This window comes from Pseudomonas sp. FSL R10-1339, from assembly GCF_009600545.1.
GTDB classification, from domain to species: domain Bacteria; phylum Pseudomonadota; class Gammaproteobacteria; order Pseudomonadales; family Pseudomonadaceae; genus Aquipseudomonas; species Aquipseudomonas bubulae.
The window spans coordinates 1-57,545 of record NZ_WIVQ01000014.1; the positions used below are offsets into that span (position 1 = coordinate 1).

The 57,545-nt window shown below is 55.7% G+C and carries 56 protein-coding genes, 1 tRNA gene and 1 pseudogene (1 of these 58 running past the window's edge); 25 read left to right on the plus strand and 33 right to left on the minus strand.

Going from position 1 to position 57,545, the window contains the following annotated elements; translation table 11 throughout:
- The 3 genes from GHO03_RS06820 to GHO03_RS25100 form a co-directional block, all read right to left on the minus strand.
- A partial coding sequence (locus GHO03_RS06820; protein ID WP_153399411.1) for a transposase occupies positions 1-222 on the minus strand: 222 nt, incomplete at its 3' end.
- Positions 223-281: 59 nt separating this feature from the next.
- On the minus strand, positions 282-1,535 hold the full coding sequence (locus GHO03_RS06825; protein WP_153399413.1) for a hypothetical protein: 1,254 nt from the start codon (positions 1,533-1,535) through the stop codon (positions 282-284).
- A 28-nt stretch (positions 1,536-1,563) separates the two neighbouring features.
- Positions 1,564-1,728, minus strand: a complete 165-nt coding sequence (locus GHO03_RS25100; protein ID WP_178110292.1) for a hypothetical protein — start codon at positions 1,726-1,728, stop codon at positions 1,564-1,566.
- 688 nt (positions 1,729-2,416) lie between these two features.
- On the opposite strand from GHO03_RS25100, the gene hsdR reads away from it, so the two are divergent.
- The 12 genes from hsdR to GHO03_RS06885 all read left to right on the plus strand — a co-directional run bounded on the left by hsdR (position 2,417) and on the right by GHO03_RS06885 (position 16,806).
- A complete protein-coding gene (gene hsdR / locus GHO03_RS06830; RefSeq protein WP_153399415.1) occupies positions 2,417-5,893 on the plus strand; it encodes a type I restriction-modification system endonuclease in 3,477 nt (1,158 codons plus the stop codon).
- A gap of 78 nt (positions 5,894-5,971) precedes the next feature.
- On the plus strand, positions 5,972-6,616 hold the full coding sequence (locus GHO03_RS06835) for a hypothetical protein (protein ID WP_153399417.1): 645 nt from the start codon (positions 5,972-5,974) through the stop codon (positions 6,614-6,616).
- Positions 6,613-7,317 carry a hypothetical protein gene (locus tag GHO03_RS06840; RefSeq protein ID WP_095025883.1) on the plus strand — a complete coding sequence of 235 codons (705 nt, stop codon included), beginning with the start codon at positions 6,613-6,615 and terminating at the stop codon, positions 7,315-7,317. The genes GHO03_RS06835 and GHO03_RS06840 overlap by 4 nt, the downstream gene beginning before the upstream one ends.
- A complete protein-coding gene (locus GHO03_RS06845) occupies positions 7,318-8,004 on the plus strand; it encodes a PP2C family serine/threonine-protein phosphatase (protein ID WP_153399419.1) in 687 nt (228 codons plus the stop codon).
- 53 nt (positions 8,005-8,057) lie between these two features.
- Positions 8,058-9,608 carry an N-6 DNA methylase gene (locus GHO03_RS06850; protein WP_153399421.1) on the plus strand — a complete coding sequence of 517 codons (1,551 nt, stop codon included), beginning with the start codon at positions 8,058-8,060 and terminating at the stop codon, positions 9,606-9,608.
- Positions 9,601-11,091: a restriction endonuclease subunit S gene (locus GHO03_RS06855; RefSeq protein WP_153399423.1), complete on the plus strand. Its 1,491-nt coding sequence runs from the start codon at positions 9,601-9,603 to the stop codon at positions 11,089-11,091. The genes GHO03_RS06850 and GHO03_RS06855 overlap by 8 nt, the downstream gene beginning before the upstream one ends.
- Positions 11,092-11,119: 28 nt before the next feature.
- Positions 11,120-12,031 (plus strand): restriction endonuclease, encoded by a 912-nt coding sequence (locus tag GHO03_RS06860; RefSeq protein ID WP_153399425.1) that lies wholly within the window; start codon positions 11,120-11,122, stop codon positions 12,029-12,031.
- A gap of 199 nt (positions 12,032-12,230) precedes the next feature.
- Positions 12,231-12,620: a TIGR03757 family integrating conjugative element protein gene (locus GHO03_RS06865; RefSeq protein WP_153399476.1), complete on the plus strand. Its 390-nt coding sequence runs from the start codon at positions 12,231-12,233 to the stop codon at positions 12,618-12,620.
- Positions 12,617-13,555: a TIGR03756 family integrating conjugative element protein gene (locus tag GHO03_RS06870; RefSeq protein ID WP_153399427.1), complete on the plus strand. Its 939-nt coding sequence runs from the start codon at positions 12,617-12,619 to the stop codon at positions 13,553-13,555. The genes GHO03_RS06865 and GHO03_RS06870 overlap by 4 nt, the downstream gene beginning before the upstream one ends.
- Positions 13,552-14,922 carry an integrating conjugative element protein gene (locus GHO03_RS06875; RefSeq protein ID WP_153399429.1) on the plus strand — a complete coding sequence of 457 codons (1,371 nt, stop codon included), beginning with the start codon at positions 13,552-13,554 and terminating at the stop codon, positions 14,920-14,922. The genes GHO03_RS06870 and GHO03_RS06875 overlap by 4 nt, the downstream gene beginning before the upstream one ends.
- A gap of 10 nt (positions 14,923-14,932) precedes the next feature.
- The gene (locus GHO03_RS06880) at positions 14,933-15,271 is read left to right on the plus strand and encodes a hypothetical protein (RefSeq protein WP_153399431.1); all 339 of its coding nucleotides are present in this window, start codon (positions 14,933-14,935) and stop codon (positions 15,269-15,271) included.
- Positions 15,268-16,806, plus strand: a complete 1,539-nt coding sequence (locus GHO03_RS06885) for a conjugal transfer protein TraG N-terminal domain-containing protein (RefSeq protein ID WP_372241713.1) — start codon at positions 15,268-15,270, stop codon at positions 16,804-16,806. The genes GHO03_RS06880 and GHO03_RS06885 overlap by 4 nt, the downstream gene beginning before the upstream one ends.
- A 28-nt stretch (positions 16,807-16,834) precedes the next feature.
- Here GHO03_RS06885 and GHO03_RS06890 read toward each other — a convergent pair whose 3' ends face one another.
- Positions 16,835-17,188, minus strand: a complete 354-nt coding sequence (locus GHO03_RS06890) for a hypothetical protein (protein ID WP_153399433.1) — start codon at positions 17,186-17,188, stop codon at positions 16,835-16,837.
- Between the two features lie 112 nt (positions 17,189-17,300).
- Here GHO03_RS06890 and GHO03_RS06895 point away from each other — a divergent pair, with 112 nt between their 5' ends.
- From GHO03_RS06895 to xerC, 4 genes are all read left to right on the plus strand, one after another.
- Positions 17,301-17,591 carry a type II toxin-antitoxin system ParD family antitoxin gene (locus GHO03_RS06895; RefSeq protein ID WP_153399436.1) on the plus strand — a complete coding sequence of 97 codons (291 nt, stop codon included), beginning with the start codon at positions 17,301-17,303 and terminating at the stop codon, positions 17,589-17,591.
- A gap of 2 nt (positions 17,592-17,593) precedes the next feature.
- Positions 17,594-17,950, plus strand: a complete 357-nt coding sequence (locus GHO03_RS06900; RefSeq protein WP_153399439.1) for a type II toxin-antitoxin system RelE/ParE family toxin — start codon at positions 17,594-17,596, stop codon at positions 17,948-17,950.
- 378 nt (positions 17,951-18,328) lie between these two features.
- Positions 18,329-20,152 carry a MobH family relaxase gene (gene mobH, locus GHO03_RS06905; RefSeq protein ID WP_153399442.1) on the plus strand — a complete coding sequence of 608 codons (1,824 nt, stop codon included), beginning with the start codon at positions 18,329-18,331 and terminating at the stop codon, positions 20,150-20,152.
- The gene (xerC, locus tag GHO03_RS06910; RefSeq protein ID WP_153399445.1) at positions 20,149-21,528 is read left to right on the plus strand and encodes a tyrosine recombinase XerC; all 1,380 of its coding nucleotides are present in this window, start codon (positions 20,149-20,151) and stop codon (positions 21,526-21,528) included. Before mobH ends, xerC begins: the two co-directional genes overlap by 4 nt.
- A gap of 361 nt (positions 21,529-21,889) precedes the next feature.
- Here the strand turns inward: xerC and GHO03_RS06915 are convergent.
- The 17 genes from GHO03_RS06915 to GHO03_RS06995 form a co-directional block, all read right to left on the minus strand.
- Positions 21,890-21,965 (minus strand) — tRNA-Lys (locus GHO03_RS06915).
- Positions 21,966-22,039: 74 nt separating this feature from the next.
- Positions 22,040-22,732 (minus strand): 7-cyano-7-deazaguanine synthase QueC, encoded by a 693-nt coding sequence (gene queC, locus GHO03_RS06920; RefSeq protein WP_095001772.1) that lies wholly within the window; start codon positions 22,730-22,732, stop codon positions 22,040-22,042.
- A gap of 1 nt (position 22,733) precedes the next feature.
- Positions 22,734-23,381 (minus strand): 7-carboxy-7-deazaguanine synthase QueE, encoded by a 648-nt coding sequence (gene queE, locus GHO03_RS06925; RefSeq protein WP_095001773.1) that lies wholly within the window; start codon positions 23,379-23,381, stop codon positions 22,734-22,736.
- Between the two features lie 163 nt (positions 23,382-23,544).
- Positions 23,545-24,363 carry a tol-pal system protein YbgF gene (gene ybgF / locus GHO03_RS06930; RefSeq protein WP_153399447.1) on the minus strand — a complete coding sequence of 273 codons (819 nt, stop codon included), beginning with the start codon at positions 24,361-24,363 and terminating at the stop codon, positions 23,545-23,547.
- Positions 24,364-24,369: 6 nt separating this feature from the next.
- Complete coding sequence (gene pal / locus GHO03_RS06935; protein WP_003441254.1) at positions 24,370-24,870, minus strand: peptidoglycan-associated lipoprotein Pal; 501 nt, start codon at positions 24,868-24,870, stop codon at positions 24,370-24,372.
- Between the two features lie 55 nt (positions 24,871-24,925).
- Positions 24,926-26,176: a Tol-Pal system beta propeller repeat protein TolB gene (gene tolB, locus GHO03_RS06940; protein WP_016782234.1), complete on the minus strand. Its 1,251-nt coding sequence runs from the start codon at positions 26,174-26,176 to the stop codon at positions 24,926-24,928.
- Between the two features lie 47 nt (positions 26,177-26,223).
- The gene (gene tolA / locus GHO03_RS06945; RefSeq protein WP_133144214.1) at positions 26,224-27,318 is read right to left on the minus strand and encodes a cell envelope integrity protein TolA; all 1,095 of its coding nucleotides are present in this window, start codon (positions 27,316-27,318) and stop codon (positions 26,224-26,226) included.
- A complete protein-coding gene (gene tolR / locus GHO03_RS06950; RefSeq protein ID WP_162200692.1) occupies positions 27,318-27,770 on the minus strand; it encodes a protein TolR in 453 nt (150 codons plus the stop codon). Before tolR ends, tolA begins: the two co-directional genes overlap by 1 nt.
- Positions 27,771-27,793: 23 nt before the next feature.
- The gene (gene tolQ, locus GHO03_RS06955) at positions 27,794-28,489 is read right to left on the minus strand and encodes a protein TolQ (protein ID WP_048363571.1); all 696 of its coding nucleotides are present in this window, start codon (positions 28,487-28,489) and stop codon (positions 27,794-27,796) included.
- Positions 28,479-28,946, minus strand: coding sequence for a tol-pal system-associated acyl-CoA thioesterase (ybgC, locus tag GHO03_RS06960; protein ID WP_016782230.1), 468 nt, complete (start codon positions 28,944-28,946; stop codon positions 28,479-28,481). The genes tolQ and ybgC overlap by 11 nt, the downstream gene beginning before the upstream one ends.
- Before the next feature lie 137 nt (positions 28,947-29,083).
- Complete coding sequence (ruvB, locus tag GHO03_RS06965) at positions 29,084-30,142, minus strand: Holliday junction branch migration DNA helicase RuvB (protein ID WP_095001776.1); 1,059 nt, start codon at positions 30,140-30,142, stop codon at positions 29,084-29,086.
- Entirely contained in the window at positions 30,143-30,751 is a 609-nt protein-coding gene (gene ruvA, locus GHO03_RS06970) for a Holliday junction branch migration protein RuvA (protein ID WP_095001777.1), read from the minus strand.
- Between the two features lie 110 nt (positions 30,752-30,861).
- Positions 30,862-31,386, minus strand: a complete 525-nt coding sequence (gene ruvC / locus GHO03_RS06975; RefSeq protein ID WP_029611572.1) for a crossover junction endodeoxyribonuclease RuvC — start codon at positions 31,384-31,386, stop codon at positions 30,862-30,864.
- Positions 31,387-31,514: 128 nt separating this feature from the next.
- Complete coding sequence (locus tag GHO03_RS06980; RefSeq protein ID WP_016782226.1) at positions 31,515-32,261, minus strand: YebC/PmpR family DNA-binding transcriptional regulator; 747 nt, start codon at positions 32,259-32,261, stop codon at positions 31,515-31,517.
- A gap of 109 nt (positions 32,262-32,370) precedes the next feature.
- Positions 32,371-34,146 (minus strand): aspartate--tRNA ligase, encoded by a 1,776-nt coding sequence (aspS, locus tag GHO03_RS06985; protein WP_016782225.1) that lies wholly within the window; start codon positions 34,144-34,146, stop codon positions 32,371-32,373.
- Between the two features lie 109 nt (positions 34,147-34,255).
- Positions 34,256-34,477, minus strand: a complete 222-nt coding sequence (locus tag GHO03_RS06990; protein ID WP_029611571.1) for an FmdB family zinc ribbon protein — start codon at positions 34,475-34,477, stop codon at positions 34,256-34,258.
- Positions 34,478-34,657: 180 nt separating this feature from the next.
- Complete coding sequence (locus GHO03_RS06995; protein ID WP_153399449.1) at positions 34,658-35,020, minus strand: ribbon-helix-helix domain-containing protein; 363 nt, start codon at positions 35,018-35,020, stop codon at positions 34,658-34,660.
- Positions 35,021-35,493: 473 nt separating this feature from the next.
- Here GHO03_RS06995 and GHO03_RS25735 point away from each other — a divergent pair, with 473 nt between their 5' ends.
- Positions 35,494-36,096 carry a cold-shock protein gene (locus GHO03_RS25735; protein ID WP_095001779.1) on the plus strand — a complete coding sequence of 201 codons (603 nt, stop codon included), beginning with the start codon at positions 35,494-35,496 and terminating at the stop codon, positions 36,094-36,096.
- Positions 36,097-36,164: 68 nt separating this feature from the next.
- Here the strand turns inward: GHO03_RS25735 and GHO03_RS07005 are convergent, their stop codons facing one another.
- Entirely contained in the window at positions 36,165-36,371 is a 207-nt protein-coding gene (locus GHO03_RS07005; RefSeq protein WP_095019267.1) for a SlyX family protein, read from the minus strand.
- A gap of 2 nt (positions 36,372-36,373) precedes the next feature.
- Entirely contained in the window at positions 36,374-36,799 is a 426-nt protein-coding gene (locus GHO03_RS07010; RefSeq protein ID WP_169916863.1) for an HIT domain-containing protein, read from the minus strand.
- 781 nt (positions 36,800-37,580) lie between these two features.
- Between GHO03_RS07010 and GHO03_RS07015 the strand changes: the two genes are divergently transcribed.
- Positions 37,581-38,873, plus strand: a complete 1,293-nt coding sequence (locus tag GHO03_RS07015) for an OprD family porin (RefSeq protein WP_153399451.1) — start codon at positions 37,581-37,583, stop codon at positions 38,871-38,873.
- Between the two features lie 268 nt (positions 38,874-39,141).
- Here GHO03_RS07015 and GHO03_RS07020 read toward each other — a convergent pair whose 3' ends face one another.
- Complete coding sequence (locus GHO03_RS07020; RefSeq protein ID WP_153399453.1) at positions 39,142-39,984, minus strand: mechanosensitive ion channel family protein; 843 nt, start codon at positions 39,982-39,984, stop codon at positions 39,142-39,144.
- 136 nt (positions 39,985-40,120) lie between these two features.
- Positions 40,121-40,606 (minus strand): YajQ family cyclic di-GMP-binding protein, encoded by a 486-nt coding sequence (locus GHO03_RS07025; protein ID WP_007906601.1) that lies wholly within the window; start codon positions 40,604-40,606, stop codon positions 40,121-40,123.
- A gap of 115 nt (positions 40,607-40,721) precedes the next feature.
- Between GHO03_RS07025 and GHO03_RS07030 the strand changes: the two genes are divergently transcribed.
- From GHO03_RS07030 to GHO03_RS07040, 3 genes are read left to right on the plus strand one after another with little or no spacing between them, the layout of a single operon-like run.
- Complete coding sequence (locus GHO03_RS07030; protein WP_153399455.1) at positions 40,722-41,687, plus strand: putative 2-dehydropantoate 2-reductase; 966 nt, start codon at positions 40,722-40,724, stop codon at positions 41,685-41,687.
- A 47-nt stretch (positions 41,688-41,734) separates the two neighbouring features.
- Entirely contained in the window at positions 41,735-43,771 is a 2,037-nt protein-coding gene (locus tag GHO03_RS07035) for an ATP-binding protein (RefSeq protein WP_095001785.1), read from the plus strand.
- A gap of 2 nt (positions 43,772-43,773) precedes the next feature.
- Positions 43,774-44,355, plus strand: coding sequence for a cob(I)yrinic acid a,c-diamide adenosyltransferase (locus tag GHO03_RS07040; RefSeq protein WP_095001786.1), 582 nt, complete (start codon positions 43,774-43,776; stop codon positions 44,353-44,355).
- 159 nt (positions 44,356-44,514) lie between these two features.
- Here the strand turns inward: GHO03_RS07040 and GHO03_RS07045 are convergent, their stop codons facing one another.
- The 4 genes from GHO03_RS07045 to secA form a co-directional block, all read right to left on the minus strand.
- Positions 44,515-45,459, minus strand: a complete 945-nt coding sequence (locus GHO03_RS07045) for a Nudix family hydrolase (RefSeq protein WP_095021329.1) — start codon at positions 45,457-45,459, stop codon at positions 44,515-44,517.
- Positions 45,456-46,088 carry a glutathione S-transferase gene (locus tag GHO03_RS07050; RefSeq protein ID WP_153399457.1) on the minus strand — a complete coding sequence of 211 codons (633 nt, stop codon included), beginning with the start codon at positions 46,086-46,088 and terminating at the stop codon, positions 45,456-45,458. The genes GHO03_RS07045 and GHO03_RS07050 overlap by 4 nt, the downstream gene beginning before the upstream one ends.
- Before the next feature lie 101 nt (positions 46,089-46,189).
- Positions 46,190-47,407: a bifunctional glutamate N-acetyltransferase/amino-acid acetyltransferase ArgJ gene (argJ, locus tag GHO03_RS07055; protein ID WP_153399459.1), complete on the minus strand. Its 1,218-nt coding sequence runs from the start codon at positions 47,405-47,407 to the stop codon at positions 46,190-46,192.
- Positions 47,408-47,522: 115 nt separating this feature from the next.
- Positions 47,523-50,276 carry a preprotein translocase subunit SecA gene (secA, locus tag GHO03_RS07060; RefSeq protein WP_095001790.1) on the minus strand — a complete coding sequence of 918 codons (2,754 nt, stop codon included), beginning with the start codon at positions 50,274-50,276 and terminating at the stop codon, positions 47,523-47,525.
- A gap of 307 nt (positions 50,277-50,583) precedes the next feature.
- Between secA and GHO03_RS07065 the strand changes: the two genes are divergently transcribed.
- Positions 50,584-51,042, plus strand: coding sequence for a DUF721 domain-containing protein (locus GHO03_RS07065; RefSeq protein WP_095001791.1), 459 nt, complete (start codon positions 50,584-50,586; stop codon positions 51,040-51,042).
- Positions 51,043-51,106: 64 nt separating this feature from the next.
- On the opposite strand, the gene GHO03_RS07070 is transcribed toward GHO03_RS07065, so the two are convergent.
- Entirely contained in the window at positions 51,107-52,591 is a 1,485-nt protein-coding gene (locus GHO03_RS07070) for a helicase HerA-like domain-containing protein (protein ID WP_095022951.1), read from the minus strand.
- Between the two features lie 195 nt (positions 52,592-52,786).
- Here GHO03_RS07070 and GHO03_RS25800 point away from each other — a divergent pair.
- A pseudogene (locus tag GHO03_RS25800) lies at positions 52,787-53,821 on the plus strand (cache domain-containing protein); the annotation flags it as partial.
- A 90-nt stretch (positions 53,822-53,911) separates the two neighbouring features.
- Entirely contained in the window at positions 53,912-54,676 is a 765-nt protein-coding gene (locus GHO03_RS25805; protein ID WP_372241714.1) for a methyl-accepting chemotaxis protein, read from the plus strand.
- Here GHO03_RS25805 and GHO03_RS07080 read toward each other — a convergent pair.
- The gene (locus tag GHO03_RS07080; protein WP_153399463.1) at positions 54,673-54,852 is read right to left on the minus strand and encodes a hypothetical protein; all 180 of its coding nucleotides are present in this window, start codon (positions 54,850-54,852) and stop codon (positions 54,673-54,675) included. The genes GHO03_RS25805 and GHO03_RS07080 overlap by 4 nt on opposite strands.
- A 52-nt stretch (positions 54,853-54,904) precedes the next feature.
- Positions 54,905-55,753, minus strand: a complete 849-nt coding sequence (gene purU / locus GHO03_RS07085; protein ID WP_095001795.1) for a formyltetrahydrofolate deformylase — start codon at positions 55,751-55,753, stop codon at positions 54,905-54,907.
- Positions 55,754-56,102: 349 nt separating this feature from the next.
- Between purU and mvaT the strand changes: the two genes are divergently transcribed.
- A complete protein-coding gene (mvaT, locus tag GHO03_RS07090; protein ID WP_048363549.1) occupies positions 56,103-56,480 on the plus strand; it encodes a histone-like nucleoid-structuring protein MvaT in 378 nt (125 codons plus the stop codon).
- Between the two features lie 76 nt (positions 56,481-56,556).
- Here mvaT and sbcB read toward each other — a convergent pair whose 3' ends face one another.
- Positions 56,557-57,545, minus strand: partial view of an exodeoxyribonuclease I gene (gene sbcB / locus GHO03_RS07095; RefSeq protein WP_169916859.1) — the 3' portion only. It continues 463 nt past the right edge of the window; 989 of the gene's 1,452 nt are visible here — the last part of the coding sequence; the start codon falls outside the window, past its right edge; its stop codon occupies positions 56,557-56,559.

Genomic DNA, 57,545 nt, shown 5'->3' on the forward strand with positions numbered 1-57,545 from the left:
CGTCACCCGTTTCAGCTCGGCCCGTAGACGACGAACCTCAGCGCTCTGATCATCCTCCTCAACGCGCTGTTCCTGGGACTTGGTGTAGCGCTTAACCCAGGCATAGAGGCTGTGCACGGACACACCCAATCGTGCAGCCACCTCCGAGACAGGAAGCTTCTTTTCGGTCGCTTGTTTGACCGCCTGGATTTTGAATTCTTCGGGATATCGCTGGTTGCTCATGGCACCTCCTAATGGGCCTCATTTTAAGGCTTGGAGATGTCTACGAAACTAGGGGCGATTCAACCCGGGCCATTTCTCATCGCCAAGCCCTGTTGCAGGTAACGATCAAACTGAGAGGGCTTGTCCAGTTTCCTGCGGGAGATCACATCAGAACTAATCCGGGCTGCAAACGGACCGTAACGCCTCTCTATCCACTGAACAACCTCAACAGGGACATAACCATTGGCGTCTCGATGCTGTAGCAGTAGGTCTTGAGCATTTTGGCGTTTGCCTTCAAAGCGCTCCCAAAAAGCAGGTGCCATGTTGAGCCCCAGCACAACTCGCTTCTTAGCATTGGCCTGTGCTTGACTTTCAAACCTAAAACTTTCTTCGCCCTGGGTGTTTATTTCACTGTGGGAGCTTTGTTCGTTCAGGCACTGGTTCAAAATACCCATGTACTCATTGACCTCCATAACCATCCACCCGGAATAGAGATGTATCTGGCTCAAGACTTCTTTCAGATAATCCTTGCCCATGGCCTCTTGGATATCCTGTGCAATACAGGTAGTGATCCGGGCGATGGCTGCACAGGTCACGATGCCATCCTGGAGACGTTGCTCGACTGGCTGTCCAACGGATGCTTGCGCGAGGAAGGACTCCTCAAGATTTTTTACCAGCGCTGGCAGTGATGGCAGGTGCCTGCCGGCCTTCCAGCTTCTTGCAGCTCTTTCATTACGTTCGTACAGGCCTGACTCGTCTTTTACCCCGACAGGATCATGGAACGAAGCAAGGCTACAACCGCATGATGCATAGGCCCAAGCCATTACCTTGCTGAGAGGCGTTGAGTTTTCTCCATCGATGCCTGATGGCAGATACCAACACGGCTCCTGAGGCTGTGGAGCAGCATAGATATAACCTTGCAATAAAACCCAGGTGCGAGCTGCAGATCGAACGGCTATTTCGATGGCATAGGTCGTCAGAAAGTAACGCGCTGTATCGCTCTTCGTCATGAACGTGCCCATTTGCTTGATCATGGAGGCGTAAGACGCATAAAGCTCATTAAGCAGCTCACGGATTTGATTGGCCCGAAATGGACAGCGAACGTAGCGACCCAGCGAGTTCGTCAGCAGCTGTGCAATATCACCCAAAGCACTTTGCAAATGGCAGTCTTCCTTTGCCAGTCGCTGCATGCGCTTTTGATAAGTCTTGGCCATACCTTGATCGAACTCAGTTAGATCATGACGATCATGGGCTTTGCGGGGCATAACACCGGAAGCCGCTACCGCGTACTTTACGACCTCGCCCAAGGTAGGTGATGTGTATTGTCTTTCCATAGTCTTTCCCCCTCAAAGCCCGTGTCGCTTACTGCTGGTTAGGATTCAGGTGTTTGCCCCGGTTGCCGTGGACCTGGGAGTTAGTGTTGTTCGAACCGCTGGTACCTCCGTTGGAGTTCAACGAATCAGAACGGTGATTGTTTTGAGCGCGTTGCTGGGGGGACGGCTGCGCACCGGTTGGTTTCTTCGACATGGTCTTACTCCTGAATGTGGAGAGCCAAAGTTACTGAGCTTGCTCCATGGGTTGAGCACTCAGGTTACCTAGCAGGCCATTACCGCTCCACGTCGAAACTGGCGACGTGTTTTCTTCAAGACCAAAGTGCCAATCAGGAGAGCAATTGCAGTCACGATATGGTCGATTAAACTCGTCGGCATCGATAACTTAAAGCCTCCAAATCGTTGACTGCGTAGTTGCCTTCGACCAGATCGGCCCGAACGCTATGTACCTTACACACAGCCGTATGGTATCGGAGCTGGGACGACACAGAGTCAGTAGACACGACAACGGATTTGATACATTTCGCGACAAAACCCTTGATCAAGGGAGAGGACAGCATAGTTAGATGCTAGCGCAGGGAGGCTGACTCTGGCGCCCCCAGACTTTTTCAAACTTCAAATACGAAAAAACCGGCTAACGCCGGCTTTCTCCCCCTCCAACCAAATGGTCAAGCCATACCGGTCGTGAGGGTTAGTTGTTGCGTAAATTATTGCGGGATGAAGCGTACAACACAACAAAAAAAGCCTGGATTGAAACTCGTACCAGCCCACAAATAGCACAGTGCCATCACAAAACCCTGCATCCCTTGGTTAAGCTACGGTAACTTACGCATAATAAAGAAACGCTTCACACCCTGACTGGATACAAAACCGAAGGATCGATCATGGCAGCCAGCAGTAACTTCGCCTTTCTCCAAGAGCACGACCCCGTATTCCTGCAGCTTGCGAGCACGGCCGAGCAGGCATTTGCCAGCGATCCAAACACCACGCTGATCAAACTGCGCCAACTCGGCGAAGCCCTGGCTCAAGACTTGGCCAGTCGCTCCGGCATTGTATTTGATACCAACACCAGCCAGTCCGACCTGCTTTACAAGCTCAGCCGTGAGATTCAACTGGATCAAAATATTCACAGTTTGTTTCATACATTACGGATTGAAGGAAATAGAGCCATTCACGGGTTTCGTACCCAACACCGTGAAGCAATGGACGGGCTAAGGGTCGGTCGCGCTTTGGCCATTTGGTATCACCAATCTTTCAGCAATAATGCCAACACCTTCAAGCCTGGTCCTTTCGTCACTCCAAGCGACCCCAGCACCTCGTTACGCGACCTGCAAAACCAGATCGAACAGTTCAAGGCACAACTCAACGAATCCAACCAGCAGTTGGAGAGTAACCAACAGCTCGCTGAGCTGCTCAAGCGTGAGGCAGAGGAATATGCTGTGCTCGCCGGGCAGATGGACGCCGAGGCGCGTAGCCATAAGCAGTTAGCCGCAGAGCACGAAGACGCTCTGCAAAAGATGCGCGCCGAGCATGAAAAAAGCCTCAAAGCACTGCAGCAGCAATTGGCCGCACAGCCGTTGGCTAGTAAGCAGGTGGCCAAAAAAACCCAGCAGGCCAGCAGCAGCTTTGATCTCACGGAAGACCTCACCCGCATTTTGATCGACCAGCAGTTGATCGATGCTGGTTGGGACGCAGATTCCCTGGACCTCACTTACAGCAAAGGCGCACGCCCCGAGAAAGGCAAAAACAAGGCGATCGCCGAGTGGCCTACAAGCAGCCCAAAAGCTTGTGCCGATTACGTGCTGTTCGCCGGACTTACACCCATAGCCATCGTCGAAGCCAAACGTAAACGCATCAATATTGCTGATCGTATTCCACAGGCTGAGCGCTATGCCCGCGAGTTCAAACACTGCGCCGAGCACCTGCAACCTTGGCTGCAAGCTGGCGAAACGCAGCCTTGGAGCGATGGCAAAGGCAGTCACTTCCGCGTGCCCTTTGCATTCGCCTGTAACGGCCGCCCCTTTATCAAACAGCTCGCAGAACAGTCCGGTACCTGGTTCCGCGACCTGCGCAGCCCTGCCAATATCCGCCGGCCGCTTTCGGACTTCCACACGCCAAAGGATCTGCTCGACCTGCTCAAACGTAGCCAGGCGCAAGCTGAGGCCAAGCTAGAAGAAGAGGGTTTTACTTACCTCAAGTTACGTGACTACCAAGAGAAAGCTATCCAGTCCGTAGAGCAAGCACTGGCTAACAGCCAGCGCGACTGCTTGTTGGCCATGGCCACGGGCACAGGTAAAACCCGCACCATCATTGGTCTTATGTACCGCTTCCTCAAGGCTGAACGCTTCAAGCGCATTTTGTTTCTGGTCGACCGCAGTACCCTCGGCCAACAGGCCATTGACTCGTTCAACGACACCACTCTTGAGCAAAACCACACCCTGGGGCAGATCTACGACATCAAAAAACTGGGCGATATGGCTGCAGAAGCGGAAACCCGCGTCCAGGTGGCTACCGTACAAGCGATGGTCAGCCGTATTTTCCGCTCGGACAATCCTCCACCCGTAGGGGAATTCGACTGCATCATCGTCGACGAAGCCCACCGGGGTTACACGCTCGACCAAGAGATGACCGAAGGTGAGCTGACCGTACGAGATCACAGCCAATACCTTTCGCAATACCGTCGCGTACTCGATTATTTCGATGCCTGCCGTATTGGCCTTACGGCCACGCCAGCCAAGCACACCAGCGAAATTTTTGGTAAACCGGTATTTACCTACAGTTATCGGGAGGCCGTTGCCGACGACTGGCTTATCGATCACGAACCACCGATTCGCTATGAAACCCAGCTCACTCAGCACGGTATACATTATGAAAAAGGTGAGTCGGTCAGCGTTATCAACACTCAGACTGGCGAGGTTGATGTAGCGGAGCTGGAAGACGAGCTGACCTTCAATATCGAGTCGTTCAACCGTCGCGTTATCACACCCGCTTTTGACAAGGTCATCTGCGACGAGTTGGCCAATGAGCTGGACCCGTACGGCGAAGAGAAAACACTGATTTTCTGTGTCAACCAAGCCCATGCAGAACGGGTGAAGAACCTGCTTGATGCCGCTTTTAAAGAAGCTTATGGCGAGCGATACAATGAAGCCACAGTGAGCATCATCACGGGCCAAAGCGATAATGTTGAACAACTGATTCGCTGCTACAAGAACGAACCTCACCCCAGTATCGCTATTACCGTGGACTTATTAACCACCGGTATTGATGTGCCGAAAATCTGTAATCTGGTGTTTATGCGCCGCGTTCGCTCGCGCATTCTCTATGAGCAGATGAAAGGCCGTGCTACCCGCCGTTGTGACGAAATTGGCAAAACCGTTTTCCGCATCTATGACCCTGTCGATCTCTACGCCAGCCTGGAAGCGGTCGACACCATGAAACCGCTGGTCAAGAATCCCAACGTCTCCTTGGAGCAGTTGGTCAGTGAACTCAGCAACAGTGCCAGCCACGATGCACCCGGCAGCCAACAAGACAGCAGCCACGCTCACGATGTACTCGACCAACTGAGTCAGCGCGTTATGCGCATTCTGCGCAAGGCTCAGCACAAAGCCGAGAGCAAACCGAGCCTAAAGCAAAAGTTGGATGAGTTGCAGGATAGCTGGGGCGTCGAACCATCAAAACTTCACAGCCATCTGCATACACTCGGTCCGCAGCAAGCCGCTAACTTTGTGAACCAGCACAGCCAACTGATCAACCAACTGGCCAGCGTCAGCGCTCTACTCGGGTCGGAAAATTACCCGATAATTTCCACACACACCGACGAGTTGATGGTTCGCGAGCAAAACTACGGCAAAAACCAGAAACCTGCGGACTACCTTGAAAGCTTTCATGAGTTTATCCACAAACAACTTAACCAGTCTGCAGCCCTTGGCGTCGTGGTTAACCGCCCTAAAGATCTGACGCGTGAGCAACTTCGTGAAGTGCGCTTGCTCCTCGACCAAAATGGCTTCAGCGAGGCCAGCCTGAAAAGCGCCTGGCGCTCCCAAACCAACCAGGAAATAGCCGCCAGCATCATCGGCTATATCCGCCAGGCCGCCATCGGTGAAGCGTTGCTCCCGTTCGAGCAGCGGGTGAACCATGCCATGCAAAAAATCTATGCCATGCAACCTTGGACGCCCGTGCAGCGTCGCTGGCTCGAGCGATTGGCCAAACAGTTGGTACATGAAGTGATCATAGACCCGCAGCAAGTGAATGATGCCTTCAGGAACGATGGCGGCCTCAAAGGGTTGAACCGAAATCTTGGCGGTAACCTGGATCGGGTGCTGGACGCCTTGAATGACAATCTGTGGCAAGCCGCTAGCTAAGCATTGACACGCACTATGCGTAAGCGCTTAGACTGTCCTCAGTCCTAGGACAAAGGACAGTCATTAACCGAGGCTGCGATGAAGAGTCAAGATGTTCTGCTGCTAATCAAATTGATCTGCCTTGAACAGCGTGAGCGCGAGCAGCAAAGGCTCGCAGGCGAAATGACCGAACTGATCAAGCAGGGTGATGCCTATCTATCGGATCAATGGCGTGGTTGGGAGGATTACTCAGAGCAAGACCCTCCAGTCCATAAGGACAGCTATTCCGTTCGTGCTTTACAAGCCTCACTTGGAATTAGCAAAACTGAAATTGCCTACGCACTGAAACGCTGCCAATACATCGGACTATTACGTGTAGACCCCGATACACAGCTGCCTCGGGTCAATAGCAAAGCCTTGCTGGGCTTTATCGAGCATGGCCTGCGCTACGTGTTTCCAGCCAAACCTGCAGAAATGGTCCGGGGCATCCCTACAAGCTTTTCCGCGCCAATGCTGCAGGGCAAACTAATGAGCGGCGGTGACCTTATCCATGTATGGCCAGACGCCTACGGCAATCGCAAGGGTCAATCTGTAACCCCGCTGTTCAAAACAGTACCGGGCGCAGTCAAGAAAGATCATTCCCTGTATGAATACTTGGCCCTTATAGATGCAATTCGACTGGGCAACGCCAGGGAAGCAAATCTGGCCAACAAGATTTTGCGTGAGAAGGTTCTGCAATCATGAGTCGTACACAAAATATTCAGATGCTGGAAGTGGTTGCCCAGGCGCTCGGCCAAGAGCTCTGCCAACAGGTCGCCTTTGTAGGCGGCTGTACCACAGCCTTACTTTTGACCGACGAATTTAGCCGTGAAGAAGTACGTTACACAGATGATGTCGACCTGGTTGTACATTTGACGGGATATGCTGGCTGGCAAAGGTTAGTTGAACAGCTTAGGCAAAAAGGCTTCACACAGTCATCTGAGGATGAGGTGATCTGCCGTATGCGCTTGGGCGAGCTGAAAGTCGACTTCATGCCCGAGGATGCGCAAACCGCCGACCTGTTGGGCTGTAATAACCGCTGGTTCACTGACGGCCTGGCCAGCGCACAATGGCACGAATTACCGAACGGCTGCCGCATTCGCCTGTTCACTCCCCCCTATTTTCTAGGTAGCAAACTAGAAGCCTATGCAGGGCGCGGGGAGCAAAACCCTCTAGGCAGCCAAGACCTTGAGGACATTCTCAATCTGGTGAACGGGCGAGAAGAACTGCTGCAAGAAGTAGACGCCGCCGCGCCAGACCTGCGGACTTATCTTGCCCAAAAGCTGGCAGCTCTAATGGGACATAACGATTTCGGCTACCTGGTACAAGACGCCGCACGTGGCGATGATGAACGTGAGCAGATCATCTGGCAGCGTTTGCGCCATATCGCTCAGGTAGCCGACTAAATGCGAGCATCCCTGCAATGGCAGTCCCAGCCCGGCACCTTCACAACCGACAACCGGGATGCCTTCGCCCATGTCGAGTTAGCCAATGCCAGCCTTTACCTGGTCGCCGACGGCAGCAGCAGCTACCCGCTGAGTGGTGAACTGGCCAATGCCTTGCTGGCAAAGCTGGTAGCGGATTTCACCCTCGCACAGACACAAGAGTTGAACGCCGAGCAAACAGCCGAGGCGTTATTGCATATAATCGCCACCAGCCAGCAGGTGCTGCGTGATGGATACCCTCGCGCTGCTTGCAGTTACTTGGTGCTATGCCTACACAACGATGCTGCATTCAGCATTCACGAAGGCGACTGTTGCCTTGGCCTGATTGAGCCAACCGCCAGTATCCATTGGTTGAGTAGCGTGCATTGTTTCGCTAATTGGCAAGGCACCCTCACACATGCAGAGATTGCCCAGGACACATCACGCCACCACCTGACTCGCTGCTTCAGCGCCAGACGCCCTAGTAAACCTGAGATCAAACACTGGCCTACTGCTCCAAACCAACGTTGGCTACTGGCCAGCGACGGCTTCTGGGCCTGTCTGAGCCACCCGGAACAACTGACTTTTTTGCGCACCGGTAATCTGCTCGCACCGCCCACGGATGACGACATCAGTTGCCTGAGCGTTACAACACCCCCTATTAGATGAGCCGAACCCCTCCACGGTTCGACTCACAACCTGATCAAATTAGAGTGCTACCCATGACCAACTCCGACATCGTCCAGAAACTCTGGAACCTTTGCGACGTACTGCGCGACGATGGCATCAACTACAGCGACTACGTCACCGAGCTGGTACTGCTGCTGTTTATCAAAATGGAATACGAGCAAGTACAGAACAACGACAACTTCACCCACAAGTTGCCCGAAGGCGCGCGCTGGCCTGATCTGGCGGGCAAATCCGGCCTTAACCTGCTCGACTACTACCGGCAGATGCTGCTGGATCTGGGCAAGAACAGTGACCCGCTGATAGCCGCCATTTATACCGACGCGCAAACGCGCATGAAGGAACCGCGCCATCTGGAGCAACTGATCAAGAGCCTGGACGGTATCGACTGGTTCAGCGCTCGCCGTGATGGCCTGGGCGATCTTTACGAAGGCCTGCTGGAAAAGAACGCCAGCGAAACCAAATCCGGTGCAGGGCAGTACTTCACTCCGCGCCCGTTGATCGACAGCATCATCAACTGCATCAAGCCCCTGCCGGGTGAGACCATTCAGGATCCTGCTGCGGGTACCGCTGGTTTCTTGATTGCCGCCGACGCCTATATCAAGAGCAAGACCGACGACCACTACGATCTCGATGCCAAGGCCCGGTCCTTTCAGCGTAACCGTGCCTTTGTGGGCATTGAATTGGTGCCCGGCACCCGTCGCCTGGCGCTTATGAACACCCTGCTGCACGGCATGGAAGGTGATGAAGAAGGCGTGGTGCATTTGGGCAACGCCCTCGGCCAAACTGGAGCCAGCCTGCCCAAGGTTGACGTAATTCTCTCCAACCCGCCGTTCGGTACAGCCAAAGGCGGCGGAGGCCCTACCCGTGATGACCTGACTTACAAAACCAGCAACAAGCAGTTGGCCTTCCTGCAACATATTTACCGTGGCCTGAAACCCGGCGGCCGAGCTGCTGTGGTACTGCCAGACAACGTATTGTTCGAAGCCGGCGTCGGCACCGATGTGCGTCGCGACCTGATGGAAAAGTGCAACCTGCATACCATTCTGCGACTGCCAACAGGCATCTTCTACGCACAGGGCGTAAAGACCAACGTGCTGTTCTTTCAAAAAGGTACAGCCGATAACCCGCGCCAGGAGCATGGCTGCACACAGCGCACATGGATCTACGACCTGCGCAGCAATATGCCCAGCTTTGGCAAACGCACACCGTTTGGGACACAACACCTCAAGCCTTTTGAGGACGCCTTCGGCGAGGATGCCAACGGCAATAGCCCGCGTGCCGAGAATGTTGAAGGTATCGGAGAAGCAAGCCGCTTCCGTGTATTCACCCGCGATTACATCAGCAACGAACGCGGTGATTCGCTGGATATCAGTTGGCTCAAGGATGCTGGCAGCCTAGATGCCGCAGACCTACCTTCGCCGGAAGTACTGGCTGGAGAGTCTATGGCCGAACTGATCGAGGCACTGCATGAGCTCGAAGAGTTGATGAAGGCGTTGGGGGCCGGGGATGAGGTTGAAGCACAGAGGCGGTTGATGGCTGAGGTGATGGGATTGGCGGTGATTGAGGGTGCAGGCAATGAGTGAGTTGCCAAATGGTTGGACTGAAACAACTTTAGGTGAGGTCGCGAACTGGGGTTCAGGGGGCACTCCATCTCGCAGTGAATCGAGCTTTTATGGCGGAAAAATCCCGTGGATAAAAAGTGGGGAACTTAATGGCCGATTTGTAACGACAGCCGAAGAGTACATTACAGAAGCAGCACTCGAAGGCTCTAGTGCAAAGTTATTCCCTGCTGGTTCCGTTGCTATAGCTATGTACGGAGCAACGATTGGTAAAACAGCAATCCTTGGTATCGATGCAGCAACAAATCAAGCCTGTGCAGTTGGAGCGCCAATAGAAGGTCTTATTGGAAAGGAACTTCTGTATCGACTTCTGCAAAATGAAAAGAATGCTTTCATTGAGAAAGGTAAAGGGGGCGCGCAGCCAAATATATCGCAGGCTGTTATCAAGGCTCATTTAATAGGGCTCCCACCACTCGCTGAACAAGCTCGTATCGTGCAAAAACTCGATGAACTACTGACACAGGTCGACATCCTCAAAGCTCGCATCGATGCCATCCCCGCCTTGCTCAAACGCTTCCGCCAATCCATCCTAACCGCAGCCATTTCCGGAAAATTGACGAAAGATTGGCGCACCCAAACCATATCAAATGAAATGGATGATAAAAAAACAGGGGCTGAGCTATTAGCTTCCATCCACACTAGAAAGCAGCAGTGGGCATTAGAACACTCAGACCACAACGAAAGTCGGCGAGTTCTAAAACGATTAACAGCTGATATAAAGCTGTTACATATTCCTAAAATACCAAAAAATTGGATCTCGGCTCAACTCGAAGACGCAGTCCTAATGATTGTTGACTGTCACAACAAAACTGCACCTTACTCCGAGTCTGGTATTCCGCTCGTAAGAACGCCAAACATACGTAACGGTAAATTTGTGTGGGCCGAGCTAAAATTTATTGATGAGCCCACCTACTTACAATGGTCTCGAAGATGCCCGCCCGAAACTGGCGACATCATTTTCACGAGGGAAGCACCGATGGGAGAGGCTGCAATTATTCCAAAAGATACCCGTCTTTGCCTAGGACAAAGAACGATGTTGATTCGCCCATTAGCAGACGCTATTTCTGCAGAGTACTTGCTCTATGTATTAATGGATCCAGCCTTCAGAGCCAGATCTGAAGATACTGCAGTCGGCACAGGTGTGAGGCACCTCAGAGTTGGCGACGTAAGTAATCTGCTTATTCCAGTTCCTCCAACCGATGAGCAAAACGAAATCGTCCGCCGCGTTGAACAACTCTTTGCCTTCGCAGATAACCTGGAAGCAAATGTCGCCTCGGCCAAAAACCGTATCGATCACCTGACCCAAAGCATCCTGGCCAAAGCCTTCCGTGGTGAACTGGTGCCGCAAGACCCCAACGACGAACCAGCCAGCGTGTTGCTGGAGCGCATCAAGGCCCAGCGTGCCGCCGCGCCAAAAGCCAAACGCAGTCGCAAAACATCGGCCTGAACCTAGACGATCGAACAGGAAGTCATTTATGCCCATCCCGGATTTTCAGAGCGTTATGCGGCCGATATTGGCTACCGTTGCCGACGGCACTCCGATTCCGTTGAGCGATTTGCGCGAACGCATCGCCAATGAGTTTCAGCTCAGCGAAGAAGAGCGCAGCGAGCGCCTGCCTTCCGGGAAGCAGACGGTGATTAACAACCGCGTCGGTTGGGCACGCACCTACTTGAACAAAGCCGGACTGCTGAGCATTCCGGCAAAGGGTATGGTGCAAATTACCGAGCGCGGACGAGAGGCTCTGAATAACGGTCCGGCACGCATTACCGTAAGTTGGCTCAAGCAATATCCGGAGTTCGCCGCGTTTCATTCCACAAATCCTGCCGACAGTACTACCCCCACCCAGCAGAGCGAACCGGTCGAGCAAGCTACCCCCGATGAGCAGTTGGCAGCAGCACACCAGGCGCTGACGCAATCAATGGCCGATGATCTGCTGGCTCAGGTGCGGGCCGCCTCGCCGACCTTTTTCGAGCAACTGGTGGTCGACCTGATGATCGCCATGGGCTACGGCGGCTCACGCAAGGAAGCAGGGCGCGCAACGCAACAAACCAACGATGACGGCATCGACGGAATTATCAAGGAAGACAAGCTCGGCCTGGACGTGATCTACCTGCAAGCCAAGCGCTGGACTAATACCGTGCACCGTCCGGAGATCGACAAGTTCATCGGCGCTCTGACCCGCCAACGCGCCCGCAAGGGCGTATTCATTACCACCTCTGACTTTTCCAGCGGTGCCCGCGATGCCGCATTGGGCCTGGATATAAAAGTAGTGCTGATTGATGGCCCTGAGTTGGCCCGCCTGATGGTCGAAAACAACCTGGGCTGCAACGTGAAGCTGATTTATGAAGTAAAACAGCTTGATAGCGACTACTTCATCGAAGACTAAGGGCTTCATACTTCGAACGGGCCGGCACTCGCTCCCTCAAGCCGGGTTAAGGCCCACGGCAAACATGAAAACCATAACCCCTCAATAACAGTTTTCCTGCTGCACCCGTCATTCCTTTCCTGTTTCCTGCACCTGAGCCCACTTCAGGTACAGCGCCATGTATGCACGTCACGCCCGCACCCACCGATCATTCTTATGGATGCTGTCTCTTGTCGTGCTCTCCAGCGCTAATCTCACCCAAGCTGATACTTGGGTTTTCACTGATACCGCAAACCCCGTAACAGCGCCGTCTACAGCTCGAGTTATTCTGCTGGACCAACAACACCACCTCGAAACCGAACTATCCCGCGCCCTCCCCCCAGATCCGCAACAGGCTGCCGCAATCATCCACGCCCGCCTTAACAGCCCCTCCGGCAAACGCTTGCAATCCGACCTCGCCAAAGCCCAGCAAGCTCTAACCGATGCCTGGAGCATGGGTATCGAGAAGATCCCGGCCGTGGTCGTTGATAGACGTTATGTGGTCTATGGCGAACCGGATGTGGCCAAGGCCCTGGAGCTGATCAACCGCGCCAGGAGCCAGCCGCAATGAGCCGCCACCTGCTGCGCCCCGTCTCGCTGGCCCTTATCTGCAGCCTGCCCTTCAGCGCATCCGCATCAATCAACTCGGCCAGCATTATTGCCTCCTCGCTCTCGCCACAGTGCCTTGAGTACAAGGTGGTCGGCATCTGCTACTGGCTGCTGTGCACGGCCTTCGGCTGCAAGGTGAGGACTTCGACCAAGGTTCGCCACTACATACCGGACGCGGTGGTGTCGGCGTATTCCAATACAGGAGCGAATCCGTGGGCCGAGCTGTCGGTACTCGGTACGCCTACCCCACTGTCTCAGGCAGGCAATGACGCGACCACCAACCATATCGGCGAAAACGCGGCGCTGAAGTTCAAGGAAGCAGATGTGATTGGCCACCCGGGCGGTGCCACATTCAGTCAGTTTGCCAGTGCTTCGGGGTATGCCTGTCAGGGCGCGACACTGCCTCTGGTGCCCTACTTCGTCAGCACGCTTGATCCGATAGCCTGGCGATATGGCATCCCCGAAACCGTTTACCCCGAAGCATTGATACCCGGGCGGCGAGAGGTCGGCAGCATGGCCACTGCGGATTTGTGGGGCAATGTGTATCCGCGCAGTGGTTTTTTGCATCAGTCGGACGACTACAAAACCGGAGCTGTGATCGCTCAGCGGGCAGGTGATATCACCACGCGCTCCGGGCAGATCCACGTTTACTTACCCATGCAGGCCAAGGCCAAGGATGGGTATTGGCCTGCTGGCGAGCTGGTTGAGGGCGACGCCAAGACCGGTAAATGGCAAGAACTGACACCACGCACGAGCCAGTCCTGCGCTGTTTTTCCCAATAGGGAAGCTCAGATTCAGGCAGAGGACGGTGGCTATGCCTGGGCACTGTGGCGGCCTTATTCGTGCTGCCAGCGGCGCGGTCAAACTTTTCTCGGCAGCACGGACTTCCAACAATGAGCAGATTAAAGCTGACAGCAACTGGGCTTGGGTTGTTGTGCGCGTTGGTCAGTGCAGCGATTTTTTCCGCTGATCCCATTGGCGCCTCTTCCTCCGGCAGTGTGATCGGTGACGATGTGCTTTACAGCATCGGCGGCGGCAGCGCGGTGACGATGGGCAGTGCCGGGAATATGGACAGCATCGAAGTGGGCGGCGGCTGGAACAGCAATCTGGTCTGCGGAAACATGAGCCTAAGTAACACGCTGGAAAATCAGTTGAACGGGGCAACTGCTGGTTTCCAAAACATCATGACTTCAGTAGTGCAGAACGCCACTGGTGCGGTGGCCTCACTGCCCGCCTTGATCCTTCAACGTGCAAACCCGGCCCTCTACAACTTGATTACCAATGGCATTCTGCAGGCCCGCCTGGACTTTGACCGCTCCAAAAGTACCTGCCGCGCCATCGGCGACAGGATGGCCGATATCGCAGGCAACCAAATGGGCTGGGGCAAGCTTGCCGAAGGCCAGGCTATGAGCAAGACCTTGCAGTCCAATACGGACGCCGTATCTGCAGTCGAACAAGTCGAAAAGAAAGGCGGCAATGATGGCGTGACCTGGGTCGGTGGTGATCGCGCAGGAGGCTCCGGGCAAAAGCCGATTCGCATCGTGGGGGATGTCACCAGGGCCGGGTACAACCTGCTGAACAAACGCGCAGCCAATGACTCGTCCTCGATCAACAAGGACATCTGCGGCAATGGACTGGTGTGCAATGTTTGGTCTTCCCCTCAGGAAGCCAGCACTTTCGCCAACCGTGTATTGGGGGAGCAGCAGCAACAGACCTGTGACAACTGTCCAAAAACGGTCACTGCCGCAGGCGTGGGCCTGACACCTCTTATCCAGGAAACCTACGATATCAAGTTAAAGGCCCTGCAAGAGCTGCTGACAGGCAGCAAAGCGTTGTCAGTGGACAATCTAAATGCTGCCAGTAGCCATTCATTGCCGATCACGCGGGGCGTGGTGGCGGCACTGAAAGATGAACGTGATCAGGATGTGCTTGCCCGTCGATTGGCCTCGGAAGTCGCTTTATCCGATGTGCTGGAGAAGGCGTTAGTTTTGCAACGCACGCTACTGGCTGGCAGCCGCGAACCCAATGTAGCGGCCAATGATCTGGCCCTGCAGGCCGTCAATTTGCAGAGTTCGTCGCTGCAGCAGGAAATTGGCAACCTCAAGATCGAGCTGGATATGCGCCAGCAACTCGCGAAGAACTCGCCCATGGCCATCATTGAGCGCAGTAAAGCCCGGGCTGAAAACTCTCGCGGGGTGTTTCAGGGAGACCCTGAGTCTGGCCGCCTGAACCAGTTGCAGTCGCCAGCCAAAAGCAACCAGTGAGGCATAGACCATGAACCGGCGAATCGGGCACAGCATCCTCATCGGGCTTGGCGTTTTTCTCGCTGTCTTCGTCCTCGCAGTGTCGATGAGTGCCGCCTTGCTGCGCCTGTTCGACAGCGTCCAGCAGTGGCAACAATGGCGGCCAGATTATTACTGGCCGCTCCTCGCTTGGCGTTTGCTGCTCTACGCCGCACTGTCTGTTGGCTGGCTAAAGCTCAAGGCTCGTCTGTGCAAACTACAGCGCCTGAACAGTCGCGGCCGCTTGTTGAAAATCGAAATATTGTTCGTCTTTTTGGTACTGCTTATCGAACTGAGCAAAGTACTGTTTCAGAACGGGGGTACGCAGTGACCCTCTACACCAATGATTACCTCGAGTACTACCTGACCCTGGTCGGCTGGCTAATCAACAACGGCATTTGGGCGATGATCCAGGATAGCGGGTTGTTTGCCCTGCCCTTCTGCATCATCGTTGTTCGCGAATGGGGGAAGGTACGCGGAGAAGGTGCTGACGAGGGCAACAAGGGCGTGCTCTCGCTGGCACGGATCGAGACCAGCATCTATATCGGTTATGTGGTCGTAGCGCTATGTGGAGTCCCGGCAGTCAATGTGAGCTTCGACACCCTGGCATTTGACCAAAGCAGGGCTCAGCAGTGCCAATACAACCTGCCTGCTCCGGGAGATACTGGCTGGAACACCTCATTCAGTTCACTGGCGGGCAAAAGCGCTCAAATGCCGGTGTGGTGGGCCTTTATGCATGCACTGTCCAAGGCCGTGACTAGTGGCTCGGTGGCTGCAATCCCCTGTGGAACCGACCTGCGGCAGATGCGGATGGCGATCGATCAAACGCGAATTAACAACCCGTTGCTGGCCCAGGAAGTGGCTGACTTTACTCACGACTGCTACGGACCTTCGCGCGCACGGTTGTTTATGCGCAGTCCTGACGTGGTGGCTGGAAACAACAAAACAGATGCCCTCTCTGACCTGAGCTGGATTGGATCGCGCTACCTGCTCAATACAGCAGGCTATTACGACACCGACTATTCCAGAACCCCCAGAGCCTTGTGGCCCTATAACCCGGCACGCGACGTTGGCTTACCCATGGTCACTGGTGGTGGCGGGTATCCGACATGCAAACAATGGTGGAGCGACGGCGGTACAGGACTGAGTGAGCGTCTGCAGAAGCAGATCGACCCCGATGTACTGACTCGATTCTTGGGATGGGCCAAGTGGCTGTCCGCAGAGCAGGTCAACGAATCCCTCGTTCGACAATTAGTCTCCCCTTCAAATCAAGTGCAAGGCGATGTGTACACAGACTACGGCGGGCAGATTGGCGGAACGGTTTGGAATGGACTGGCCCGGGCAACCGGCACATTCGGGGTCGCGATTGGCTCTTTGGGCTACTTCCCTGCAATGGATATGGTTCGCCAGGCGTTACCCATGGTTATGGCATTTTTGAAGATGGCCATGGTGATTTGCATTCCACTGGTGCTGGTTGTCGGCGCCTATCAACTCAAAGTGGCCATGACGATGTCCGTGGTTTTCTTTGCGCTGATCTTTATCGACTTCTGGTTTCAGCTCGCACGATGGATCGATAGCAGCATTTTGGATGCGCTTTATGGCTCTGGGTCGCCACATCTGAGCTTTGATCCGGTCATGGGGCTGAATACCGCCACTCAAGACGCCATTCTGAATTTCGTAATGGGGGCAATGTTTATCATTCTTCCCATGTTCTGGATGGGGGCATTGGGCTGGGCAGGCATCAGCGCAGGCAAAGTTCTTGAAGGACTCTCCAGTGGAACGCAGGCTGTTCGAGGAGCCGGAGAGAAAGGAGGTCAAGTTGCAGAAGGAGGGGTCAAAACAATGGGGAGCAGCATGGTGAAATAGCTAGAAAAACCAATACAAGAGTATTCGATTATCTCTTTCTGCGCTCATCTTCACCGCGCCATAAGCTGCCTGATACATTGGTATCCCAAAGGCTTGTATCGTCTGAAGAGGATGAAGCGACAGCATCATTATGACCATCGCTCTTATCTGATCCGCTAGATTTGGCCAGCATCGATGCTACCAATACTGAAACAAGCAGGATCACCACCACACTCAAAATTCCGCTACCAAAATATGTAAGGAATGCCGCAATCAGCCCGGTAAAAACGACTCTTTTGGCCCATCGCAGAGCTGGGCTCTCGTCAACAATGAAGAAACGCACAACCCGACCAAGGCCAAAGCCCAATCGACGTGCAAGCCCATGCGCTGTATTAATGACCATGCTAAATATCCTTTGAAACCCTTTCTGAAATCACCTATACGCCAAGAATAATGCTTTTGTAAACCGATTGGCATAATATGCCAATAACACCCTCTGACACCTGGAGCATCTCATGGCCACTCGAAATGTAGTGCTTACTGACCACCTGGAACAAGTCGTAAATGACCTGGTTGTGTCCGGCCGATATCAGAATGCCAGCGAAGTCCTGCGCGAAGGTCTGCGCCTCCTTGAAAAGCGTGAAGCTGAAGAATCCGCCAAACTCGAGGCACTCCGCAAGGCCACTTCGCTAGGCATGATGAGCCTGGAAGATGGCCGTTTTACAGAAGTCCGAGGTGAAGACCTGGGTCAGTTTATTTCAGACCTGGGCGAGCAAGCTTCACTCCCGACCTCTGAGAGTCATTGAGCATGGCGCAGTACCGAATTTCCGCTCCCGCTCAATCAGATATCGTGGATATCCTGCGGCACTCCCAAACACAGTTCGGCACCACTGCCCGGCTGCGTTACCAAGAACTGATCATCACTGCTCTGGAAGATATTGCAGCCGTACCCAACCGGATCGGCAGCAGCTTTCGAGACGAAATCGCACCGGGCCTCAAGAGTTTTCACCTGTACCACTCACGAAAGCGCGCAGCTACATCCAAGGGTTTAGTCCAACGACCCCGGCACATCATTTTCTATCGCCTTGCGCAAGACCAAGTTATCGAGATCGTTCGACTTCTACACGATGCCATGGAAGTCAGACTGCACCTGCCCGAAGACTGAACCAACAAATGGCTAAAAGGGAAATGGCTCGATAGAAGCCAATGGAAGGGAGCACAAGGGTAAAAGCCTTACCCGAAAGGGCTTGCTGCGCAAAAGGCCTGTCCCTGCAATAGCTTAGGCCATCACTGTCACCAACTACCGACCATTCAGCCGTCACGCACACAACTGACAGACAACGAATAAACGACGGCACCTACATGGCTAAGAGACCCATCCGATTTCCAAGCTTTTTTATAGGCCCCAAAATCACTCCGACTTCATGGACGTGATGGCATATTGCCTTTTTAAATAGGATGAGCAGCGGGTGTTATTTTCCCGTTGAATGGACCCATCTGATAGAGGAAAAGCCCGCCCCATGATTCTTATGTGGAGCTGGCCATGTTTAGTTTATTTCGCCGTAGCAAAACACTTCCTAACCAAGCACCGCCCCCAAACGGTTTTTTACAACCTGCTTGCGGCCAAATGCTTCTGGCCACACCACGACGGCAAAAAATGCTGGAGCACATCTGGCAACGGGCATCGTTATCCCGCGCACAATTTACGCGCTTGTACCGGGACCCAATAGCTCGCTACGCCGAATTGGTTCAGCTACTCCCAGCCTCACAGAACCACCACCATGCACATCTTGGCGGGATGCTGGATCATGGTCTGGAAATCGTCGCTTATGCCTTGAAAATCCGCCAGACCTACCTGCTTCCCATCGGCGCGCCTCCAGAATCGCAATCGGCTCAAGCCGAGGCTTGGACCGCAGCGGCAGCTTATGCCGCACTGATACATGATCTCGGCAAGATTGCTGTCGATGTTTACGTCGAGCTGGAAGATGGGCAAATCTGGCACCCTTGGCACGGCCCCATCAATCGCGCCTATCGCTTCCGCTATGTGGACGGGCGTAACTACCAGCTTCATGGTGCAGCTGCAGCGCTGATTTATACGCAGGTACTGACCCCGGAGATTCTGGATTGGCTTAGTGGCTTTTCTGAGCTGTGGACGCAGTTGATCTTTATTCTGGCTGGCCACTACGAGCACGCTGGAACTCTCGGTGAAATTGTCGTCAAGGCCGACCAGGCATCTGTCGCCCAAGCGTTGGGCGGCAATCCGTTACGTGCATTGTCTGAGCCCAAGCAGTCTTTGCAGCGACAACTGGCTGATGGTTTGCGCTACCTGGTTCGCGACACTCTCAGACTGAATCAAGCAGATGGGCCGGCAGATGGGTGGCTGACACACGATGCACTCTGGCTCGTCAGCAAACCTATTGCAGATCAGCTTCGAGCCTACTTGCTGACTCAAGGCGTAGAAGGCATACCCAGCTCCAATGCGACCTTCTTCAACATGCTGCAAGATCAGGGTGTTATTCAAACCAATGCCCAGAACAAGGCGATCTGGAAGGCTACGATCGATAACGGCCGCGGTTGGCGAAATACCTTTACGTTGCTCAGGCTCTCTCCTGCCCTAATCTGGACCGACGCGAACGATCGTCCCGCTGCTTACTCGGGAACGGTACAGGTCGACGAATCAGGCACCCCCGATGCCCAGAGCCTCCCCTCTACTTTGCAACAACCACCGCAGGTGGATTCAGCAACCCCATTTGCAGCAACTACAAATGCTTTGTTCGAGCACCTCCCCCCATCCAGCAGCGACCCCGCCGAGGTTGAAGCATTGATGGCGCTTCTAGACAACATCAAAGCCCCGCTGGAATCTCGCCCAGATACAAGCCCCAGTCAGCCAGAGACGCCGCTGGCCGATGCAGGAAATGAGGACGTGACAGAAACCCTAACCGCACCTCCCCGTCAGAAAATCGAACTGGGCCAGGGGTTTGTTGATTGGCTCAAGGAGGGGATCGCTTCCCGGCGAATCATCATCAATGACACCAAAGCACTGGTGCATACCGTAGCGGGGACTGCAATGCTGGTGACACCCGGAATTTTCAAAAGGTTTGTACTGGAGTTTCCTGCCCTTGAAGCCCAGGCGAAAGCCCAGGAGTTGAATGCATGGCAACTGGTGCAGCGCAGCTTTGAGAAACTGAAACTGCATCGCAAAACAGCAAAAAGCCTCAACATCTGGACATGTAATGTGGCTGGGCCACGCAGCACCATAAAGCTACGCGGCTACCTGCTGCAAGACCCACTGACTGTGTTCAATGAAGTCCCATTCGACAATGTGAGCCTGAGTCTTGTCGTCGAATCAGCCGAGGGCTCCAAATGAACACCCCGCTGGAATTGACTCAGGACTACATTTTTACCCATGACCTTCGAGAAGCCAGCGGGAAGATCTACCTGGCCTCAACCCGCGCGCTGCTCAGGCATTTTGGTCACAGCGTATCCGTCAAAGATATTGACCACCGCTCAATATTGGGATGGCGCAGAAAAGTATTGGCAGAAGGACTTACCAAACAAAGCTGGAACACCTATTCAAACCACCTGCGCAGCATATGGGGATATGCCATTGAACAAGGCACCTTGACTCATTGCGCAATCAATCCGTTCAAGAAAACCACGGTCAACCCACCGAGAAGAGCCAGTAAAACGATTGACCGTAACGCGATACGGACTGCGCGCGAATGGCTAAAGTCACTGGTGATCGAAGAGCACAGCACAAATGAACGCAGCAAAATAACGCCCGCCTGGTTCTGGCTCACCGTGTACGAGATGTTTTATTACTCGGGGATTCGTATCAATGCGCTACTGAATTTGCGGTACCGGGACATCGATTGGGGCAATCGCCTGATTCAAGTACAGGCTGATACAGAAAAAACCCACCGTGAATTTTTCATACCCATTCCAGTTGGCCTGGAGCCCCATATTCGCAGGCTGCTAGATGCCGCCGATGAAATTGGTTTCGGACCGAATGACCAGATTTTCAACGTCAACAGGTTTTCCAGCCACTACCGATCAAAGGTCATGAATATTGACCAGGTCGAAGGAATGTATCGCAAGCTTATTGAAAAAATGGGCGTTCGAATGACCCCTCACCGGTTCAGGCATACGCTGGCTACAGACCTGATGCGCCAACCGGAACGAAATATCCACCTGACCAAAAGCCTGCTCAATCATTCGAATATTGCTACGACCCTGTCCTACATTGAGACCGATTACGATCATATGAGAACCGTGCTGCACGAACGCAGCCTGATTCAGGGGGCGGTCGCTCTCGAGCGACGTGTGGACGAACAGAGGCCTATGGCCACTTTGGTGGAATTGCCTGCAGCGGTTGCCGAGCTAGAACCCGCTCAGGACTGCCCACCCCCATGTGAAGCCACGCTAACTGCTTTCACGCAGGTCAAGAAAGTAGAAAAAATCCAAGCAGCGTCTCCGCCGCCGCTATTACCAGCCGAACCCTCATCGACATCAAAGCTGCTGACTCAGGTCACCAGCCTGGCTTCCGAGCGATACACACTTGAACAGACAATTCTTCCAGTGGGTACGGGGCTCAGTCATGAGCTGACATGGGATGGACCTGGCACATGGTGGCAAGAACTGGGGCTTCCACCAGCCGCCATGGATGAAGGTACGGAGCCCTCTCTGCTGCTCACCTTGATGATCAGTCAGGTCGGTGGCATGAAGATCCACAATTGGGGCTAGGAAATGCGGAACCAGGATCGTACCAATCGGACTGATGGCAACTAATCCCGGAGAGATATGAGCAGGCTTGTAAGCTCAAGGTAGCGATCATCGGAAACGCTTTTCAGAGCAAAAAGAATGTTCCTGCAACAGAAAAATCCACCTTCCGACAGACATTGCTTAAATCGCTAAAAACAGCCAAGAACTCGACCGCTCCATATTGACATCACCTGAAGTCGAAATTAGTGTTCGATTCAGACGGCTGCATGTCTGTACGTTGGTGAAAGCTCAAACCACCTTCCAGCCCTCGCCCCGCCAAATCCCAGGCACAAAAAAGCCGGTTAATCCTGAGGACTAGACCGGCTGTTTTGGTGTAGCGATATGGTGGGTCGTGTGGGATTCGAACCTACGACCAATTGGTTAAAAGCCAACTGCTCTACCAACTGAGCTAACGACCCGCTTCGTTGTGGGGCGTATAATACTGATTTCTAACGAGAATTCAATACCCGCTCAGAAATAAATCGGAAATAATTCAAAAATAACGGGTTGGGTCGCTAATTCCGGCAGCTGCAAAGCCTTCTGCACGCAAACGGCAACTGTCGCATTTGCCACAGGCACGCCCTTGATTGTCAGCCTGGTAGCAGGAAACAGTCAGCGAATAGTCCACGCCCAGCTTTATACCAGCCTGTACGATTTGTGCCTTGCTCAGGTTTTGCAGAGGCGCCTTGATACTGAATCCCTGCCCCTCTACTCCGGCCTTGGTCGCCAGGTTGGCCATGACTTCAAAGGCCTCGATAAACTCTGGACGGCAGTCCGGGTAACCCGAGTAGTCCACCGCATTGACACCGATAAAAATATCTCGCGCCTGCAGCACTTCTGCCCAACCCAGCGCCAAGGACAGGAACACGGTATTGCGTGCCGGAACATAAGTAACCGGAATGCCTTCACTCGGGGCCTCAGGCACGTCTATGGAGCTGTCGGTCAATGCCGAGCCACCCATGCCGTCCAGGTTCAGGCCGATAACTTTATGCTCAACAGCCCCCAGATCCCGTGCAACACGTGCAGCAGCGTCCAGTTCAGCACGATGGCGCTGACCGTAGTCAAAGCTCATGGTGTAGCAGCTGTAGCCCTCGGCACGAGCCATGGCCACGACGGTTGCCGAGTCGAGGCCACCAGACAGCAGGATCACGGCCCGTTTTTCAGTGACAACAGTTTGTTCAGTCATTTCAGCGCCCCGGCTCGTCATTCCACAGATATTTGTGCAGCTGCATTTGCAAACGTACTGGCAGGTTATCCGCCACGATCCAGTCGGCCAGGTCACGGGCTGACAGGTCATGGTGGCTCGGCGAAAACAGTACTTCGCCTGCACGTCGCTCCAGCCCGTATTCAATCAACTTGGACACTGCCCAGTCATAGTCTTCCCGCGAGCAGATCACAAACTTGACCTGGTCGTTGGGCGTCAACAGGGCGATGTTTTCGTAGAGGTTGCGGTGGGACTCCTTGGAGCCCGGCGTTTTCAAATCCAGCACGCGACTGACGCGCGGATCTACCGCCGAGATATCCAGCGCACCACTGGTCTCGATCGAGACTTCATAGCCCGCATCGCAGAGCTGCTTAAGTAGAGGAATGGCATTGGGCTGGGCCAGCGGCTCGCCGCCTGTCACGCACACATAACGCGGGCGAAAGCCGGCAACCTGCTCAAGGATGTCGTCCAGAGGGCGCACAGTCCCGCCACTGAAGGCATAAGCGCTGTCACAGTAACCGCAGCGCAAAGGGCAACCAGTCAGGCGCACAAAAACGGTGGGCAGGCCAGCCGTCCGCGTTTCACCCTGCAACGAGTAAAAAACTTCGGTAATTCTCAATGTGTCTTGCATATTCGCCACGGGCGTAACAGCTAAACAGGCTGTCCGCCTCCGTCAGGCACTCCAAAAAATCTGCTCGCGCAGGATCCAGAAGAGCGTATTTCATAAAAGGGCGTGGATTCTAACGAAAAAACCCGCGACAGGCGCGGGTTTCTCGATTAAAGCCGGTTATTGCTTACATACGCTGCAAATCGCGTTGCGCCAACTGTGCAGCGGAAGTGCCTGGATACTGGGCCACAACCTGCTGCAGAATGCCTTTTACCTTATCGGTATGGCCCAGGCGACGCTCTACATCAGCAAGCTTGTAGAGCGAGTCCGGCACTTTGGCATGCTTGGGGTACAACTGGCTGACCTTGGAAAAGGCCTGGCCTGCCGCTTGCAAATCACCTTTGGCCAGGTTTACTTCTCCCAACCAGTACTGGGCGTTACCCGCGTACTGACTGTTGGGGTATTTGCGCAGAAAGGCAGTAAATGCCTGGCTGGCCTTGTCGAAGTCCTTGGCTTTGATCAGGTCGAAAGCAGCATCGTAATAGAGCTTCTCTTTCGCCGGATCGCCAGGCTCGGCACTGGCAGCGGCCTGGGAAGCAGGCGCTGCTGTATTACCGGCGGCATTAGCGCCACCAGCAGAAGAATTATCAGGGGCGGCAGCAGGAGCAATGCCAGCACCAATACGCCGATCAAGTTCCTGGTATCGCTCCAGGCTTTCTTGTTTCATGCGCGAAATGTCGTTCTGCAGAACTTCAATCACACCCTGTTGGCGTGCAATCTGTTCCTGCATTTGTTGCAGCTGGTTGAACAGCTCGCCCTGTGCCGAGACAGGGGTCGAAACCCCTCCCCCGGCATAGGCGCCGCTCGCACCATAACCCGGTGACGGATAACTCCCCCCGCTATTGTTATAGCCAGAGTTGTCATCGACCACAGGAACCGCAGCCCATGCCGATAGCGGCAGGAGGCTGAGAGTCAGAATAGTTACAGCACGGCGGCACGTTCGCATGACGAATTACTTACGCAGTTCGACGCGACGGTTTTGAGCCCACGACTGTTCGTCGTTGCCAGTAGCGATTGGACGCTCTTTACCGTAGGACACCAGCTCCAGCTGTGCTGGAGAAACGCCTTGCAGTACCAGGTAGCGTTGAACGGCTTTCGCACGACGCTCGCCCAGTGCCATGTTGTACTCACGAGTACCACGGGCGTCAGTGTTACCTTCCAGAACAACGCGAGCGCCGTTAGCTTTCAGGTCTTTGGCGTGAACGTCCAGAGCGCGCATTGCTTCTGGTTTCAGGTCCGAAGAATCGTATTCGAAGTAGAAAACAGTGATAGCGCGCAGAGCAGCTTCTTCGCTCAGGGAACCATCAACAGCGCCAGTGTTTGCGCCGTAACCAGCGTTTGGATCAACAGCAGCGCCTTCACCGGCATTGTCGCCGCCTTTGGACGAGCAACCTACAGCTACAGCCATGGCCAGTGCCAGCGCAGCAAATTTACCAAACTTCAGCATTTCCATCGTAAAACTCCTAATGAACCCCAAGTGTTATGTGCAACGTAAAGCTATCACCACGTCAGTTCAGGTAAGGGGACCAGGAAGGTTCTCTGACTTCGCCTTGAGCGGTAGGAAGAGGGAGCCTTACGCGTCCATTAATGGACACGAGCATCAAGACTCCCCGGCCCTGCTGGCGGGTGGCGTAGATTACCATGGTGCCGTTGGGCGCAACAGTAGCAGACTCATCAAGGTTGGTATCTGTGAGGATTTTCACGCTTCCACGCTGCAAATCTTGCGCCGCAACACGGAAATTGGTGAAACCGTCCTGACGATGGATCATTACCAGGGTCTTTTCGTCAGCCGAAAGCTTAGGACTGGCGTTGTAGTTGCCGATAAAGGTCACGCGCTCTGCGTTACCGCTGCCAACGTTGGTCTTGTAGATCTGTGGTTTGCCGCCACGGTCGGAGGTGAAATAGATGGTAGAACCATCTTTACCCCAGAAAGGTTCTGTATCAATTGCAGGGTTGTTGGTGACACGAGTCAACCCGCGGGAAGCCAGATCCATCACATAGATCTCGGCATTACCGTCCTTGGACAATACGAACGCCAGTTTCGAGCCGTCCGGCGACCATGCTGGCGCACCGTTCAGACCTTCGAAATTGGTGATCTGCTCACGGCGGCCGGTATCAATGTTCTGCACGAAGATGCGAGGACGTTTCTGCTCGAACGACACATAAGCGATGCGTTTGCCATCGGGCGCAAAACGCGGCGACAGAATCGGCTCACGGGATTGCAGCAGGGTCACGGCACGGGCACCGTCGTAGTCCGAACGTTGCAGGGTGTAACGGGTATTGGTGGCACTGGCACGCTCGGCCGTCACATAAAGAAGACGGGTGGAGAATGCACCTTTGATACCGGTCAGTTTTTCAAACGACTGATCGGAGATGTAATGCGCCATGTCCCGCAACTGCTCAGCCGTGCCCGACACACTGCCAGTCAGTACTGGCTGCTCGGTTGCAACGTTGAACAAGGCGTATTGCACCTGCAGGCGACCGCCTGCCGGCACGATATTGCCAACCATTACGTACTGGGCACCCAGGGCTTTCCAGTCGCGGAAAATGACTTCGCTGGCCTGGGTAGGCAAGCCGATCATGTTCTGCTTTGGAATCGGCGCGTAGTAACCCGAGTTGCGCAGGTCATTGCCGATAATTTCAGCCATGTCGTCCGGCAGCACTGTACCGCCCTGCCAACCAAAAGGGACTACGGCAATTGGCGTTGCCCGATCGCTGCCACTGGTGACCAGGATGTTCTTTTCATCTGCTACAGCCATCCCTGCCAGGCAGCAGACGACGACCAGCAGTCCTCGAAAAAGTTTAATCACAAGGCTAGATCCTCAGGTGTGAATGTCATCTTGAACGATCGATAAGGATTAAAATCGCTGGGCTTCATACCCTGCATTTCCGTTAAACGGCCAATATTCTTGACCGCTGCCACTGCGGAGCTGTCGAACGGTCCGTCACCGCTGGATTTGGCAACCGTCACAGAGGTTACCGTACCATCTGGCAACATGCCGATCTGCAGCACCACTGTCATGTTTTTGCGCGCCGATGGCGGACGGGCCCACCCTTCTGCTGCACGAGCACGAATCAAGTCATCGAAACTGCCGGCGACCTCATCCCCTTGCTCATCTGCCAGCGCCTGCTGGCGTTGCGGCGTATCGGAAAGCAAATCAGCCAAGGCTTGCGCCTTTTTCTCTTCGGTCGATTTACGAGCTGCTTCCACGGCCTTTTTCTTGGCGGCATCGGCAGCGGCCTTTTTCTTCGCATCTTCGGCGGATTTCTTTTTCGCCTCGTCTGCTACGGCCTTTTTCTTGGCGTCTTCAGCTGCTTTTTTCTTCGCATCTTCAGCCGCTTTTTTCTTGGCGTCTTCCGCGGCCTTTTTCTTGGCCTCTTCTTCCGCAGCCTTCTTGGCCTCTTCCTCGGATTTTTTCTTGGCTATGTCAGCCAGTTTTTTCTCTTCGGCTTTTTTGGCTTCAGTGGCCTTTTTGGCATCATCGGCTTTCTTGGCTTCATCAGCCTTCTTCGCCTCGTCTGCCTTTTTGGCCTCGCTCGCTTTGGCTTCGTCAGCCTTCTTGGCTTCTGCAGCTTTTTCGGCAGCCTCTTCTTTCTTTTGTTCCGCAGCTTTTACAGCTTCCTGCTCAACCTTCTTTTGTTCCATCTGCTCGACTTCGGTCTGGCGCGCGGCGGATTTCTTCGCCTCACCCGCAATCTTTTGATTGGTCTGGGTGGTCGCCTGACTTTTGGACTTGAGCTGGTACAAGGTCGCCTGAACAATCGGTTTGGAAGGCGGCAGTTCCGGAGTCATGGCAAAGCTGACAAACAGCATGCCAAAAATCAGGACGTGCAACCCTACCGCCCAGACTGCAGGCCAAAAATAGTTTTCAGAGGCGGACGGCTCCCGCTGTTCGCGCATCAGGGAGCCTCGGTTATCAAGCCAACGTTACCGACCCCGGCCTTCTGCAGACCACCCATAGCCCCCATTACCGCCCCGTAATCCACGGTCTTGTCACCGCGAATAAACACCTGGGTGTGCTTGCCGCCTTCATTGCCTGCGCGGATGATCTTGGTCACGGCGTCAGTCATCTGGGGCAAGGTCATTGCCTTGTCCATCTGCTTGTCGGTGTCGACTTCGCTGCCAAGGTTCCAGAAATAGGTCTTGTCAGCCTTGATCGAAATGGTCAGAACCTGGGTATTGTTGTCTTGCGGCAAAGCCTCGCTGGAGACCTTGGGCAAATCAACCTTCACACCCTGGTTGAGCATCGGTGCGGTCACCATGAAAATGACCAGCAGCACCAGCATCACGTCGATGTAAGGCACTACGTTCATCTCGGCGACCGGCTTGCGCTTTTTACGCGCTCGAGCGATTAAAGCCATTGGAAATTACCTGCTTATTCTTCGCTGGTGTGCACTTTGCGGTGCAGGATCGCCTGGAATTCATCGGCGAAGGTGTAGTAGCGGCCGATCAGCGTTTCGCTACGGGCAGCAAAACGGTTGTAAGCAATAACTGCCGGGATGGCCGCGAACAAGCCGATGGCCGTTGCGATCAGTGCTTCGGCAATGCCTGGCGCTACAGTCGCCAGTGTCGCCTGCTGGGCAGTGGCCAGGCCACGGAAGGAGTTCATGATGCCCCATACGGTACCGAACAGGCCGATATACGGGCTTACGGAACCAACGGTGGCCAGGAACGGCAAGCTTTGCTCAAGCTTTTCTTCTTCACGGGAGATGGCCACGCGCATGGCACGCGCCACACCTTCCATAACCGCTTCAGGATCAACGCCCGGCTGCTGACGCAGACGCGAGAACTCTTTGAAACCGGCACGAAAGATTTGTTCCACGCCCGAGTCCGGATCCGGATTGCTACCTGCCTGACGATACAGTTTCGACAGGTCGATACCCGACCAAAAACGCTCTTCAAAGCTTTCAAGGGCACGTCGACCGGCGCGCAACATGGTGCTGCGCTGAAAAATCATGACCCACGAGGTAACCGATGCGGCCAGCAGGGTCAACATTACCAACTGCACAACAATGCTGGCATTGCTGACCAAGCTCCACATGGAGGAATGGTCGACGACGTTAGCTTCCACGCTTTATCTCCTGCTCTAAATGTTTACCCGCGCCGCTCACGTCGGCAAAGGCCGTACGTAGAGCTTCGGGAATGGCTCGGGGTTTAAAACTATCGGCGCGCACACAGGCCACCAAAAACTGCCCTTCACAGAGCAGCGTTGCATCTGCAGCCCGCCAGACCTGCTGCTTGAAACGCAGGCTGGCACGGTTGAGTTCCATCACTTGCGCACTTACCAACAGTTCGTCGTCCAGTCGCGCCGGTGCGTGGTAGCGCGCCTCGCTGGAATGCACGACAAATAACAGGTTCTCGCCTGCCAGCGCGGACTGGGCAAACCCCAATTCCCGCAGCCTTTCGGTTCGAGCCCGCTCCATAAACTTTAGATAATTTACGTAATACACGACGCCACCCGCATCGGTGTCCTCGTAATAAACGCGACAGCGATGTGCGAACGGCTCAAGCCTGTTTTGCGCGCGCATACTCTAGTGCTTACTCCTCAGGTTGCCAATCCGCCAAACCACTGTTTTTTACGCTTCTTGGCCTTTATGACCGAAGATTTTCAGCGCCAGTCCTTGAGACAGCAAAAACCTTAAAAAAATCGACCGCTAACGGCTTATTAATCATCCAAAGCATTCAGAAATTCGTCTACCACAGGCATATCGCCTAATCGTGACGGAATGTTTAAACCAAAGTGCAAATACGCATGCCGGGTCACAACGCGACCACGCGGCGTACGCATGATGTAACCCTGCTGAATCAGATACGGCTCCAGCACATCTTCAATCGTATGACGCTCTTCGCTGATTGCTGCGGCAAGGCTATCGACTCCCACAGGCCCGCCATCGAACTTCTCGATCATGGTCAGCAGCAATCGCCGGTCCTGATGATCAAAACCATGCTCATCTACGTCCAGCAGGTTCAACGCCAGGTCAGCGACCGGCTTGGTGATATGCCCCTTGGCACGCACCTCGGCAAAATCCCGCACACGACGCAGCAAACGGTTGGCGATACGCGGTGTCCCGCGAGCCCGCCGGGCAATTTCATACGCACCTTCAGGGTCGAGCGGCAAACCGAAGATACCCGCCGAGCGACTGACAATCGTCGCCAGGTCGTCAGTACTATAGAACTCCAGCCGCTGAACAATCCCGAAACGATCACGCAACGGGTTGGTCAGCATCCCGGCGCGCGTGGTCGCCCCCACCAGGGTAAAAGGCGGCAGATCGAGTTTGATGGAACGCGCAGCTGGCCCTTCGCCAATCATGATATCGAGCTGGAAGTCCTCCATGGCCGGGTAAAGCACTTCCTCGACAATGGGTGAAAGGCGATGGATTTCATCGATAAAGAGCACATCATGGGGCTCGAGATTGGTCAGCAGCGCAGCCAGATCACCCGGGCGCTCCAGAACAGGCCCGGAAGTGCTCTTGATCGATACGCCCATTTCCTGGGCGATGATGTTGGCCAGCGTCGTCTTGCCCAGCCCGGGTGGCCCAAAGATCAATGTGTGATCCAGCGATTCGGCACGCCCGCGCGCAGCCTGGATAAACAGCTCCATCTGCTCGCGAACGGTGGGCTGGCCAATATAGTCGGCCAGGCTCAGAGGCCGAATCGCCCGATCCTGAACTTCTTCCCGGTCCCGCCCGCTTGAGGCTGTAATCAGTCGATCAGCTTCAATCACTTAAATCATCCCCTTGAGGGCTCGGCGAATCATGTCTTCACTGCTCAACGTTTTATCCTTGATCGCAGAAACCGCCTTGCTCGCTTCCTGAGGCTTATAGCCCAGGGAGATCAAGGCACTCACCGCATCACTTTCAGCGCTGGCGACCGGCACCGGAGCATCCGGCTGATTAGGGACCAGGGCGAACATGCTGGGTACTTGCTCCCACGCCTTGAAACGATCCTTCAACTCTACCAGCAGTCGTTCCGCGGTCTTTTTGCCCACCCCCGGAACCTTGGTCAAGGCCGATGTGTCCTGAGCCTGCACACAGCGCACAAGCTCGTCGACTTCCAGGCTGGACATCAACGCCAGCGCCAGCTTGGGGCCGACGCCGTTGAGCCGGATCAGCTCACGAAAAAAGTCACGCTCGCGCTTGCCTATGAAACCATAGAGCAACTGGGCGTCTTCGCGAACCACAAGATGGGTATGCAGGGTCAGTGGCTCGCCGACAGACGGTAATCGATAAAGCGTGGTCATCGGTACTTCCAGCTCATAACCCAAGCCGTTTACATCGAGAATCAGGTGCGGCGGCTGTTTTTCAGCCAGAGTGCCGCGCAAGCGTCCAATCACGTTTCAGATCCTTTCACTGGCCAGATCAATGGCTGACAAATACAAAGACAGAGCCGCATCATTACAGATGAAGCCCTGCCAGGTAGCCCAATCCAGTTAAAAATTGCGTTTCACAGGCGCAAACGCCCGCCACGGCTACGGGCCGCACCCAGCCCGTGGGGCAGCAAGCTGGAGCGAGTGTGGGCATGGCACAAGGCAATCGCAAGGGCATCCGACGCATCGATTTGCGGCTTGCTGGTCAGCTTGAGCAGGTGCATGACCATCATCATCACCTGTTCTTTATTGGCGCCACCTGTACCCGCCACCGCCTGCTTGACCTGGGTTGCCGAATACTCGGCGATCTCCAGGTTTTCTTCGGCTCCCGCAACAATGGCCGCGCCCCTGGCCTGCCCCAGCTTGAGAGCCGAATCGGCATTGCGGGCCATAAACACCTTTTCGATGCCCATGGTGACAGGACCGTACGTCTGAATAACCTCACGCACCCCACGATAGACGATCTGCAACCGCTCATGCAGTTCGCCGCTCCCCGTACGAATACATCCCGAAGCCACGTACACACAGCCACGCCCAGTGTCTCGCACGACGCCATAACCGGTGATTCGCGAACCCGGATCGATACCAAGAATAAGAGTCATAACGCCTACAGCTTATGAAGTGATGCCCACCGGCACATACCCGGACAGCTTAAAGGCAGAAGCCGGAGGTGCCCAGCGCCGCGATTGTCGCGACGGAGCACCTCCGGCCTCTTGATTGACGCAATCGCTCAGGCAAGCTGTTCCAGGACGGCGTCAGGGATTTCAGCATTGGAGTAGACGTTTTGGACGTCATCCAGGTCTTCAAGCATGTCGATCAACTTGAGAACCTTTTCTGCGCCCTCCAGATCAAGCTCGGCACTGGTGGTCGGCAACATGACGATTTCAGCATCCGTCGGCTTGAACCCTGCCGCTTCCAGGGCGTTACGCACGGCATAGAAGCTGGAGAACGACGTGAACACATCGATGGAGCCATCTTCGTTGGTCACCACGTCGTCGGCATCGGCCTCCATCGCGGCTTCCATCAAGGCATCCTCATCAACGCCGGCTGCATAGGAGATCTGGCCCTTGCGCTCGAACAGATAGGCAACAGAACCGTCAGTACCCAGGTTGCCGCCACACTTGCTGAACGCATGGCGTACAGCCGCGGCAGTACGGTTACGGTTGTCGGTCATGCACTCGACCATTACGGCTACGCCACCCGGGCCATAGCCTTCGTAGCTCAATTCGACCATGTCATCGGTATCAGCCGCACCGGCACCACGGGCCACGGCGCGATCAATGATATCGCGACTCATGTTCGCCCCAAGGGCCTTGTCCAGCGCCAGACGCAGGCGCGGATTGGAACTCGGATCGCCGCCACCTTGACGGGCAGCAACGGTCAGTTCACGGATCCACTTGGTGAAAATCTTGCCTTTTTTGGCATCCTGACGCTCTTTGCGGTGCTTGATGTTCGCCCACTTAGAATGACCTGCCATAACGCACTCCGAATCCCTTTAAAAACCTTGCCAGGCCAAGGCCTGACAATAAAAATTCTCGACCCCAAATGCAAAGGCGCACCCGAAGATGCGCCTTTGAAGGTCAGACTTACTCTGCCTTGGCTTGTTCGCGCAAACGAATATGCAGCTCGCGCAACGCTTTGGCGTCAACCACGCCAGGTGCTTGTGTCATGACACAGGCAGCACTCTGGGTTTTCGGGAAGGCAATCACTTCACGAATCGATTGTGCACCGGTCATCAGCATGACCAGACGATCCAGACCGAAGGCCAGGCCACCATGGGGCGGCGCGCCGTACTTCAGGGCGTCCAGCAGGAAGCCGAATTTCTCTTCCTGCTCGGCTTCTTCGATACCCAGCAGGCGGAATACCGCTTGCTGCATTTCCTTGCGGTGGATACGGATCGAACCGCCACCCAGCTCGGTACCGTTCAAGACCATATCGTAGGCACGGGAGATCGCGGTTGCCGGGTTGGCTTCCAGCTCTTCAGGCGAGCACTTCGGTGCAGTGAACGGGTGGTGCAAGGCGCTGAAGCTGCCGTCGTCGTTCTCTTCGAACATCGGGAAGTCGACCACCCACATAGGGGCCCACTCGCAGGTCAGCAGGTTCAGGTCGTTACCCACCTTGATACGCAGCGCGCCCAGGGCCTCGCTGACGATCTTGGCCTTGTCGGCACCGAAGAACACGATATCGCCATCGACGGCACCGACGCGATCCAGGATCACGTTCAGGTTGGCCTCAGGGATGTTTTTAACGATCGGCGACTGCAGACCTTCCACGCCTTTGGCGCGCTCGTTGACCTTGATGTACGCCAGGCCTTTGGCACCGTAGATGCCGACAAACTTGGTGTAGTCGTCGATCTGCTTGCGCGGCATGCTTGCAGCACCCGGAACCCGCAGGGCCGCAATACGGCATTTAGGATCGTTGGCCGGGCCGCTGAACACTTTGAAATCCACGTCTTTGAGCTGATCGGCAACGTCAACCAGTTCCAGCGGGTTACGCAGGTCAGGCTTGTCGGAGCCGTAGCGGCGCATGGCCTCTTCGAAGGTCATGTGCGGGAATTCGCCGAATTCCAGATCCAGCACTTCCTTGAACAGGTTGCGGATCATGCCTTCGGTAAGGCCCATGATGTCTTTTTCATCGAGGAAGCTGGTTTCGATGTCGATCTGAGTGAACTCAGGCTGACGGTCAGCACGCAGGTCTTCGTCGCGGAAGCACTTGGCGATCTGGTAGTAACGGTCAAAACCGGCCACCATCAGCAACTGCTTGAACAGCTGTGGCGATTGCGGCAGTGCAAAGAACGAACCGGCGTGAGTACGGCTAGGCACCAGGTAGTCACGTGCGCCTTCAGGGGTGGCACGGGTCAGGATCGGTGTTTCAACGTCCAGGAAGCCGTTTTCGTCCAGGTAACGACGAATGCTGGTGGTCATGCGCGAACGCAGGCGCAGCTTCTCGAGCATTTCCGGGCGACGCAAGTCGATAAAGCGGTAGCGCAAACGGGTTTCTTCGCCGACATCCGAGAATTCGTTAAGCGGGAATGGCGGGGTTTCTGCTTCGTTCAGCACTTCCAGCTCATAGCCCAGCACTTCGATCATGCCCGACGCCATGTTGGTATTGCCTGCACCGGCAGGACGCAGACGTACCTTGCCGGTGATCTTGACAACATACTCGCTGCGCACACGGTCGGCAGCGGCGAAGGTCTCAGCGCGATCCGGGTCGAAAACCACCTGGGCCAGACCATCACGATCACGGATATCGAGGAAAATCACCCCACCGTGGTCACGGCGACGGTGAACCCATCCGCAAAGGGTAATTTCCTGGCCGTCCAGGCTTTCGTTCAGTTGGCCGCAATAATGGCTGCGCATCATGGTAGTGGTTTCACTTCTCGTAATTCGAAATTCGGTGGAGGTCTTGCGCACCGTCGGTGCTGGTAACCTTGCAAGAGCCCGCTTGTGTTCTGACTGCTTTCGCTAGACCTCAGTCGGATTTATCGCCGCCTGCCAGATTCTTTTTCGAGCCTGTCTTGAAGTCTGTTTCATACCAGCCTGTACCGCTAAGGCGGAAACCCGGCATGGACAGCATTTTCTTCAGCTCGGGGGCCTGACAGGCTGGACAATCAACCAGCGGTGCAGCGCTGATCTTTTGAATGGCTTCCAGCTGATGACCACAGGAAGCGCACTGGTAATCGTACATGGGCATTGGCGTGTCTCGACAATCCGTTAGCGGCAACCCTTAAGCAGGGCCGCACAGCAAAGAGCGAGATTATATCTGGTAAATCGAGCCATTGCAGCCGCATGAACAGCCAGAAGCGCCTAAATGCATCATAAATATTGGGCGATTACAAGCCGTCGAGCATGCACCTCCAGCCGGCTGCGGCCTTCAACCCGCAAACACCTGCTGCTGTTTTACCTCCTGAAGGCCGCGACCCATTTTCAACAAATGCATGACGCAGACGACCCGAATGAACCCACTGAAGTTCTTCACCCCGCCATGGCGCAAGTGAACCTCCAGGTCGATATAGGACAGCAGCGTATTTATTGAACACTTGTTGATACGTGACATATCGGACAACACCTCCCAATACACTTCCTCAAGCCGCAAACAGGTGGCAAAGCCATTCAACCGTACTGAACGTGATAATGGCCGGGCCAGCGTGATGCCAAAATCCAGAATGGCAGGGTCAATCCTGACCCTCTGCATTAATCTGCACCCGGCATTTTCTTGCCGCATCAATCGCCCCATCGCAAAAGCACTCCATTGCGCATCATTGGATTTGATTACTCTTTTTTCAAAGAACTTGCCTCATAAAACGACATGTAAAAATTCTTATCCAGCGGATCAAACCCGCAAATCTGTAGGAGCGCTCTCGCTACGTGCGGCGAATATGGTCATGGACGGAGCAGGCAGCACCCCCATCAGATCACACCACCCCCCAACCCCCAGACCAGAGGCCTACATGCGTCTAAGACAAGGCTTTCGTAATAAGCTGATTTTGCCTAGGCCTCATCGAACAGTCTCACTCACAGATAGACCCATACGCTTAATTTGAGTAGACCCAAGCTTTGCTGTTAAATAGGCAGCGTGTTGCCCAATTTTCGCCTCCGGCGAGGGCGCATAGGCTGATGAACTCACGTGTCCAGCGCCTCCATTTTTTCTGAAGCGAACCGTGCGCAATCAGCTCTTCCTTGCGATCTATCTTAATGTGAGTCATTGAAATGTTGAAAATCGTCCACCTGATAACGGGTGCAGCGGCTTTGCTGCTGTCCTTTATTCCCAGCCTGCAATCTGAAGCTTTACCTTACCTACAACATCCTGATGCCCTTTACCTGGCGTTTTTTGGCCTGCTGAACCTGACACTGGCCCCAGTCATTCCATTCTGGAATAAAGGCCCGCGCCATCAACTGCAGAATCTGGTCAGTGCGCTGCTGGTACTGTCCGTTGTCCTGCAGACCCTGACCCTGTTCGGCCTGCTGCTGCCGATTGGTGATCAGCCCGCTGTTCTCCTGGGCCTGACACCTGCTGTTATTGCCGTACTGCTTCATCTTGCTGTCAGCTTCTATAAATCGTCACCTTCGTCGTCCTCGCAAAGCTATGACATGACCAACCGCGATACAGGGACTGTCAAATGGTTCAACACCTCAAAGGGTTTCGGCTTTATCTCCCGAGATTCCGGTGATGATATTTTTGTACACTTCCGCGCCATTCGTGGCGAGGGCCACCGTGTTTTGGTGGAAGGGCAACGTGTCGAGTTCTCGGTCATGAACCGCGACAAGGGCCTGCAGGCCGAAGACGTGATCGCAGCATTGCCGCGCCGCTGATTCAAGCCTGAAAAAAAACCGCGATCAGCCAGGCTGAATCGCGGTTTTTTTATGCCTGCACAAAACAATCAATAGTGCGGTGGCGGAGCCTCTTCTTCAAACGACTCGAACTGCCCGCCCATTTCCTCCTGGCGCTTGAGCAAGGCGGCCATCTGCATCTGCAGACGATCCACGGTGTTCTGCTGGGCCACCAGTACATCATTCAATGCCTGAATGGTGTCATCCTGAAAAGCCACGCGGCTTTCAAGGTCCATCACTCGCGCTTCAAGCGTCACGATCAACCCTCCGAAATAGTAAAACTTGCATCAAGAGCCGATGCCAGCCTGTCCCGGATAGCACGCACCTCTGCCGGCGCATAGGGTTTTGCAGGATGCTTGCCCCAGACAGGCCCTGGCCATGCCACATCAGCCCGGTAACGAACAATCACATGCATGTGCAACTGACTGACGACATTACCCAGGGTGGCAACATTGATTTTATCCGCACCGTACGACTCTTTCAGCACCCGCGCCAAAGCCGTGGTCTCAGCCCACATCCGCTGTTGGTCGGCGTCATCCAATTGAAACAGTTCAGTTATACCCTCGCGTCGCGGCACCAGGATAAACCAGGGGTAATTCGAATCATTGGAAAGCAGCAAGCGGCACAAGGGGAAGTCCCCTATCAGCCAGGTATCCTCTTGAAGACGTGTATCCAAAGCGAACACTGGGAGCTCTCCTGTTTGACCGTTCATTTCAGCACAACCCGGCACCCGGTGACACTCACCGCAGGCCAGACGACAGGAATCAAGGATACCCTTGATTGCGACTGGCATCACGCCTCCAGCCCTGCACGCACCGCAAATGCGGCGCTGCACGCCCAAGCAACAGTGCTCGAACACTTATGCACCAAAACTGCACAAAGCGCATGTTTCAAGCGCGCCAAAACGTCACCTGCCACCCCAGCGGGTGTTAACCGGTAACGCTTAAGGCGTAAATCCGGGACAGGCACCACTCCTTGCAACAAAAAACAACACCCTGAAGGCAGCTTTATCGCCGTTTGACCCAAGCAAGATCAGGCCTCATAGCTCAAAAACGCAGAATATTATTTATTTTTCATCCAGGCAGGAATTTGAGCACGCTTGTTGCATAGATCATTGACACAGTCGCCAGGCCTGAGCAGGAGCACAGCAACCTGACGATAAATAACAATAGCTAAACAGTAGGAATTTTGAGTTTTCATTGTAGGCAACATGAAATCAATCATATGCCCAACACTGGAAACAGTACTGAATAGATGCTCAAACAAGGCTCTAAGCGGCGCGCTTGCGACATGTGGGGTGCCATTTGCGACATGGCTGTAAAGAAGCTGAAAGGTTATGAGAGCAAGTATCGCCAATATTGCCGGCGTGATATAAGTTTGCGCCGACACAAAAAGAAAGAGCCGCCCAGATAATAATTCAGGTGGGACGGCAGTACTCTTCCTAAAAACCAAAGGAGCAAATCACGATGCGCGTGATGAAGTGGAGCATGATCGCCCTGGCTGTTTCAGCCGGCACTACTCAGTTCGCAATGGCTTCGTCCCAGGACGACGCAAAAGGTTTCGTTGAAGACAGCACTCTGACTTCCAAAACCCGCATGCTGTACATGAACCGCGACTTCCGTAACGGTGCTGGCAACAAGAAGCAGGACGATGGTTCGTTCAAAAGCGGCTACCGTGAAGATTGGGGCCTGAGCGAGCTGCTTAACTACCAGTCCGGCTTCACCCAAGGCACCATTGGTGTCGGTGTTGATGCTTTCGCCATGGGTACTGCACGCTTGGATGGCGGTGCCGGTCGCCAGGGCAACGGCCTGTTCGCCAGCAAAAGCGATGGCTCCCCTGAAGATACCCAAGGGAAAATCGGCGGCGCGGTCAAATTCCGCCTGTCCGACACCGAGCTGAAATACGGCAACCAGTTCGTCGCCAGCCCGGTTTTCTCCACTGACGACAGCCGCCTGCTGCCTGAGGTTGCTACCGGCACCCTGATCACCAGCAAGGAAATCAAAGGCCTGGAGCTGACCGCAGGTCGCTTCACCGCACTGAGCTCCCAGACTGGCATGGCCCGTGACAGCATCAACGGCAAAGGTGAGCCAGGCCTGACCGCCGCCAATATTGCCGGCGCAACCTACCAGTTCACTGACAACTTCGTCGGCGGCATTGCCGCATCCGATGTTGATGACTACTTCAAGAAGCAGTACATCAACCTGAACTACACCCTGCCAATCGCAGAGTCTCAAGCCCTGAACTTCGACTTCAACGGCTACAGAACCTCGAGCCAGGGTCAGGAACGCGCCGGCGACGTTGACAACAAAATCTGGAGCCTGGCAGCCGCCTATAGCCTGGGCGCCCACAAGTTCACCATCGCTCACCAGCGCTCCACCGGTGACAGCGCTTACTACTACAGCGTAGACGGCGGCGGTACTATTTTCCTCGCCAACTCCGTGCAATATTCCGACTTCAACCAGCGTGACGAACGCTCCTGGCAGGGTCGCTACGACCTGAACATGGCCAGCTACGGCGTGCCAGGCCTGAGCTTCATGGCTCGCTACGTGAAAGGTGACAACATCTCCACCAGCACGGGCGAAGGCAAAGAGCACGAGTTCGACTTCGAGACCAAATACGTATTGCAGGAAGGCCCGGCCAAAGACCTGTCCTTGCGTCTGCGTAGCGCGGTTTACCGCACCAACGGCAACAACAGCGTGAACGGCACAGACAACAACGACGTACGTATCATTGCCGAGTACCCACTGAACATCTTGTAACCAAGGCCTAAGGGCTCTAGTTGCAAACACACTGTTTAGTGAAAGCCACGCACCTGTCTCAGGGCGTGGCTTTTTATTTGCCGACATAAAACCAAGTTATATAGCAAGCTAACTAACAGAGTCGAATGCAACTAATTATCAGTTATACATATATGTCCGATCTTGCATTCGCAGCGGCGACCACAAGCGACAAAAACAATTAAAGGGGCCTTAGCCCCTTTAATTGTTTATCCAGACCTGACTCAATAATCAGGTGCAGTTCCCAGCCTTATTGCGCCGCTACTTCCTGAACCACACGTACTACACGCTGCGGAAAAGGAATATCAATACCTTCAGCCTTTAAGCGGTCACGCGAATGCTCGTTGAGCATAAAGAGTACATCCCAGTAATCCGGGGTGTTGACCCAAACCCGCAGCGACATGGTGATAGCACTGTCGCCCAAGGCAGTCACCACAACGACCGGAGCAGGCTGCTTCAGCACGCGCGGGTCATCGGCCAGCGCCAACAACACTTCACGCACCTTCTGCAGGTCCGCCTCGTAGTCCACACCCACATCAAACACCACCTTGCGCGTCGGCTGACGGTTGTAGTTGGTGATGATGCCGTTGGACAGGTTACCGTTTGGCACGATGACGGTTTTGTTGTCACCGGTACGCAGCACCGTGTGGAAAATCTGAATGCTGTCGACAGTCCCGCTTACACCTTGAGCTTCGATCCAGTCACCGATCTTGAACGGGCGGAACAACAGAATCAGTACCCCACCTGCAAAGTTGGCCAGGCTGCCCTGCAATGCCAGGCCAATGGCCAGACCTGCCGCACCGATGGCTGCCACAAACGAGGTGGTCTGAATACCGATCATCGATGCAACACTGATAATCAGCAATATCTTGAGAATGATATTGGCCAGGCTGCTGATAAAGCCCTGCAGCGCAAGATCCGCCTTTCTCAACGCCAGCAACTGACCGATCTTGGTCGTCAGGCGGTTAATCAGCCACCAGCCGACAGCCAGGGTAACCAGTGCCAGCAGCACGCGACTGCCGTACTCCATGATCATCGGAACCCAGGCCTGGGAGGCCTTGATCAATTGATCAACTTCAGTGTTCAAATCCATTTTTATCTCCTCACGCCATTACCAGCCAGCGTCATTTATTCAGCAAAACGATCGAGCCACCCTGGCAGCTCAATCGTTTCTGCAGCGCCCAGGAAAATCGGACGTCAATGATCGCCAGAGGTTCCCCGGGTGGTGATCAGTCGCGGAAGTTGTTGAACTGCAGCGGCATGTCGAACGTCTTGGCACGCAACGCAGCGATGGCTTCCTGCAGGTCATCACGTTTTTTACCCGTGATACGCACTTGCTCGCCCTGAATGGCGGCCTGAACCTTGAGCTTGGCGTCCTTGACATGAGCGACGATCTTTTTCGCCAGCTCTTTATCAATACCTTCCTTGAGCACCGCTTCCTGCTTCATCAGTTTGCCCGAAGCGTAAGCGTCCTTGACCTCAAGGCACTGAACGTCGATCTTGCGCTTGACCAGTGCCAGCTTGAGGATCTCGATCATGGCTTCGAGCTGGAAGTCGGCTTCAGCGGTCAAGTTGACCGTCAAATCCTTTTCCTTGAACTCGAAAGTACCCTTGCCCTTGAGGTCATAACGACGATCCAGCTCCTTGACGGCGTTCTCGACGGCGTTGGTGACTTCGTGCTTGTCCAGTTCGGATACCACGTCGAACGACGGCATGTAATTCCTCCAATAATAAACGGCGCGCTCAACACTGATGGAGCACGCCTGACCTGACAGTTAAAATGCGCGGGCATTATAGCGGTTCTTCGACTTCATTCACTTGCGAGCTCACATGCCAGATTCGGCCATCCCCCAAAATCCCCCAAACGCACCGGCACGGGCTAGCACCACCTGGCACATTCTCGGTGCAGGCAGCATGGGGATGCTGTGGGCAACACGACTGGCACGCGCCGGCCTGCCCGTCACCCTCATTCTGCGCAACGACGACCGCCTGCAAGCCTATAAAGCCGTGCAAAAGTTGACCCTGATTGAAGGCGAAGATTCGCAACACTGGCCCATCAGCGCACAAACCCCTGAAACCGACGAGCCTATCCAGCGCTTGCTGGTCACCTGCAAGGCATACGACGCCGAGCAGGCGGTCAAGCAAATCGCCGGGCGCCTGAGCCCGGGTGCCGAACTGATCCTGTTGCAAAATGGCCTCGGCAGCCAGCAGGCCGTCGCTGCGCAGGTACCCCACGCGCGTTGCATCTTCGCCTCCAGCACTGAAGGCGCCTATCGCGATGGCGACTGGCGCGTAGTGTTTGCCGGGCGTGGCCATACCTGGCTGGGCGACCCACGTCATGGCCCTGCCCCTCAATGGCTGGAAGAGCTTCAACTCAGCGCCATTGCCAATGAATGGAGCCCGAATATTCTGAGCAGGTTGTGGCGCAAACTGGCACTAAACTGTGCGATTAACCCACTGACGGTGCTCCATGATTGCCGCAACGGCGGCTTGCAAGCCCATGATGCCGAAGTGAACACCCTGTGCGCCGAACTCAGCGCCTTGCTGGAACACTGCGGCCAGGCAGAAGCCGCCATCGACCTGGCCACCGAGGTGCACCGGGTCATCCAGGCGACAGCCAACAATTATTCATCGATGCACCAAGATGTCAGCCAGGGCCGGCGCACCGAAATCAGTTACTTGCTGGGCTACGCTTGCACTGCCGCCCGCAACCGATCGTTCGGCGTCCCCTGTCTGCAGGGTCTGCACCAACGCTTGAGCGAACACCTGCGCCAGCGCGGATTGCCCTGCAACTGAGGGCCGCGCTACCCTGCCCTTCTGTTCTTTTATCAAATGGCCATCTCATGCCCTTGCGCCAGCGCCTTGAAAACCTCCCGGTAGGCCAGAAGCTGCTGACCGCCCTGCTCGCCTTGCTGGCCACCGTATTGCTGGTGGCCAACTTGACGTTTATCAGCGTCGCGTACTGGATCTCCCACGAGAGCACGGCTCCGCAAGCCCTGCAAACCCTGGGCAAGCTGACCGCAAACCCCGACCTGATCACCCACGCACTGGACTCGCCGCAAAGCGCCAAAGCCCTGCTCAACGAGATCGGCAGCTACGCCCCCCTGCGTGCTGCCGCCATTTATGACAGCGCGGGCAACCTGCTGGGACAACTGCAACACGGCGAACACCTGCCACTTCCGGAGCACTATCGTCAACTTGAGGCCTGGAGCCTCACCGAACTGCGCAGCCATCAAATCACCCGCTTGCATAACGGCGACCAGCCCCCCGGGCATTTGTTGCTGATCGCCAGCAGCGAACTGCCAATGGCGTTCTATACCGGCACGCTAACGGCCAGCCTGGGCATTCTGATCATCAGCGCTTTGCTCTGGTTCGTGGTGGCGCGGCAGATCAAGCGCCTGATTACCCAGCCTATTCACCGCCTTGAAGAACTGTCCCGCCAGGTCACTCGCGAGGAGAACTACGCATTGCGCGCGGCGCCCGGCAACAACGACGAAATCGGTAGCCTGGCTGAGGCATTCAACACCATGCTGTCGCGCATTGAAGTACGCGATCAAGCGCTCAAACGCGCACGGGACGAGGCCCGCCAGGCGTACGATCAAGCGCAGTCGCTGGCCGAAGAAACCCGCAACACCAATCGCAAGCTGGAACTGGAAGTCCAGGTACGCAGCAAAATCGAGAAAAAACTTACCGGTTTTCAGAACTACCTCAACTGCATCATCGACTCCATGCCTTCGGCGCTGATTGCACTGGACGAACAGCTCTATGTCACCCAATGGAACCAGGAAGCCAGCGCCCTCTCCGGCACGCAGCTGGATGAAGCCCTGAACAAGCCCATCGAGCTGGCATTTGAACCTCTCAAGCCCTTCCTGCCGCAACTCAAAGACACCATTGAGCACCACCAGGTCGCAAAAATTGAACGCGTCACCTGGAATCAGGGCGAGGAAGCCCGCCACTATGCCCTGACCTTTTACCCCCTGATGGGCGGTGGTGGACGCGGCGTGGTGATCCGCATCGATGACATCACCCAGCGCCTGTCGCTGGAAGACATGATGGTGCAATCGGAAAAAATGCTTTCCGTAGGCGGGCTGGCTGCCGGCATGGCTCACGAAATCAACAATCCGCTGGGAGCGATCCTGCATAACGTACAGAACATTCGCAGGCGCCTGTCGAGCGAGTTGCCCAAGAACATCGAACAAGCCGAGCAGACCGGCATCGACCTGGAGGTGGTCAACCACTACCTGCAGGCCCGGGAAATCCCGCAACTACTGGATGGCATTCAACAGGCCGGTGCACGCGCGGCGAAAATTGTCACCCATATGCTCAGCTTCAGCCGCCGCAGCAACCGGCAGATGAGCCCCTGTGATCTGTCGGCCCTGATTGACCAGGCTCTGGACATCGCCAGCAATGATTTCGACCTGGCCATTGGTTTTGACTTTATGGGACAAGCCATCACTCGCCAGTTCGACCCGCAACTGGGACCGGTGCCCGGCATCCCCAACGAACTGGAGCAGGTGCTGCTCAATTTGCTGAAGAACGCCGCCCAGGCCATTCATCAACGTGCCGATCAGAGCGAGCCGGGACGCATAACCCTGCGCACCAGGCTCAACCCGCCCTGGGCGGAAATACAGGTCGAAGACAACGGTGCCGGTATGCCCGAGGCGGTGCGCAAACGAATTTTCGAGCCCTTCTTCACCACCAAGGAAGTTGGCCAGGGCACAGGGCTTGGCCTGTCCGTGTCGTACTTCATCATTACCAACAACCACAAGGGCCAAATGGAAGTGCACTCAACCCAGGGCCAAGGCACCTGTTTTACCCTGCGCCTGCCCTTGGCCGGCAACCAGCCGGCCTCCCCCGAACCAACCAACGTGGAAATGTAACCATGGGCTTTCGCTTATCGAAAATTTATACCCGCACCGGCGACAAGGGCGAAACAGGGCTTGGCGACGGTCGCCGTGTGCCCAAGGATCACCCGCGCATAGAAGCCATCGGCGAAGTCGATACGCTTAACAGCCAGGTCGGCCTGCTCCTGGCCGGGCTCATCGAGCACAGTGCCAGCCAGCCGGGGCTCAACGAGCTGATCGAGGTGCTTGAGCCGTGTCAGCACCGTTTGTTTGACCTGGGGGGTGAGTTGGCGATGCCGGAATATCAGGCACTTAACGCTGCCGAGATCGAACGGCTTGAAACTGCGATCGATCGCTGGAATGAGGAGCTGGGGCCACTGGAGAACTTCATTCTGCCCGGCGGCTCGAGCCTGATAGCCCAGGCCCATGTTTGCCGCAGCCTGGCACGTAGTGCCGAACGCCGCTGCCAGCAGCTCAATGCATTGGAGCCACTGGCAGGTGTGGGGCTGGCGTATATCAATCGCTTGTCTGACTTGCTGTTTGTCGCCGCGCGCCTGATTGCCAAGCGCCAGGGGGTTGCAGAGATCCTGTGGCAGGCGGCAGCCAAACCAAAGGCTTGATGTCGTTCATTTGTAGTCGCTCTACTCGTCAGCGACTACAGGAAAAACTGAATCTGTGGGAGCGAGCCTGCTCGCGAAGGTCGTTCGCGAGCAGGCTCGCTCCCACAACCAACAGAACGTGCATGCCGTCGCGGGACCCGCAACAGCCTCCGAATCACATCAAACCTGCGGCCAGAACGCCCGAATACCCGCCACGCCCTGGGCACCGATCTGCCACGCCTGCTGGCGATCATCCGGGCCGAGCCCACCCAGCAAAAATACCGGCCTGCTGAAATTGGCGATCAATTGCTGCGCCTGCTCCCAGCCCAGTGGCTGTGCATCAGGGTGGGTCTGCGTCGCCAGCACCGGCGACAGGGTCACGAAGTCCACATCCATCTGTTCAGCCAGCGCCAGCTCCTCGGCGTTATGGCATGAAGCTGCCAGCCAGCGGTCTTTTGGCAATGGCCGACCCTTGGCGGCGTACTTGCGCAATTGCGCGGCCGTCAGATGCCAGCCGGCCGAAGGAAAATCCCCCAACCACTCCAACGGCCCCTTGAGCATCAATTGCGCCTTGCCGGCACACAAGCCGGTCGCGTCCACCGCCAGGTCGCGGTACTTGGGGTCGTACCCATTGGGGGCACGCAACGAAATCAGCCTGATCCCGCCTGCAATCGCCTTCTGGATACCGCGCAACAGCTCAGGGGTCTCCAGCTCATCCGGTGTGATCAGGTACTGATCGGGCAAGCGGGCAGCGGCCACAATGGGCTGATTGGCGTCAGGGAACCTGTAGTCCACCAACTCGCGCTGACTGACCCAAGCCAGTGGCTGACCTTCTACGCCATGAGGTTCGCCGGAAAACGCCGAAACTTCCCATACATCCAGCAGAACCTGCTTATCCGGATAGTCATGCTGAACCTTGATCAGGGGCCGGGCCACCTCGACCGTAATGCCCAACTCTTCTTTCAGCTCGCGCGCCAGTGCAGCTTCGACCGATTCCCCGGCCTCGACCTTGCCGCCGGGAAATTCCCACAGACCGCCCTGATGCTGAGTGTCAGCGCGACGAGCGATCAGAATGCTGCCGTCTGTGCCTCGGATAACGGCCGCAGCCACATGAACTCGTTTCACCCTTGTACTTCCTCTAATCCGGCCTGTTGCCAGGCTTTGAACGCAGGCCATTGATAAATGGCGTCGATATACGCTTGATCTTCTGCTGACAGCTCCACGCGATAAGTGCGAAGGCGCACAGCCACCGGCGCGAAAAACGCATCAGCCACACTCAACCGCCCGAACAGGTACGGCCCGCGTTCGCTGGCCACAGCACGGCACTCTGCCCACAAGGCAATGATGCGCTCGATGTCGGCCTGAGCCTCGGCCGGCATGGGTACCAGCGCATGATCATGGCTCAAATCAAATGGCAGATTGCCCCGCAACGCAAAAAAGCCGCTGTGCATTTGTGCACAGGCCGATCGGGCCTGGGCCCGTGCCTTGATATCTGCAGGCCATAACTGGGCCGCAGGGAAACGCTCATTCAGATATTCGGCAATCGCCAGCGAGTCAGCGATGGTGCCATGTTCGGTCTTGAGCAACGGTACTTTACCCGCTGCCGAGTGTTGCAGAATCAGTGCCCGGGTATCCGGCTGACCCAGTTTTATCAGTGTCTCGGTGTAGGCAGCACCCGCCAGATCCAGCGCCAGTGCGCCACGCAGGGACCACGAAGAGTGCAACTTGTCGCCAATGATCAGGTGGAAGCTCATACACAGACACCTTGAGAATTAGGGGGTAAATCTGATGCCCTCAAGGCATCACGGTGCTGCCCGCGCAGGATCGGCTGACAACCCCGTGATGTCGAGACGACTTAGGTACGGTACTCGGCGTTGATTTTCACGTATTCGTGGGACAGGTCAGTGGTCCAGATAGTCTCGCTGCAGGTACCACGACCCAATTCGATGCGGATGGTGATTTCTTCGCGAGCCATCACTGCCGAGCCCTGCTCTTCGGTGTAAGTGGCCGAACGGGCGCCGCCGCTGGCAATGCACACTTCACCCAGGAACACGTCAATCTTGCTGACGTCCAGATCCGGCACGCCTGCGCGGCCCACTGCAGCCAGAATGCGGCCCCAGTTCGGGTCCGAGGCAAACAGCGCGGTCTTGATCAGCGGCGAGTGTGCAACGGTGTACCCCACGTCCAGGCACTCCTGGTGATTGGCGCCGCCATTTACTTCAACGGTGACAAACTTGGTCGCACCCTCACCGTCACGCACGATGGCCTGCGCCACCTCCATGCAGACTTCCAGCACCGCCCGTTTCAACGCGGCAAACAGCGGGCCGCTGGCTTCTGTAATTTCAGGCAGGGCAGCCTTGCCGGTGGCAATCAGCATGCAGCAGTCGTTGGTCGAAGTATCGCCATCGATAGTGATGCGGTTGAACGACTTGTTCGCACCGTCGAGCAGCAGGTTTTGCAACACGTCGCGGGCAACTTTGGCGTCGGTGGCGATGTAGCCCAGCATGGTGGCCATATTTGGACGAATCATGCCCGCACCCTTGCTGATACCGGTCACGGTGATGGTTACGCCTTCATGCTCGAACTGACGGCTGGCACCCTTTGGCAGGGTGTCGGTGGTCATGATGCCGGTTGCAGCCTCGGCCCAGTTGTTCTCGGACAAATCGTCCAGCGCGGCTTGCAATGCGCCTTCGATCTTCTCGACAGGCAGCGGCTCGCCGATCACCCCGGTGGAATACGGCAGCACGGCACTGGCATCAACGCCGGTCAGTTCAGCCAGCCTGGCGCAGGTCCGGGCTGCAGCGATCAGCCCCGGCTCACCGGTACCGGCGTTGGCATTGCCCGTGTTGGTCAGCAAATAGCGAACCGGGCCTTGCACACGTTGTTTGGCCAGAATCACAGGGGCCGCGCAAAACGCATTCAGGGTGAAAACACCCGCCACGCTGGAGCCTTCGGCGCAGCGCATAACCACCACGTCCTTGCGCCCTGCGCGCTTGATACCGGCAGAAGCGATACCCAGTTCAAAACCGGCCACCGGGTGCAAAACAGGCAAAGGACCAAGACCAACAGCCATGACGCGCTCCTAAAAAGTTCTGTGCGCCGCCGCAAAAGGACGGGAATTCAATGGTAAAACGCCGCGACGGCTAATGCCGGTCGCGGCGCAGGTGTTTCAGCAGGTGAAGCGGGCTTTAGTTGATTTGCCCGTGACAGTGCTTGTATTTCTTGCCCGAGCCGCAGTGGCACAGCTCGTTGCGACCCAGCTTCTGCTCGCTACGAACAGGCTCGGTTGCCGCCACAACATCTTCGACGTCAGCACCTTGCAGCACCTGGGCCATTGCCTCCGGCTGGTCAAGGCCCGGCGCTTCAGCATGCTGGAACTGCATGCGCGAAGCCAGGTCTTCAGCTTCCTGGCGCAGGCGCGCCTCCTCTTCGACCGGGTCTTCACGACGAACCTGTACGTGGGACAACACACGGATCGAGTCGCGTTTGATCGAATCAAGCAGCTCGGAGAACAGGTTGAACGACTCGCGCTTGTACTCCTGCTTCGGGTTCTTCTGCGCATAACCGCGCAAGTGGATACCGTGGCGCAGGTGGTCCATGGTCGACAGGTGGTCTTTCCACAGGTCATCCAGAACGCGCAGCACAATCTGCTTCTCGAACGTGCGCAGTGCTTCAGCACCGGCCTGCTCTTCTTTCTCGTTGTAAGCTGCAATCAATTCAGCCAGCAGCTTCTCACGCAGGGTTTCTTCGTACAGGTGATCATCTTCGTCGAGCCATTGCTGGATCGGCAGTTTCACCCCGAAGCCGCTTTCGATGGCCGCTTCCAGACCTTTGACGTCCCACTGTTCCGGCAACGATTGTGGCGGAATATGAGCGCTTACGGTGCTGTCCAGTACATCCTTGCGGAAGTCGGCGATGGTCTCACCGATGTTGTCGGCTGCCAGCAACGTGTTACGCATGTGATAAATCACTTTACGCTGTTCGTTGTTGACGTCATCGAACTCCAGCAATTGCTTGCGGATATCGAAGTTGCGACCTTCAACCTTGCGCTGGGCCTTCTCGATCGCGTTGGTCACCATGCGGTGCTCAATCGCTTCGCCGGACTGCATGCCCAGGGCCTTCATGAAGTTCTTCACCCGATCAGAGGCGAAGATACGCATCAGGCTGTCTTCCAGCGACAGGTAGAAACGGCTGGAACCGGTGTCACCCTGACGGCCGGCACGGCCACGCAGCTGGTTGTCGATACGGCGCGATTCGTGACGCTCGGAAGCGATCACATGCAGGCCACCCGACTCCAGCACCTGCTGGTGACGTTTTTGCCAGTCGGCCTTGATCTGCGCGATCTGCTCAGGTGTAGGGTTTTCCAGGGAAGCTACTTCCACTTCCCAGTTGCCGCCCAACAGGATGTCGGTACCACGACCGGCCATGTTGGTTGCAATGGTCAACGCGCCCGGACGACCGGCCTGTGCAATGATTTCTGCTTCTTTTTCGTGGAACTTGGCGTTCAGAACCTTGTGCTCGATGCCTTCCTTCTTCAGAAGGTTGGACATGTGCTCGGAGGTTTCGATGGTTGCCGTACCCACCAGCACCGGACGACCCTTGGCCATGCAGTCCTTGATGTCGGCCACGATTGCCGCGTACTTCTCGTCCGCAGTGAGAAACACCAGGTCGTTGTAGTCTTTACGCGCCAGCGGCTTGTTCGGCGGGATGACCATTACCGACAGACCGTAGATCTGGTGGAATTCAAACGCTTCGGTGTCTGCTGTACCGGTCATGCCCGACAGCTTGTTGTACAGGCGGAAGTAGTTCTGGAAGGTGGTCGAGGCCAGGGTCTGGCTCTCTGCCTGGATATTCAGGCCTTCCTTCGCTTCGATCGCCTGGTGCAGGCCTTCGGACAGACGACGACCCGGCATGGTACGCCCAGTGTGTTCGTCGACCAGCAATACCTGACCGTCTTCAACGATGTATTCAACGTTGCGATGGAACAGCTTGTGGGCGCGCAGTGCAGCGTACACGTGGGTCAACAGGCCCAGGTTGTGCGCCGAGTACAGGCTTTCGCCTTCGGCGAGCAGGCCGATCTGGGTCAGCATGTCTTCAACGAACTGGTGACCGGCTTCGTTCAGCTCAACCTGGCGGGTCTTTTCATCGATGGTGAAATGGCCAGCCTTGGTGACTTCGCCTTCCACTTCCTCGATGTGTTGCTCAAGGCGAGGGATCAGCTTGTTGATTTCAATGTACAGCTTGGAGCTGTCTTCAGCCTGACCGGAGATGATCAGCGGAGTACGGGCTTCATCGATAAGGATGGAGTCGACTTCGTCGATTACGGCGAAATTAAGCTCGCGCTGGAATTTTTCTTCCATGCTGAAAGCCATGTTGTCACGCAGGTAATCGAAACCGAACTCGTTGTTGGTGCCGTAAGTGATATCGGCAGCATAGGCTTCGCGCTTTTCCTGAGGTGGCTGGAACGGTGTCACGACACCGACCGTAAGGCCCAGGAACTCGTAGAGCGGGCGCATCCAGTTGGCATCCCGGCGAGCCAGGTAGTCGTTCACGGTTACCACGTGAACGCCCTTGCCCGACAATGCGTTGAGGTAAACGCCCAGGGTTGCTACCAAGGTCTTGCCTTCACCCGTACGCATTTCTGCGATCATGCCTTCATGCAAGGTCATGCCGCCGATCAGCTGTACATCGAAGTGACGCATGCCCATGACACGCTTGCCGGCTTCACGGCAGACCGCAAAGGCTTCTGGCAGCAGTTGGTCGAGGGTCTCACCTTTGGCTATGCGGGCCTTGAACTCTTCGGTCTTGGCGCGCAATTGCTCATCGGTCAGGGCAACCATCTGCTCTTCGAAGGAATTGACGACCTGTACTGTCTTGAGCATGCGTTTAACTTCGCGCTCGTTCTTGCTTCCAAAAAGTTTCTTTAACAAAGGCGCAAACATATCGGCAGGATCTTCCACACATAGGGATGGAGGGCGGCCCCGAGAGTCGCCCGAGCAGCCCTGATGGCCGCATGCGAACGAGCATTCTACCCGGAAACGGCGGTGAGGAAAGTGGCGTTATTCCACGATACTGGTACTGCGTTGTGAAGGGGCCTCCCTAAAATAAGGGCTTTTTGCTGAACTTCAACCCGTTTGCACAAGAAGTTACTCATTGATTTCATAAATAAATTCAGATTTACCTTAGCCCGGACCAGTGAGAGGCAGGCATCTGCTAAGATTGCAGCTCTGTTTTATCAGGTGTTTGAACATGGCATTTCGCCCACATCCAGCACGGGCACCCTCCGTCCTGCTCCGCGAGGCCAAGCCCCTAAAAGCTATTTTCGGCCATGCCAAGCGCCTGGCACACCTGCAACGCCTACTTGAAAGCCAGCTTCAGCCCGCCGCGAGGGAGCATTGTCACGTTGCCTCATGGCGTGAAGGGAGTTTGTTGCTGATCGTGACCGACGGCCATTGGGCCACTCGCCTGCGCTATCAGCAAAAGCGCCTGCTGCGCCAACTGCAGGCATTCGACGAGTTCGCCAGCCTGACCCGCATTTTGTTCAAGGTGCAGCCGCCCACGGTACAGGCCAAGGTCGCGGGGCATACGCTGGATTTGTCCGTCGATGCCGCCCAGACCATCCAGGCAACGGCCGATGGCATTACCGACCCGGCCTTGCGCGCGGCCCTTGAACGCCTGGCCAGCCACGCGCGGCCAAAACCCGACTGATCCTCCTGATCAAGCCCCATTGTGGGAGCGAGCCTGCTCGCTCCCACAGTTGCAGTCTTGTTATTTATTTGCGCTTGCTGTTACCCAGTAACGACCCCAACAGCCCGCGCACCAGCTGACGGCCCATCTGACCCGCCGCCTGACGCGCCATCGACTGCAAGGCCTTGCCTGCTGTCGTGCCCAAAAAGTCTCCCGCCTGATCAAGAAACCCCGGCTCGTGCTGTGCAGCCTGTGTCTGCGCCTGATCTTGCGGCGCCACGCCTTTGCGGGCCATGAGGATTTCATAAGCCGACTCTCGATCAACGGGCTTGTCATAACGCCCCTGCAGCGCTGAACGGCTGATCAATGCAGCCCTTTCGGCCTCCGTCAGCGGGCCTATACGCGATTGCGGTGGCGCAATCAGCACCCGCTGAACCATCGCCGGCGTGCCTTTTTCCTCAAGCATGCCCACCAGAGCCTCCCCCGTGCCCAGCTCCGTCAGTACGGCCAGCGCGCTGAATGCCGGATTGGGGCGAAAGCCGTCTGCCACAGCTTTCAGGGATTTCTGCTCTTTGGCCGTAAAGGCCCGCAGCCCGTGCTGGATACGCAACCCCAACTGTGCCAGCACCGTATCGGGCAAGTCCGCCGGTGATTGAGTGACGAAATACACCCCTACACCCTTGGAACGAATCAACCTGACCACTTGTTCCAGCCGGTCCTGCAATGCTTTTGGCGTACCGGCAAACAACAGATGCGCTTCGTCGAAAAACAGCGCCAGTAAGGGCTTGTCTGCATCGCCGCGCTCGGGCAACTGTTCGAAAAGCTCCGCCAGCAACCACAACAGGAACGTTGCGTAGACCTTGGGCGCTTCATGCACCAGGCGGCTGGCATCGAGCAGATGGATCTGCCCGCGCCCGTCGCTGGCGGGCTGCAAAATATCGTCGAGCTGCAGTGCCGGCTCACCAAACAGGGCTTCTGCACCCTGCTGCTCAAGGGTTGCCAGACGGCGCAACAACGCCTGGCTGGAGCCCGTGGTCATCAGGGCCGCGTCATCGCCAAGCACTTGTGGGTTGTCACGCAGGTGATTGAGCAGTGCCTTGAGGTCTTTAAGGTCAAGCAGCAACAACCCTTCCCGATCCGCCACCTTGAAGGCGGCATAGAGGGCCGACTGCTGGCTGTCGGTCAGCTCCAGCAGGCTGCCCAGCAGCAACGGCCCCATGTCACTCAGGGTCGTGCGCAATGGGTGACCCGTCTTGCCCTGGATATCCCACAAAGTAACCGGATAGGCCTTGGGCTGGTAATTGAGCCAGGGCATTCCCGCGATCCGTTCGGCAATCTTGCCCTGGGGATTGCCGGCCGCACCCAGGCCGCACAAGTCACCCTTGATGTCGGCGGCGAAGACGGCCACCCCGGCATCACTGAACTGTTCAGCCAGCCGCTGAAGCGTAACGGTTTTACCCGTGCCCGTGGCTCCCGCCACTAAACCGTGGCGATTGGCCAGGCGCAAGGACTGCGCGATGGGCTGAGCCGAAAGGTCAGCGCCGATTACTAGAGCAGAAGAGTCAGGCATTTTGCCACCTTTGATTAATCTTTAGCGATCGCGGGTCGATACACACTGAATGCTAGACCACATAAAACCGGATTTAGCGTGGTAAAGCGGCTTGATCAACAGCCAACTTGCCCTGTTCAGGCAGTGCTGAGTAGAGCGCGCGTTTTACCAGAGTGTATGTCGCACACTTTTAGACCTTAGCGGACCCTTCAAGCCATGAATAAAAACCTGCGTTTCAGTCATAAAATCCTGCTTGCCGCGTCCCTGATCGTAATAGCCGCCTTTTCGCTATTTACGCTGTATAACGACTACTTGCAACGCAACGCCATCCGCAACAACCTGGACAACTACCTGCACGAGATGGGCAGTGTCACGGCCAATAACATTCAGACCTGGCTCGGTGGCCGGATCCTGCTGGCGCAAAACCTCGCTGAATCCATCGCCCTGACTCCAGAGCCCGCCCAGGTGGCCAGCCTGCTGGAACAAAAAACCCTGAGCAGTACCTTTATGTCGGTTTATTTTGGTGACAGCCAAGGCGGATTTACCATTCGCCCTGACAGCAAGATGCCTGACGGCTACGACCCGCGCACCCGGCCCTGGTACAAGGATGCGTTCAACAGCAGCAGCTCCAGCCTGACCAAACCCTATATAGATGCTGCCACCGGACAGATGGTCATTACCATCGCGGCCCCGGTAAAAAAGGGCTCTCAAACCCTGGGTGTGGTCGGCGCCGACATGACCCTGCAAGCCATCACCGACAGCATCAACGCGCTGAATTTCAACGGTATGGGTTACGCCTTTCTGATCAATGCCGACGGCGAAATCCTGGTGCACCCGGACAAGAGCCTGGCCACCAGGAACCTGAAGGACATCTATCCGCAGGACACTCCCGCGATCACCACTGCGTTCAGCGAGATCCAGGCCAATGGCAAAACCCGGATCGTAAGCTTCACCCCGATCAAAGGGCTGGGCTCAGCCAACTGGTACATCGGCCTGTCGGTTGACAAGCAGCAGGCTTTCGCAGCGCTCAGTGAGTTCCGTACTTCGGCAATCATTGCCACGGTTATCGCCGTGGTTTCGATCATCGCCCTGCTCGGCCTGTTGATTCGCCTGCTGATGCAACCGCTGCACGTGATGACCCGCGCCATGCAGAATATTGCCGAAGGCGAAGGCGACCTGACGCGCCGCCTGGTGGTGGAGTCCCAGGATGAATTCGGTACCCTGGGCAGCGCATTCAACCGTTTTGTCGAGCGCATTCACGCTTCCATCAGCGAAGTGGCCTCGGCCACCGGCCAAGTCAACGAGGTGGTCCTGCGGGTTGTCAGCGCTTCCAACTCATCGATGCTCAACTCTGACGAACAGGCCAGCCGCACCAGTAGCGTCGCCGCTGCTATCAACGAACTGGGCGCCGCCGCACAGGAGATCGCCCGCAACGCCGCCCAGGCCTCGCACCAGGCCAGCGATGCACGCAGCCTTGCCGAGGAAGGCCAGGAAGTGGTCGAACGCAGCATCAGCTCGATGCAGAAGCTGTCGCAAATGCTTGGCACCTCCAGCGGTCATATCGAGTCGCTTAACGACAAGACGGTGAATATCGGTCAAATCCTGGAGGTGATCACCAGCATTTCCCAGCAAACCAACCTGCTGGCCCTTAACGCCGCCATTGAAGCAGCTCGTGCTGGCGAAGCCGGGCGTGGCTTTGCCGTGGTCGCCGATGAAGTGCGCAACCTGGCACACCGCACCCAGGAATCGGCACAGCAAGTGCAGAAAATGATCGAAGAATTGCAGATCAGTGCCCGAGGCTCAGTGAGCACCATGGAAGAAAGCCAGCGTCACAGCCAGGACAGCGTGGAAATCGCCAACCGCGCGGGCGAGCGCCTGATCAGCGTGACCGAACGCATTGGTGAAATCGACGGCATGAACCAGTCTGTCGCCACGGCAACCGAGGAACAAACCACGGTGGTCGAGTCGATCAATATGGACATTACCGAAATCAATACGCTGAATCAGGAAGGCGTCGAAAACCTTCAATCAACCCTTCGCGCGTGTTCCGATCTGGAACAGCAGGCTGCCCGCCTGAAGCATCTGGTGGGCAGTTTCAGGATTTAGGCTTCAGGCACACGCTGCATGCCTGCAGCGTCTAGCTCCTGCGCCCAAAGCTCGGCGGCACCGGGGAAGTCGGTGCCGCCCTCGGGGCTGAGGGCATCCGGGTCATAGCGACTCAGACAGCCCTCACCCAAGGTCGGTGGAGCACTGGATGTCGCCTTGTCGAGTGGATCGCTCATCACATCCTCCGCCGGCAATCCTTCGCGAGCAGGCTCGCTCCCACGGTGTCGATCAGAACACTACAGTCTTGTTGCCATGCACCAGCACGCGATCTTCAAGGTGATAACGCAAGCCACGGGCCAGTACCATTTTCTCGACATCACGGCCGAAACGCACCATATCCTCAATGCTGTCACTGTGGCTGACACGTACCACGTCCTGCTCGATGATAGGACCGGCATCCAGCTCTTCAGTCACATAATGGCAGGTTGCACCGATCAGCTTCACGCCCCGCATCGAGGCCTGGTGATAAGGCTTGGCGCCGACAAACGACGGCAGGAAGCTGTGGTGGATATTGATGACCTGGCCGGCATATTCGCTGCACAGGTCAGGTGGCAGGATTTGCATGTAACGGGCCAGTACCACCACTTCGGCAGCATGGTGCTTGACCAGACGCGAGACTTCGGCGAAAGCCGGCTCCTTGTTCTTCGGGTCAACCGGTACGTGATAGAACGGGATGCCATGCCACTCGACCATGCTGCGCAGGTCATCGTGGTTGGAGATCACGCAGGAAATATCGCAGTCCAGTTCATCGCTGTGCCAGCGGTGCAGCAGATCTGCCAGGCAGTGGGATTCGCGGCTCGCCATCAATACCACGCGTTTTTTCTGCGCCGTATCGGTAATGCGCCACTCCATCGAGAACTCTTCGGCGATCGGGGCAAATGCCTCACGAAACGCCTCCAGCCCGAACGGCAGGGAATCGGCACGAATCTCGTGACGCATAAAGAACCAACCGCTCTGGTCGTCCGAGTGGTGGCTTGCTTCAGTGATCCAGCCATTGTGGGAGGCAAGGAAATTGCTGACCTTGGCGACAATGCCGACGCCGTCGGGGCACGCAATCACCAACCGAAAAGTGCGCATGAGGGGAAAACTCCAAAAACTTTACTAAGGCCGCCATTCTAGCGAGTGCGCAGCAAAACTGCAGTATTCGTTACAGCTCGGCACCTGCGCCATCGGGTCGCGCACCGAAGGTGCCACACCAGCATCGACGTGGCCTGCACTGCAATGGACGGACACTTGCCGATGTTATTGATCGTCCATATTAACCTCACTGTAGCGCGGTGTATTTAATAGCGCGCATATTCCCGAGGGCAAAGTTAATGAATAAAATTTTAAATTAAATAGCCCTTTCATGTTTACTTGCAGTAACTGTCTGACTACTATTGCGCCACTGTCTCCCTGACATCCTTTTCAACATAAGGTTATCCTCATGTCCTTGATCAACGAATATCGTGCAACCGAAGAAGCCATCAAAGAACTGCAAGCCCGCCTGAAGAACCTGTCCGAAGACGACAAACTTCAAACCGAGCTGGAATTTGAAGGCAAACTGCGCACGCTGATGGGCGAATACCAAAAATCGCTACGCGATATCATCGCTCTGCTGGATCCGGAATCCAAAGTTAGCAAAGCACCTCGCGGCGTTGTTAAAACCACCGGCACCAAACGTGCCCGTAAGGTTAAACAATACAAAAACCCACACAATGGTGAAGTGATTGAAACCAAAGGTGGCAACCACAAAACTCTGAAAGAGTGGAAAGCCAAGTGGGGCGGCGACGTGGTTGAAGGCTGGGCTACTTTGCTCGACTAAGTGACACCGGGCCCGCAACTATTTTGCGATGCCACTAAAAAACGCCAGCATGCTGGCGTTTTTTATTGCCTGTGTTTTAGTCAGCACTCTCGGCGGGCGGGCTCAACCCGACACGCCGGCTCAATGCCTGGGCATAGCGCTGCCATTCGCCCAGAAGCTTTAGCTGGGCCGGCGTGGCACTGCGCGACAGCTCATCTGCTGCCTGCATAAAGCTGTCCAGGGTCAAAGGCGCACCCATGGCCGGATCCGACAAACGCTGCTGGCAGAAGATATGCCAACGCTGCTGTTCTTGTTCACTCAGGGTATGTGGAAAGTTTCGGGCGCGGTATCGAAACAATAATTCGGGCAAGCGCTCATCATCAAATGGCCATGTATCTTTGGCCAATTGCTCCGGGTCACTGTGCCTGACCTGCTCACACAGTCGACGGTCTCGATCGCCAATAAACCCGTCATACAATTGCTGCTCCGGATCTTCACTGGGGGCAAAGTCTTCGCGGGCATAAATGGCCGACAACTTTTCCTGCCAAACTTGCTGAGCCTCAACAAGGCTCCGGGCTCGCGCGTGATAGAGGTCCATGTCCAGTTGCAATCGCTGTTGGTCCTGGGCACGCACTACATTCAAGGGGGCGACCACCGGGCAACGATTAACTTGAATCAGCTTTAGCCCAACGGGTAATTGACCGTCGGGTAAATCTTCACGCCGGGTATAGAGCATCTTGCGCAACGCTGCGGCGTCCATCTCCAGTAAAGGCTGAGGGTCTATGTGCAGGTCGTAGACAATCAGAGCATTACGATTCTTTGGGTGCCAACCCAGCGGCAAGACCACACCGGCATAATGTCTGGCCGCGGAAAAACGCCCCGAGATATGCAGCATGGGCTGCAATAGCCGAATTTGATCAAGCACACGTTGTTTGCTGCGCAACTGGAATAACCAGTCATATAACTTGGGTTGTTTGTCACGAATCAGCCGGGCCAGCGCAATGGTTGCCCGTACATCGGACAACGCATCGTGGGCCTGGCCATGATCAATCCCGTTAGCCGCCGTCAACCGTTCAAGCTTGAGCG

Bases quoted from the DNA above. Each gene is read 5' to 3' on its own strand.
- GHO03_RS06825 (WP_153399413.1), bottom strand. From the start codon at position 1,535: ATGGAAAGACAATACACATCACCTACCTTGGGCGAGGTCGTAAAGTAC.
- GHO03_RS25100 (WP_178110292.1), bottom strand. From the start codon at position 1,728: ATGTCGAAGAAACCAACCGGTGCGCAGCCGTCCCCCCAGCAACGCGCT.
- hsdR (WP_153399415.1), top strand. From the start codon at position 2,417: ATGGCAGCCAGCAGTAACTTCGCCTTTCTCCAAGAGCACGACCCCGTA.
- GHO03_RS06835 (WP_153399417.1), top strand. From the start codon at position 5,972: ATGAAGAGTCAAGATGTTCTGCTGCTAATCAAATTGATCTGCCTTGAA.
- GHO03_RS06840 (WP_095025883.1), top strand. From the start codon at position 6,613: ATGAGTCGTACACAAAATATTCAGATGCTGGAAGTGGTTGCCCAGGCG.
- GHO03_RS06845 (WP_153399419.1), top strand. From the start codon at position 7,318: ATGCGAGCATCCCTGCAATGGCAGTCCCAGCCCGGCACCTTCACAACC.
- GHO03_RS06850 (WP_153399421.1), top strand. From the start codon at position 8,058: ATGACCAACTCCGACATCGTCCAGAAACTCTGGAACCTTTGCGACGTA.
- GHO03_RS06855 (WP_153399423.1), top strand. From the start codon at position 9,601: ATGAGTGAGTTGCCAAATGGTTGGACTGAAACAACTTTAGGTGAGGTC.
- GHO03_RS06860 (WP_153399425.1), top strand. From the start codon at position 11,120: ATGCCCATCCCGGATTTTCAGAGCGTTATGCGGCCGATATTGGCTACC.
- GHO03_RS06865 (WP_153399476.1), top strand. From the start codon at position 12,231: ATGCTGTCTCTTGTCGTGCTCTCCAGCGCTAATCTCACCCAAGCTGAT.
- GHO03_RS06870 (WP_153399427.1), top strand. From the start codon at position 12,617: ATGAGCCGCCACCTGCTGCGCCCCGTCTCGCTGGCCCTTATCTGCAGC.
- GHO03_RS06875 (WP_153399429.1), top strand. From the start codon at position 13,552: ATGAGCAGATTAAAGCTGACAGCAACTGGGCTTGGGTTGTTGTGCGCG.
- GHO03_RS06880 (WP_153399431.1), top strand. From the start codon at position 14,933: ATGAACCGGCGAATCGGGCACAGCATCCTCATCGGGCTTGGCGTTTTT.
- GHO03_RS06890 (WP_153399433.1), bottom strand. From the start codon at position 17,188: ATGGTCATTAATACAGCGCATGGGCTTGCACGTCGATTGGGCTTTGGC.
- GHO03_RS06895 (WP_153399436.1), top strand. From the start codon at position 17,301: ATGGCCACTCGAAATGTAGTGCTTACTGACCACCTGGAACAAGTCGTA.
- GHO03_RS06900 (WP_153399439.1), top strand. From the start codon at position 17,594: ATGGCGCAGTACCGAATTTCCGCTCCCGCTCAATCAGATATCGTGGAT.
- mobH (WP_153399442.1), top strand. From the start codon at position 18,329: ATGTTTAGTTTATTTCGCCGTAGCAAAACACTTCCTAACCAAGCACCG.
- xerC (WP_153399445.1), top strand. From the start codon at position 20,149: ATGAACACCCCGCTGGAATTGACTCAGGACTACATTTTTACCCATGAC.
- queC (WP_095001772.1), bottom strand. From the start codon at position 22,732: ATGACTGAACAAACTGTTGTCACTGAAAAACGGGCCGTGATCCTGCTG.
- queE (WP_095001773.1), bottom strand. From the start codon at position 23,381: ATGCAAGACACATTGAGAATTACCGAAGTTTTTTACTCGTTGCAGGGT.
- ybgF (WP_153399447.1), bottom strand. From the start codon at position 24,363: ATGCGAACGTGCCGCCGTGCTGTAACTATTCTGACTCTCAGCCTCCTG.
- pal (WP_003441254.1), bottom strand. From the start codon at position 24,870: ATGGAAATGCTGAAGTTTGGTAAATTTGCTGCGCTGGCACTGGCCATG.
- tolB (WP_016782234.1), bottom strand. From the start codon at position 26,176: ATGGCTGTAGCAGATGAAAAGAACATCCTGGTCACCAGTGGCAGCGAT.
- tolA (WP_133144214.1), bottom strand. From the start codon at position 27,318: ATGCGCGAACAGCGGGAGCCGTCCGCCTCTGAAAACTATTTTTGGCCT.
- ybgC (WP_016782230.1), bottom strand. From the start codon at position 28,946: ATGCGCGCGCAAAACAGGCTTGAGCCGTTCGCACATCGCTGTCGCGTT.
- ruvC (WP_029611572.1), bottom strand. From the start codon at position 31,386: ATGACTCTTATTCTTGGTATCGATCCGGGTTCGCGAATCACCGGTTAT.
- GHO03_RS06980 (WP_016782226.1), bottom strand. From the start codon at position 32,261: ATGGCAGGTCATTCTAAGTGGGCGAACATCAAGCACCGCAAAGAGCGT.
- aspS (WP_016782225.1), bottom strand. From the start codon at position 34,146: ATGATGCGCAGCCATTATTGCGGCCAACTGAACGAAAGCCTGGACGGC.
- GHO03_RS06990 (WP_029611571.1), bottom strand. From the start codon at position 34,477: ATGCCCATGTACGATTACCAGTGCGCTTCCTGTGGTCATCAGCTGGAA.
- GHO03_RS06995 (WP_153399449.1), bottom strand. From the start codon at position 35,020: ATGGGGCGATTGATGCGGCAAGAAAATGCCGGGTGCAGATTAATGCAG.
- GHO03_RS25735 (WP_095001779.1), top strand. From the start codon at position 35,494: ATGTTGAAAATCGTCCACCTGATAACGGGTGCAGCGGCTTTGCTGCTG.
- GHO03_RS07015 (WP_153399451.1), top strand. From the start codon at position 37,581: ATGCGCGTGATGAAGTGGAGCATGATCGCCCTGGCTGTTTCAGCCGGC.
- GHO03_RS07020 (WP_153399453.1), bottom strand. From the start codon at position 39,984: ATGGATTTGAACACTGAAGTTGATCAATTGATCAAGGCCTCCCAGGCC.
- GHO03_RS07025 (WP_007906601.1), bottom strand. From the start codon at position 40,606: ATGCCGTCGTTCGACGTGGTATCCGAACTGGACAAGCACGAAGTCACC.
- GHO03_RS07030 (WP_153399455.1), top strand. From the start codon at position 40,722: ATGCCAGATTCGGCCATCCCCCAAAATCCCCCAAACGCACCGGCACGG.
- GHO03_RS07035 (WP_095001785.1), top strand. From the start codon at position 41,735: ATGCCCTTGCGCCAGCGCCTTGAAAACCTCCCGGTAGGCCAGAAGCTG.
- GHO03_RS07040 (WP_095001786.1), top strand. From the start codon at position 43,774: ATGGGCTTTCGCTTATCGAAAATTTATACCCGCACCGGCGACAAGGGC.
- GHO03_RS07050 (WP_153399457.1), bottom strand. From the start codon at position 46,088: ATGAGCTTCCACCTGATCATTGGCGACAAGTTGCACTCTTCGTGGTCC.
- argJ (WP_153399459.1), bottom strand. From the start codon at position 47,407: ATGGCTGTTGGTCTTGGTCCTTTGCCTGTTTTGCACCCGGTGGCCGGT.
- secA (WP_095001790.1), bottom strand. From the start codon at position 50,276: ATGTTTGCGCCTTTGTTAAAGAAACTTTTTGGAAGCAAGAACGAGCGC.
- GHO03_RS07065 (WP_095001791.1), top strand. From the start codon at position 50,584: ATGGCATTTCGCCCACATCCAGCACGGGCACCCTCCGTCCTGCTCCGC.
- GHO03_RS07070 (WP_095022951.1), bottom strand. From the start codon at position 52,591: ATGCCTGACTCTTCTGCTCTAGTAATCGGCGCTGACCTTTCGGCTCAG.
- GHO03_RS25805 (WP_372241714.1), top strand. From the start codon at position 53,912: ATGCTCAACTCTGACGAACAGGCCAGCCGCACCAGTAGCGTCGCCGCT.
- GHO03_RS07080 (WP_153399463.1), bottom strand. From the start codon at position 54,852: ATGAGCGATCCACTCGACAAGGCGACATCCAGTGCTCCACCGACCTTG.
- purU (WP_095001795.1), bottom strand. From the start codon at position 55,753: ATGCGCACTTTTCGGTTGGTGATTGCGTGCCCCGACGGCGTCGGCATT.
- mvaT (WP_048363549.1), top strand. From the start codon at position 56,103: ATGTCCTTGATCAACGAATATCGTGCAACCGAAGAAGCCATCAAAGAA.